Genomic DNA, 55147 nt, shown 5'->3' on the forward strand with positions numbered 1-55147 from the left:
GGCGATCGCGCTGGCGTCGAGCCTCGACCAGATCGGCCCGGTCACGCGCACCGTGCTCGACGCGGGCCTCCTGCACGACGTGATCGGCGGGCACGACCCGCACGACGCGACCTCGCTCACCGACGCCTGGCCGTCGTTCGCCGCCGCCGCGCGCGCGGGCGCCGCGGGCGAGGGGATCCGCGGGCTGCGCGTGGGCGTCGTCCGCGACCTGCCCGACGCGGCGTTCCAGCCGGGCGTCGCCGAGGCGTTCCGCGCCTCGCTCGCGCTGCTCGAGGCGCAGGGCGCGGAGATCGTCGAGGTCCAGGCACCCCACTTCGAGTACGCGGTGGCCGCGTACTACCTCATCCTCCCCGCCGAGGCCTCGAGCAACCTCGCGAAGTTTGACTCCGTGCGCTTCGGCCTGCGCGTCGACGGCGCGGGCGGCACGGTGGAGGACGTCATGTCGGCCACGCGCGACGCGGGCTTCGGTCCCGAGGTGAAGCGACGCATCATCCTCGGCACCTACGCGCTCTCGGCGGGCTACTACGACGCGTACTACGGCAGCGCGCAGAAGGTCCGTACGCTCATCCAGCGCGACTTCGACCAGGCGTTCTCGGCGGTCGACGTCATCGCGACGCCGACCGCGCCGACGACGGCGTTCCGCCTGGGCGAGAAGATCGACGACCCGCTCGCGATGTACGCCAACGACCTCACGACGATCCCCGCAAACCTCGCCGGGATCCCCGGCATCTCGATCCCGGCGGGCCTCGCGTCCGACGACAACCTGCCGACGGGGATCCAGTTCCTCGCGCCGGCGCGCCAGGACGCGCGGCTCTACCAGGTCGGCGGCGCGCTCGAGGCGATGCTCGTGGACAGCTGGGGCGGTCCGCTCCTCGACAAGGCACCCGCGCTCGGGGGAGAGGCACGCTGATGGCGACGCTCATGGACTTCGACAAGGCGCTCGAGATGTTCGAGCCCGTCATCGGGCTCGAGGTGCACATCGAGCTCAACACCCGCACGAAGATGTTCTCGGCGGCGGGCAACCCCGCGAACGACGCGTTTCACGGCGCCGAGCCGAACACGCTCGTCGCGCCGGTCGACCTCGGCCTGCCCGGCGCGATGCCGGTCGTCAACCGCGAGGCCGTGCTGAGCTCCATCAGTCTCGGCCTCGCGCTCGGCTGCTCGATCGCGCCGTCGAGCCGCTTCGCGCGCAAGAACTACTTCTACCCGGACCTCGGGAAGAACTATCAGATCAGCCAGTACGACGAACCGATTGCGTTCGAGGGCTCGGTCGAGGTCGAGCTCGAGGGCGGCGACCTCGTCACGATCCCGATCGAGCGCGCGCACATGGAGGAGGACGCGGGCAAGCTGACGCACGTCGGCGGATCCGCCGGCCGCATCCAGGGCGCCTCGTCGTCGCTCGTGGATTACAACCGCGCGGGCGTGCCGCTCGTGGAGATCGTCACGAAGCCGATCTTCGGCGCCGAGCACCGCGCGCCGGAGCTCGCGAAGGCGTACCTTGGCACGATCCGCGACATCGCCCGCGCGCTTGGCATCAGCGAGGCGCGGATGGAGCGCGGCAACGTCCGGTGCGACGCGAACGTCTCGCTCCGCCCGCGCGGCGCCGAGAAGCTCGGGACCCGCACCGAGACGAAGAACGTTAACTCGATGCGCTCCGTCGAGCGCGCCGTTCGGTACGAGATCCGGCGCCAGGCCGCGATCCTCGCCGCGGGCGGCACGATCACGCAGGAGACCCGCCACTGGCACGAGGACACGGGAGAGACCTCGCCGGGCCGTCCGAAGAGTGACGCGGACGACTACCGCTACTTCCCGGAGCCGGACCTCCTGCCCGTCGCCCCGAGCGCCGAGCTGGTCGAGGAGCTCCGCCGCAAGCTGCCCGAGGCGCCCGTCGCGCGCCGTCGGCGCCTGAAGGCCGAGTGGGGATTCACCGACCTCGAGTTCCAGGACGTCGCCAACGGCGCGCTGGTCGACGCGGTCGAGCAGACGGTCGCGGCCGGCGCGAGCCCCGCGTCCGCGCGCAAGTGGTGGACGGGCGAGATCACGCGGATCGCGAACGCGGAGGGCCGCGAGGCCGAGACGCTCGTCAGCCCCGCCCACGTGGCCGAACTGCAGGGCCTCATCGACGCCGGAACGCTGACGGACAAGCTCGCCCGCCAGGTGCTCGAGGGCGTCGTCGCGGGCGAGGGCGCGCCGCAGGCGGTCGTCGAACAGCGCGGCCTGGCCGTCGTGAGCGACGACGGCGCCCTCATTGCGGCGATCGACGAGGCGCTCGCGGCGCAGCCCGACGTCCTCGAGAAGATCCGCGGCGGCAAGGTGCAGGCGGCGGGCGCGATCATCGGCGCCGTGATGAAGGCCATGAAGGGCCAGGCCGACGCCGCGCGCGTGCGCGAGCTCGTCATCGAGCGCGCCGGCGCGTAGCCTCCGGGCGCGAGGGGCCGTCGCCGACGCCGGCGGCGGCCCCTCGCGCGCGGCGCGCGGGGAGAATGGATCCATGGGACGGCAGGACGGATCGCGGCGCCTCGTCTCCGCGGACGGCGCGGACGACGAGGGCGCGCACATCCTCCACGTCGACATGGACGCGTTCTACGTCGCGGTCGAGACGCTGGCGGATCCGTCCCTCGCGGGTCGTCCCGTCATCATCGGGCGCAGGGAGGGGCGCTCCGTCGTCTCCAGCGCGTCGTACGAGGCACGCCGGTACGGCGTGCGCTCCGCGATGCCGGTGGCGCAGGCGCTCCGGCGCTGCCCCCGCGCGGTCGTCGTGGAGCCGCATTTCGATCGCTACCGCGCCGTGTCCGCGCGCGTGATGGACCTGTTCCGCTCCATCACGCCGCTCGTCGAGCCCCTCTCGATCGACGAGGCGTTCCTCGACGTCTCCGGCGCGCGGCGGCTGTGGGGCGGTCCGGGCGAGATCGCCGCGCTGATCCGGCGCCGGGTCCGGGGCGAGATCGGGATCACCTGCAGCGTCGGCGCGGCGTCGACCAAGCACGTCGCGAAGATGGCCTCCACGGCGGCCAAACCGGACGGGATGCTCGTGGTCCCGGCCCGCGCGACGGTCGCCTTCCTCGACCCGCGGCCGGCCGGATCCATGTGGGGCGTCGGCCCGAAGGCCGCCGAGGCCCTGGCCTCGCGGGGGATTCACACGATCCGTGACCTGCGAGAGACTCCGCCAGCGGCCCTGGAGCGGATCCTCGGCCCCGCGCAGGCGAGCAGGCTCGTCGACCTCGCGCACGGCCGAGACCCGCGCGCGATCGAGACCGAGCGCGTCGAGAAGAGCGTCTCGCACGAGGAGACGTTCGACGAGGACGTGCGGGATCCGGAGCGGCTGCGCGCCGAGATCCTGCGGCTCGCCGACCGGGTCGCAGGTCGGCTGCGCGCGGGCGGCGTGGAGGCATCCGGCGTGTCCATCAAGGTGCGGTTTTCCGACTTTCGGACGATCACGCGCTCCCGCGCCCTCGCGGATCCGACCGACGTGGGCCAGCGGATCGGCCAGGTCGCCCGCGAGCTCTTCGCGCAGGCGGGTGTGTCCGCGCCCGTGCGGCTGATCGGCGTGCGCGCGGACCGCCTCGTCGCCGCCGGTTCGCAGGCGGTGGCGCTGTGGGACGACGACGGCGACTGGCGGCAGGTCGACACGGCGCTCGACCGCGCGGCCGAGAAGTTCGGGAGCGGGTCGATTACCCGCGCCGCCTTCCTCGCGCCGTCGAAGCGGCGCGCGGAGGGGGACCCCGGGGTACGGTAGTGCCATGCCTAACATCGCGATCGAACTCGGCAAGCTCAGCGGCTCCTTCGGCGTGAAGGCGTCCTACGGCGAGCAGCAGGACCTCGACGGCGTCACGGTGCTGCCGGTGGCGGCCACCTGGGCCGGCTACGGCGGCGGATCGGACGACAACGGCCAGGGCGGCGGGGGCGGCGGCGGATTCTCGCTGCCGGTCGGCGCCTACATCCGGCGCGGCTCCGAGTTCCGGTTCGCGCCGAACCCGGTCACGCTCATCGCGGTCCTCACCCCGCTCGTGTGCGTGACGGGGCGCGCGCTCGGCTACGTCATCAAGCGGCTGAAGAAGTAGCGGTGACGCCGGCCGCCGCGGCGGACCGGCTCGCCGCCTTCCTCGGGCCCGGTCCGTTTCGCCTCGTCATCGACGGGCGCAGCGGCGCGGGTAAGACGACGCTCGCGCGGGCGGTGGCCGCCGCGCGCGGCGCGCGCCTCGTCTCGCTGGACGAGTTCTACCCCGGCTGGGGCGGCCTCGCGCGCGCGACGCCCGTCGCCGCGCGTATCCTGACCGACCACGCCGCCGGGCGCGCGGCCACCTACCGCCGCTGGGACTGGGAGCGCGGTGAGTACGAGACGCGCGAGCGTCGGGTGGATCCTGGGGAGCCGCTCGTGATCGAGGGGTGCGGATCCCTGAGCCCCGCGGCCGCGCGGGCGGCGACCTGCGCCGTGTGGCTCGACGCGGACGCCCACGCGCGGCGCGACCGGGCGCTCGCCCGAGATGGCGACCGATTTCGGCCGTTCTGGGACATGTGGGCGGCGCAGGAGGACGCGCACATTCTCGATCACGCGCCGGAGAGCCTCGCGACCTTCGCGTGGTGCATGGCGTGAGCCCCTACGCCGAGGTCTCGCCGTCCGCGGCCTGCACGAGTCCCTCGAGTCGGTAGCCGAGCCACTCGTAGAGCCCGTAGCGCGGGTCGTCCTCGTCGTGCGCCGCATCGCCGTCCGAGATCCCGAGGCGGCTCGCGAGCACGAGACGCAGCGCGGCCAGCGTGCGCAGCCAGGCGTCGAGGCGGTCGCCCGCGATCGAGACGTCCACGGGGGAGAGCGCGTCGTCCAGGCCCGCGTCGCCGATCCGCTCGAGGTCCTCGGCGACGACCCGCGCGTCGCCCGCGCGTCGCCCGAGCAGGTCCGTGCGCGTGACGTCGCGAAACTCCCGCGACGCCGCGTCGTCCTCGGGATAGGCATCCGGCGTCAGGCGGCCGAGCGCCGGGTCCTCGGAGCGACCGTCCGCGACGAGCGTCGCGAACTGGTCGATCAGGTCGGCGAGGTGGCGCGCCTCGATCCGGGTGAGCGTGAGGATGGTGAGCCGGTCGGTCATCGCGTCGCCTTTCGGACGGTGGCCCAGAGGCCGTAATCGTGCATCGCCTGAGCGTGGAGCTCCATCTGCTCGCGCGCGCCCTCCGCGACGACGGCGTGGCCCTCGTGGTGGACCGTGAGCATGCGCTCGGTGGCCCGCGCGGTCGAGAACCCGAAGTACTCGCGGAACACGCGCACGACGTAGCTCATGAGGTTGACGGGGTCGTCCCAGACGACGGTCTCCCACGGCGGAGCCGCCGTGGCCGCGGTTTCGCGCGCCGCGCGCGCCTCGTCCGCGGGGAGCAGCGTCTGTGAGGTCATCTCACGCCCATCCCAGCTCGTGGAGCCGTGCGTCGTCAATGCCGTAGAAGTGGGCGATCTCGTGGACGAGCGTCGTGTGCACCTCGTCGCGGAGCTCGCGGAGCGTCGCGCACTGGGCGAGGTGGGGCTCGCGGTACACGATGATGCGGTCGGGCAGTTCGCCCATACCGTACCGGTCCCGCTCGGTGAGCGCGAGGCCGTCGTACAGCCCCAGGAGATCGAGGGATCCGTCCTCCGGCCTGTCCTCGACGACGAAGATCACGTTGTCGAGGCCGTCGACCATATCGTCGGGAAGCGCGTCGAGCTCGGAGACCACGAGGGCCTCGAACTCGTCCGGCCCGAGCGTCGGCCGCTCATCGGAGCGTTCAGGGGTGTCTGGGCAGGATCCCGAACTCATACCGGGTGGCTGCGTGGACTGTTCACAAACCTTGACCCCGCGCAGGACTGCCTGCTCAAGCGGTGGACGCGTGGCATATCGGAGTGACGATTGCCCGATTCGCGACGTTCGTGGCCCAGTCGTGGGGACGATTGCAACTCCTCAAACCCTTCTGAGTGACGTAGAGATCAACGGCCTCGGGCCTCGACCCGCGATCATGGATACGGTGTCGGTTCGGTTATGCCGCTTCCGCGAGGGTACCTGACCTCGCGGCCGCGTAGGCGTTCTCGTAGCTGTTCGGGGTGATCTGACCGATTGATTCCTTCTGAGTTTCGTCCTTTCCTTTTGGAGGATGGATTCATGCCAGGACCGTATCCGCTCAACATCCGCAGCGCACGCTGACGGAACGACACCCAGGCCGATTCACTCACGGCGAATCAGGAGTGGTGATGCGACCGTCGATGACAGTGACGAGGTCATCCAGGGCGTCGCGATGCACGAGGTCGTGGGTGACGAGCAAGGTGGCGGTGTTGCGTTCATGGGTGAGGCGGGCGATGAGCTGCATGATCTCGGCACCGCGTTCCTGATCCAAGGCGCTCGTCGGCTCGTCCACGAGCAGCACCTCGGGTTCGTGGACGAGGCCGCGGGCGATGGCGACCCGTTGCCGTTGCCCGCCAGAGAGCTGATGGGGGCGCTTGTCGGCATGCTCGGTGAGGCCGACCGCGTCGAGCAGCTCCTCGACTCGGGTGTCGATCCTCCCGCGCCTATTCCGGCTGGTGCCACCGCCGAGCCGGGCCATGACCTGGAGTTGCTCGCGAGCCGTGAGTGCCGGAAGCAGGTTCGACTGCTGGAAGACGATGCCGATGCGCTCACGGCGCAGTTCGGTGGCCTCGCGCTTCGAGAGCTGGGCGGCGTCGATCAAGTTCGACTCATTCCCGATGAGGACGCCGCCGGACTCGGGGTGGATCAGGGTCGCGGCGACGGCGAGGATGCTGGATTTGCCCGATCCGGAGGGGCCGGTGATGCCGGTGACGGTGCCGTTGTCCCCGCGGAGGGTGACGTCATCGACGGCGGTAATGTAGTTGTCCCCGTCGGGGAAGGTGAGGGTGACCTTCTGCAGTTCGATCATCGGTTGCTCCCAAGGGCTGTGAGGGGGTCGGCTTTGGTGACGGAGCGCAGCGCGAATGCGGCTCCTGCAAGGCCCAGCACCGCCATCGCGACGGCCGGGGCAAGAGTGGTCAGCGGGCTCACGACGAACGGCAGCGCCTGTCCCGCGAGCGTGCCAAGCCCGACCACGGCCGCAAGGCCGACCCCGATGCCGGAGGCGAGCACGATGAGGGCTTGCCCGAGGGAGTCACGCACGAGCGACCCGGTCGTGGCCCCCAATGCTTTGAGCACGGCGATGTCACCTGCGCGTTGCATCGTCCAGACGGTGAAGAACGCGCCGACCACGAGCGCGGAGATGCCGAAGAGCATCACGATCATGACGCCGAGCGACCCGATCTCGGACTGGAATGCCTCCAATGCGGTCAGACTCGCCAACTGCGTTTCCGCGACCGTGTCCGTGTCGGAGCCAACGGCCTCCCAGTCTGCGTCGCCGGTTGCGGCGAGTACCGTGGCCTCGTCAGTGCCCCCGACGCGCTTGCTGGCCTCATTCCACGCCTCGCGGGTCATGACAATGACCGGGGTGTGGCTGTACCAGAGATCTTCGCCAATAGCGGCGACGGTGAAGTCGTTGCCGGTGATCGAGATCGTGTCTCCGACCTTGACACCGAGGTCGTCGGCGGCGCCGGATGAGAGGCCGACCTCGGTATCGGAATCTGGGGTGAGCTCGAACAGCGGGTTCGATCCGGTGGCCGGAGCGTCCTGTGGGAGCCCGTAGAGGGCGACCCCGGTCGGCTCGTCGGTGCCGCTGGCCGAAGCCCGTGACTGGACGATCCCGACCGGTATCACCGACTCGACGCCATCGGCCTGCTCCCACGCCCGCACGGTGTCCTCGGCGAGGGAGGAGGTTGCAAAGCTCGGGTCACCGTTCTCGGGCTGCTGCAGCACAATACGGTCGCCGGGCAGCTGCAGTACCGAGGAGATGTTCTGGGCGGCAAGTCCTCCGGTGAGTCCGGAGAGGAAGCCGACGAGCAGTGTGATCAGGGCGACGACGGCCCCGATGAGCAGGAACCGGCCACGGGCGAACCGCAACTCTCTCCACGCGACGAACACGAAGATGCCTTTCCGCTCGAACACTTTGCCCGAGCTACGCTTCAACCCTCCTTTCCAAGGGAGGGGCCGGGCATCGCCCAAACCACGGGATTCGCGGTCAAACTTTCGGTTGATGGCCGGGAAACGCGGTTCGCATAGGCTTGGGCTGTCATGCCGCACTCGACCCTCGCCCCGGTGTTCATCGGCCTCCACTTCGGCCTGCATGCTCTCCTGATCGGGCTTGCGGGCTTCGCGGTCGTGCGCGCATTCGTCGCCTCCTCCCCGGTCGCAGCATGGACGCTGGTCGTCGGGGTCGCGTTCGTCGCGGTCTACCTCGCCGGCGCGTGGGCGGCGCGTTCCGGCCGCGCAGCAGGTTCGTCCGGTCGCACGTTCGCGGTCGTCTGGGTCGCCGCGCTCACCCTGTTGTGGGCGGTACTGACGTGGTTGACCCCCGAGGGGGCGTACCTGGTCTTCCCCCTGTTCTTCCTCTACCTCCATGTCTTGCCTGGCGCCGGAGGGGTTGCGGCGATCGTGGTCACGACCGCGTTCTCGATCCTCGCCCTCGGGCTGCATCTCAGGTTCAGCGTGGGCGGGGTGATCGGGCCGCTCGTCGGCGCCGGCGTCGCCCTTCTGATCGGGCTCGCCTACCGCGCACTGCGGCGTGAGGCCGAGGAACGCGAACGTCTCCTTACCGAGCTGATACGCACTCGGCAGCAGCTTGCCGAGACCGAACGCGAACAAGGCGCTCTCGCGGAGCGTGCGCGCCTGGCTCGCGAGATCCATGACACCGTCGCGCAGGGCCTGTCCTCGATTCAGATGCTGCTGCGCGCCGCCGAACGCGACACCCCCGAACCCGGCGCCGGCTACCTGAAACTGGCACGCGAGACCGCCGCAGATAGCCTCTCCGACACGAGGCAGATCATCCGCGAGCTCACCCCCGCCCGACTCGATGACGGTCTCGCCGCCGCGTTGCGCAGGCTCGGACAGGAACAGAGCGACCGTGCGTCGTTGCCCGTCGAGGTGGCCGCTGAGCATGTCGATCTGCCGATGGTCACCCAGACCGCGCTGCTGCGCATCGCCCAGGGCTCGGTGTCGAACGCGATCCGCCACGCGGACGCCACCTGGATCGTCGTCGAGCTCGCACGTGAGGACGACGCTGTGTCATTGGTCGTACGCGACAACGGGCAGGGTTTCGACGTGTCCTCGGCCGTCGCCGGCTCACACGAGGCTGATTCCTTCGGACTGCAGGCGATGCGTGAGCGTGTCGAACAGCTTGACGGCGCCCTCGCCATCATTTCGGTACCCGGCGACGGCACCACGATCACCGCACGGTTGCCGCTCTCGACAGAGAGGGGGGCGTCCTCATGATCCGGATCGTGCTCGCCGACGACCACCCCGTCGTCCGCGCCGGGCTCCGCGCCATGCTCTCAGATGACCCCGACCTTGACATGATCGGGGAAGCGGCAACCCCTGACGATGCCGTTGCCCTCGCAACCGATCTGACTCCGAACGTGGTGCTCATGGACTTGCAATTCGGCACCGACCAGACAGGGGCTGATGCGACCCGCCGCATCCGCGCACTCAATGAGCCGCCTGCGGTGCTGGTGCTCACGAACTACGACACCGACAGCGACATCCTCGGCGCGGTCGAGGCCGGTGCCAGCGGTTACCTCCTCAAGGACGCCCCGCCCGAAGAGCTCATCGCCGCGATCCATGCTGCTGCCGCGGGCGAGACTGCTCTCGCCCCTGCGATCGCGGGTCGTCTGCTCGCCCGGATGCGCTCCCCGCAGCCCACCCTCAGCGCCCGCGAGATCGAAGTGTTGCGGTTCGTCGCCGACGGCGCAACGAACAACGAGATCGCCTCTCAGCTGCACATCAGCGACGCGACCGTCAAGTCACACCTCGTGCATATCTACACCAAGCTCGGCGTGTCATCCCGCACCGCTGCCGTCGCTACCGCACGCGACACCGGTCTCCTGAGATAGTGACGTGCCCTGAGTTTGGTGGAGGCTCCTGATCTTGGGAACGAGGATGGAGTTTTGGCCGGCCGCTGCCGGTTGGGCCGATTCACGTGAAGAACGGAACGAAAGTCAGGCCGATTCAGGTCGAGGAGGAACGACCCTTCGGATCGCTCTTCGACACAGAGGAGCAAATGCACGCCCTGAACTGGGCGGCTGAAGCAAAAAAGAAGGGAGAGGTTCAACCCGGACAAAGAGTGGAGTCTCTTGTCGAGAGTTTGAGCCTCTCCCATTTGGGGTGGCTGACGGGGCTTGAACCCGCGACCCCCGCGACCACAACGCGGTGCTCTACCAACTGAGCTACAGCCACCATGTTTCCCCGCTTTCGGCGGGGCAACTTCTCTAGTCTGTCACAGGTTCGGGGCGAACTCGTTCACGACATTCTCAGCAATTGCCTTGGCGTCGTCCGAGGACGGCCCCGGCTCCGCGACGAAGGCCGCGCGCCGGTAGTACCGCAGTTCCCGGATCGACTCGAGGATGTCGGCGAGGGCGCGGTGCCCGCCCGCCTTCTCGGGCGCCTGGAAGTACACGCGGGGCATCCAGCGCCGCGCGAGCTCCTTGATGCTCGAGACGTCGACGTTGCGGTAGTGCAGGTATCCGTCGAGCTCCGGCATGTAGCGCGCGAGGAACATCCGGTCGGTGCCGATCGTGTTGCCGGCGAGGGGAGCCTTGCGCTCCTGCGGCACGAAGCGGCGCACGTACTCGAGCACGGCGCGCTCGGCGTCGCCGACGGGGATGCCGGCGGGGATCTCGCGGTCGAGGCCGCTCGTCGCGTGCATGTTCGCCACGAAGTCGTTCATCTGTGCGAGCGCGGCGTCCGACGGCCGGATGACGAGCTGCAGGCCGGGATCGAGGATCTTCAGGTCGAAATCGGTCACGACGACGGCGATCTCGACGAGCTCGTCCACGGCGGGGTCCAGGCCGGTCATCTCGCAGTCGATCCACACCAGTCGGTCGTTCTCGGAGGCGCTCACCATGCCGCCAGCCTAGCCGCGCCTCCTGACACTCGACCCCGCGGCGTGCGCGGATTCGCCGGGGCTCGATAAGCTGGGGCTCCTGGCCTCCTTAGCTCAGTGGAAGAGCAGCGAGCTTCTACCTCGTCGGTCGAGGGTTCGAATCCTTCAGGGGGCACCGTGATTCGACGCGTCTGACGCGCCCGAATGCCCCTGTTGCACCCGCGCCCCGGCGCGTAGCCTGTCCGTGACGACGCACGGGAAGGGGTGCATCATGGGCGATGAGCACGGCCACAGGATTTTCGTGGCATACGGCAAGGCGGGGGCCGTCGGGTCCATCCGCGCGGAGGGTGCGGATTTCCTCGTCACGATGGCGGGATCGGACGAGCCGCTCGGCACGTATCCGACGCTCGAGATTGCGAAGAACGCCCTCTCGGCGCAGCTCGGACCGGGCGCGGACCGCCCCGAGTTTCATCCCCACTGATCTCTCGGCGGTCGACGGCGCTGGGGCCCGGGAGGGCGCGTAGCGTGGAGGGCGGTCGCCGCGAGCGCGGCGACGCGAGAGGAGCCTGAGATGCAGACGTTCGTGCTGGCCGGGGGATGCTTTTGGTGTCTCGACGCGGCGTACCGCGCGCTTCGCGGCGTGAGCAAGGTCGTGTCCGGATACGTGGGCGGCGAGGCGAAGAACCCGTCGTACGAGGCGGTCTGCACGGGGCGGACGGGGCACGCGGAGGCGGTGGCCGTGACGTTCGACCCGGAGGTCATTCCCGCCGAGGTCATCCTCGACGCGTTCTTCACGATGCACGACCCGCGTCAGCTGAACCACCAGGGCGCCGACACCGGCACGCAGTACCGGTCCGCGATGTTCCCGGCCGACGACGCGCAGCGCGAGGCCTTCGAGGTCGCCCGCGCCCGGGCGAGCGAGCTGTGGGACGCGCCGCTCGGCGACGTCGAGGGCACGATCGTGACCACCATGGAGCCGCTGGGCGCGTTCTGGGAGGCGGAGGACTACCACCAGGACTTCTTCGCGAAGAACCCGGGTCAGGGGTACTGCCTCGCGGTCGCCGTGCCGAAGGTGAACAAGGTGCGCGCGCGATTCGCGGAGTACGCCCGCGCGTAGCGGGGGCGACCTCGTCCCCACGACGTGCTCCCGGGGAGTTGTCCCGGATCCGGCGGATCCGCCGGGCGCCCCGCCCGTGCCGGGGGCAGTGTGGCGGCACCGGCCGACTCGCGGCCGGCCGACACGAGGGGACGCACATGACCGACACCATCACGATTACCGGCAACCTGGCGACCGCGCCGACCGAGCAGCAGACGGGGTCGGGGGATCCGTATACGCGCTTCCGCGTGGCCAGCCCGAACCGGCGCCGCGATACGCGCACGGGGGAGTGGGTCGATCTCGACCCCAACTGGTACACGGTCCTCGCCTTCCGCTCCCTCGCCTCCCACGCCGTGGCCTCCCTGGAGAAGGGCCAGCGCGTCATCGTGACCGGCGCGCTGAAGGTGCGGCGTTGGGAGCGCGAGGGCAAGGCCGGCACGGAGGTCGAGGTCGTGGCCGATGCGCTCGGCGCCGACCTGCGCTTCGGGACGACGCGGTTCTCGCGCGCCGCGCCCGCGGCGGGCACCGCCGGTGCCGAGGGCCAGGCGGCCGCCGGGGCCCCGCCCGCGGACTGGGAGGCGGCGCCCGTCGCCGCGGGGGACGGGTACGCGGGCGAGACGCCTTTCTGAGGCGGGATCCGCGAGCGGGCGGGCGCGGATCCCGCGTAGACTGAGCCCAACTATGGCTGAGTTCATTTTCCAGATGGTCCGCGCCCGCAAGCAGGTGGGCGACAAGCTGATCCTCGATGACGTCTCGATGTCGTTCTTCCCGGGAGCGAAGATCGGCATGGTCGGCCCCAACGGCGCCGGTAAGTCGACGATCCTGAAGATCATGGCGGGTCTCGACCAGCCATCGAACGGCGAGGCGACGCTGACGTCCGGTTTCTCCGTCGGCATCCTCATGCAGGAGCCCGAGCTCGACGAGTCCAAGAGCGTCCTGGAGAACGTCCAGGACGGCGTGGGGCCGATCAAGGCGAAGCTCGACCGCTTCAACGAGATCTCCGGCCTCATGGCCGAGCCGGACGCCGACTTCGACGCGCTCCTCGCCGAGATGGGAACGCTGCAGGAGGACATCGACAACGCCGACGCCTGGGACCTCGACGCTCAGCTCGAGCAGGCGATGGACGCGCTGCGGACGCCCCCCGGCGACGCGCGGATCGAGAACCTCTCGGGTGGCGAGAAGCGCCGCGTGGCGCTGTGCAAGCTCCTGCTCGAGAAGCCCGACCTCCTCCTCCTCGACGAGCCGACCAACCACCTCGACGCGGAGAGCGTGCTGTGGCTCGAGCAGCACCTCCAGTCCTATCCGGGTGCCGTCATCGCGATTACCCACGACCGGTACTTCCTGGACCACGTCGCGCAGTGGATCGCGGAGGTCGACCGCGGGCGCCTCTACCCCTACGAGGGCAACTACTCGACGTACCTCGAGAAGAAGGCCGAGCGCCTCGAGGTGCAGGGCAAGAAGGACGCCAAGCTCCAGAAGCGCCTGAAGGACGAGCTCGACTGGGTGCGCTCCAACACAAAGGGGCGCCAGGCCAAGTCGAAGGCGCGCCTCGCGCGCTACGAGGAGATGGCCGCCGAGGCGGAGCGGACGAAGAAGCTGGACTTCGAGGAGATCCAGATCCCCGCCGGCCCGCGCCTCGGCAACGTCGTGATCGAGGCGAAGGACATCGTCAAGGGCTTCGACGACCGCACCCTGATCGAGGGCCTGAGCTTCAGCCTCCCGCCGAACGGCATCGTCGGCGTGATCGGCCCGAACGGCGTGGGGAAGACAACGCTGTTCAAGACCATCGTGGGCCTCGAGCCGCTCGACGGCGGCGACCTGCGGGTCGGCGAGACGGTCAAGCTCAGCTACGTCGACCAGACGCGCGGCGGAATCGACCCGGACAAGACCCTGTGGGAGGTCGTCTCGGACGGCCTCGACATCATGATGGTCGGCAAGACCGAGGTGCCCTCGCGCGCCTACGTGTCGAAGTTCGGCTTCAAGGGGCCGGACCAGCAGAAGAAGGCCGGCGTCCTGTCGGGCGGCGAGCGCAACCGCCTGAACCTCGCGCTCACGCTCAAGCAGGGCGGCAACGTCCTCCTCCTCGACGAGCCGACCAACGACCTCGACGTCGAGACGCTGCAGTCGCTGGAGAACGCGCTGCTCGAGTTCCCCGGCTGCGCCGTGGTCGTCACGCACGACCGGTGGTTCCTCGACCGCATCGCGACGCACATCCTCGCGTACGAGGGCACGGAGGAGAACCCCGCGAACTGGTACTGGTTCGAGGGGAACTTCGAGGCGTACGAGGCGAACAAGGTCGAGCGCCTCGGCCCGGAGGCCGCGCGTCCCCACCGCACCACGCACCGCAAGCTCACGCGCGACTGAGTGCGAGACGACGGCGCCCCGGGAGATCGAGCGATCTCCCGGGGCGCCGTTTCGCGTGCGGGGGCTGCGTCAGTCCACGACCCACTCGAACTGGTCGCCGTACTCGGCGAGCCAGGCATCGATCGCCGCGGGCTCGTCGCCGTCGTCAAACTCGTTGTCGACGTCGCCCTCGGCGAGCGCCGTGTAGAGGAGGCCGGGCTCCGTGAGCTCCTCCATCTCGACCGTGAAGCCCATCTTCTCGAACTGGTCCTGCAGCAGGTAGGCGTTGTTGACGGCGTCGGTCCACGACGGCAGGAAGCCGATCGTCATGGTCTCGTCGTCGCCGTCGGCGGCGCCCGCCCCGCACCCGGCGAGAGCGAGGAGGGCGACGGATCCGAGGGCGGCGGCGGTGAGGAGCCGGTGACGAATGCGCCTGCATCGTCCTTTCGGTGCTGTGAGGGCGTGACTCGTGGCGCGACAAAGGGGGTGCCGCGGCGCAGGCCGCGGCACCCCCTCGTGCCGTGCGCGGGAACGCGTCCCGCGCGGCGGATTACTCCGCGACGATCGTGCTGAAAGCCTCGGGGTTCGCCTCGAGCCACTCGTCGATCGCGGCCGACTTGTCGTCCTCGTCGGCGTACTCATTCACGACGGTGTCCTCGAGCGAGCCGTACTGGGCGTCGTCGAGCTCGATGCCGCCGATGAGCTCGGCGGCCTCCGGGAACTCCTCGGAGAAGCCGGCCGTGGCGAGGAAGTGCAGGCCCTCGGGGTCGCCCATCGCGCCCTCGGGGTCCTCGAGGTCCTTGATGTCGAACGCGTCGTTCGCCCAGAACGGGCGCCACAGCGTGACGACGATGTCTTCCTCGTTGTCGATCGCGGTCTCGAGCTCGGTGAGCATCGCGGCGGTCGACGACGTGAGCAGCTCGTACTCGCCGTCGAGGCCGTAGGCCGGCATCGCCGAGTCCTGCGTCTGGGCCGTCAGGCCCGCGCCCGGCTCGATGCCGACGATCTGGCCGTCGAACATGTCAGCGTTGCCCGCGAGGTCGGCGATCGAGTCGATGTCGGTGTACGTCGGCACCGCGAGCGTGAGCTTCGCGTTGTCGTAGTACGTGCCGAGGTCCTCGATGTCGTCGCCGTACTCCTCCATGTAGGAGGCGTGCGTGAGCTCGGGCCAGGCCGACGGGTAGATGTCGACGTCGCCCTGGGCGAGGCCGGCGTAGAGGGGGCCCGCCTCCGTGAGCTCCTGCATTTCGACCGTGTAGCCGATCTTCTCGAGCTGGTCCTGGAGCAGGAACGCGGTGCTGAGGCCGTCGGTCCAGGCGGGGAGGTAGCCGAGCGTGATGGTGCCCATGCTCTCGCCGCCGTCGGTCGACGACCCCTCGTCCGTGCTCGAGGAGCAGCCGGCGAGCGCGAGGCTTGCGGCGGCGCCGACGGCGAGGATTCCGGTGAGGTGACGCGTGTTCATGATGTTCCTTTCCTCCCGCGCGCTGCGCGGGTGTGGGGAGCCGAACCGGGGTTCGGATGGGCGGGACGGGCCCGCCCGGGGGTAAGGGGTGAGCGTTAGGCGACGCCGCCCGTGGGCGCGCGTCGGGGCGAGGCGACCTCGCGCTCGGCTGCGGTCGCGGCCGCCTCGGCGGCCGCCGCACGGCGCGCCTGGCGCCGGCGGGTGAGCGTGCCGAGGAGCGACGACGGGTACGCGGAGGGGTTGCCGAGCGCCGCGGTGACGCGGTCCAGGAAGACCGCGAGGATGACGACGCCGAGGCCGGCCTCCACACCCTGCGCGATGTCGATCGTCGAGATGGCCGCGACGACCTCCTTGCCGAGCCCGTCCGCGCCGGCCATGCCGGCGATAACGGCCATCGACAGCGCGAGCATGATGACCTGGTTCACGCCCGCCATGATTGTGGGCAGGGCGAGGGGCAGCTGGATCCCGCGCAGGATCTGACCGGGGGTCGCGCCGAAGGCCTGGCCGGCCTCGACGGTCTCCTCGTCGACCCCGCGGATACCGAGCTCCGTCAGGCGCACGCCGGGCGGCATCGAGAAGATTACGGTGGCGACGAGGCCGGGGACTACGCCAATGCTGAAGAAGACGATCGCGGGGATCAGGTACACGAACGCCGGCATGGTCTGCATGAAGTCCAGCACGGGCTTGAGGATCGTCCGCACCGTCGCGCTGCGCGCCGACCAGATGCCGAGCGGCACCGAGATGACGATCGCGACCAGCGCGGCCATCAGGACGAGCGCCAGCGTTTGCATCGCGGGCTCCCACATGTCCATGCCGACGATGAGGATGAATGTCAGGAGCGTTCCCACCGCGAGCTGCCACGACCGGAAGAACCAGCTGATGAGGGCGGCGACGAGGATCGCGACGGGGATGGGCGTGGCGAGGAGCACGTCGGTCAGCGTCTCGACCAGCCAGCTGACGACCATCGTGATGAAGTCAAGCAGCCACTCGAGGTTGTCCTTGATCCAGTCGACCGCCTGGTCGGCCCAGTCCCCGACGGGGATACGGAAGTTCTCGAACATCAGCGGGTCTCCTCGGATCCGCGCGCGTCGGCGTGGTCGGCCTCCGCCAGGACCTGGTCGATGACGGTGGTCGGGACGGGCTGCGCGGGCAGGGCGATCTCTTCCGTCGCGCTGGGCCCGGGCCCGAGCGCCGCGAGCAGCGTCATGCGCGGGATCACGCCCGCCAGCCGGCCGTCGGCGTCCGTCACCGCGACGGCGAGCTTGGACTCAATCGAGGGCACGAACAGGTCCATCAGGACGTCGTCGACGCCGACCGTGACGGCGTCGTTCTTGATCGCGGCGGCGATGGAGCGCTCGCCCTTGCGCACGAGCTGCAGCGCGCCGCGGTCCTCGAGCGTGCCCAGCAGGCGCCGGTTCTGGTCGACGACGTACACCGCGCTCAGGGCGGCGTCGCGCATCGTGCGCAGCGCCGTGCGCGGCCCCGCCGTCTCGGGAACGACCGCGATGGGGCGCTCCATGACGTTGCCCGCCGTGAGCACGCGGGCGCGGTCGACGTCCTGCACGAACTGCTCGACGTAGTCGTTGGCGGGATCGGTGAGGATGTCCTCCGGCGACCCGATCTGCACGATGCGGCCGTCGCGCATGACGGCGATGCGGTCGCCAAGGAACATCGCCTCGTTGAGGTCGTGCGTGATGAAGATGATCGTCTTGTGCAGCTTCTGCTGGAGCTCGAGCAGCTGCTCCTGCATCTCGCGCCGGATCAGCGGGTCGAGGGCGCTGAAGGCCTCGTCCATGAGGAGGATGTCCGTGTCGGCGGCGAGGGCGCGGGCGATGCCCACGCGCTGCTGCATGCCGCCCGAGAGCTGGCTCGGGAGCTTGTCGCCCCAGCCGTCGAGGCCGACGAGCCCGAGGATCTCGCGCGCGCGGTCGAGCCGGCGCGCCTTGTCGACGCCCTGGAGCTCGAGCGGGTACGCGACGTTATCCGCGACGGTGCGATGGGGCAGCAGCGCGAAGTGCTGGAACACCATCGAGATGTGGTCGCGGCGGATGTCGCGCAGCGCCTTGTCGGAGATGCGCGTGATGTCCTGCCCGCGCACCTCGAGGGTGCCCGCTGTCGCGTCGTGCAGGCCGTTGATCATGCGGATGAGCGTGGACTTGCCGGATCCGGACAGGCCCATGACGACGAAGATCTCGCCGCGCCGCACCTCGAACGAGGCGTCGATGACGGCGGCGGTCGCGCCGTCGAGCTCGTCGCGGGGTGTTCCGGCGCGGAGCTTTTCCACGGCGTCTTTCGTGCGGCGCCCGAAGACCTTGTACAGGCCCTCGGCGCGCACCAGCACGTCTGCGTTGTTATTGGTCACGTTCTCCTGCGACGAGCGCGTCTGATGGACGCAACGTGCGCGCTCGACCCTCGGGTAATCGGATCGTGAAGGGTATGAAGCCGGCGGCCGTGTCGTACGCGTCACCGCGGGCAGAAGGGAAATGTCGAGTTGCGTGTCAACATTTCATACAGTCCAAGAGTATCGACAGCAGACGCCCAGGTGCGAAAGTTCGACGACAGGCGTCGTATATCGCACCGCGGTATCGTCGCTCCTGCCCGCGGATCGACGCGGTAATCTGCGACATGGCGCGCCGCGCGGCGCGACGCCGGATGTTACGCAATTGTGAGGATGCGAGGCGCGGATGACGCGGATTCACCTGCCCATTTACCTGCGATGGGGCGATCAGGACGCCTTCGGGCACGTCAACAACGTCACCCTGCTGCAGCACCTCGAGGAGGCGCGCGTGCGCGCGTTCTGGCTCCACGAGCAGCGCTCACAGAGCCTGCCGACGGCGGTTTTCGACGAAGGGCTGCGCATCGATGGCTCCGCGCCCGTGTTGCCGCTGATCGCCCGCAACGAGGTCGAGTACCTCGCGCCGATCCCCTATCGGCAGGCCCCCCTCGAGGTACAGATGTGGTTCGCGCGGCTGGGGGGATCCTCCGCGGAGCTCTGCTACGAGGTGTTCGTGCCGGGGGATGCGGCGCCGTCCGCGCGCGCGGCGACGACGCTCGTCATGGTCTCGGAGGAGACGATGCGCCCCGTGCGTCTGCCCGCCCTCGCCCGCCGGGCGTGGGAGCCGTATGTCGAGGAGCCGATCCGCTTCACCCGGCGGTGACGGAGGCCGGCCCCTACACGCCGCGAGTGCGAGAGGATGGAGGACAGCACCTCGTTGTCTTTCGGAGAGCACTACATGGCACCCATCCCCGGCGCGTCGGCCCGCGCGGATTTCCCTTTCTTCGCCGCCCACCCCGGCACCGCCTATCTCGACACGGCGGCCACGTCGCAGCGGCCGGATTCCGTCATTGAGGCGGAGCGCGCCTTCGTGCGGAGCGACTACGCGGCCGTTCATCGCGGATCCAGCATGGCGACGGGGGAGGCGACGTGGGCGTTCGAGGACGCCCGGGAGAAGGTCGCGCGCTTCGTCGGCGCGGGCGAGCGCGAGATCGTCTGGACCCAGAACGCGACCGACGCGCTGAACGTCGTGGCCCTCGGCATGGCCGACGCGTCGGCCGGCCTGGGCGATGCGCGCTTCGCGCTGGGCCAGGGCGACGAGATCGTCGTCACGGCCGCCGAGCACCACGCGAACCTCATCCCGTGGCAGCGCCTCGCCGCCAAGACCGGCGCCCGGCTTGTCGTGGTCCCCGTGGACGCGGCGGGCCTCTGGACGCTCGACGGCCTCCGCGAGGTCGTCACGCCCCGGACCCGGGTGATCGCGTTCGCGCACGTCTCGAACGTGACGGGGCTCATCGCGCCCGTCGCCGACGTCGTGGAGATCGCGGGCGGGGTTGGCGCGCTGACGGTCCTTGACGCGTGCCAGTCCGTCCCGCACCTGCCGGTGGATCTCGCGGCGCTCGGGGTCGACTTCGCGGCGTTCAGCGCGCACAAGATGGCGGGCCCGACGGGAATCGGCGCGCTGTACGGCCGGGCGGAGCTCCTCGACGCGCTCCCGCCGGCGCGCACGGGCGGATCCGCCATCACGGTCGTCACGCTGGAGTCGGCGGAGTTCCTGCCCTCGCCCCAGCGCTTCGAGGCGGGGACGCAGGCCGTGAGCCAGGCGGTGGCGTTCGGCGCCGCCGTGGACTACCTGTTCGCCGTCGGCATGGCGGCCGTCGCGGCGCACGAGCGCGAGATTGGTCAGGCGCTCGCGGAGGCCGTGGCTGCCGTGCCCGGGGCGCGCCTGGTCGGACCGCAGGCGGGCGCCGAGCGCGCCGCGCTCGCGAGCGTGATCGTGGACGGCGTGCACGCGCACGACGTCGGGCAGTTCCTCGACGACCGCGGCGTGACGGTGCGCACGGGCCACCACTGCGCCCAGCCGCTGCATCGGGTGCTCGGCGTCGCGGCGACCACGCGCGCGAGCGCCGGCGTGTACACGACTCTCGACGAGGTCGAGCAATTCCGCGAGGCGCTCTCCGGCGTCCGCACGTTCTTTGGAGTGAGCGCATGAGCGGTCTCGAAGCCATGTACCAGGAGCTGATCCTCGATCACGCGAAGACGCCCGAGGGCAAGGGCGACCCGACCGCGCACCCCTTCACGCACCACGAGCTGAACCCGTCCTGCGGCGACGAGATCACCCTGGGCATCACCGTGACGGACGGGGAGATCTCGGGCCTCGCGTGGGACGGCCAGGGGTGCAGCATCTCGATGTCGTCCGCGTCGATCATGAGCGACCTGCTGGGCGGCGCCACGCGGGACGAGGCGCTCGCGACGATCGAGGAGTTCCGCGAGATGATGCGGTCGCGCGGAAAGTTCGAGCCGTCCGACCGCCTGGGCGATGCGGCCGCCTTCCAGAACACCGCGAAGTACGTCATGCGCGTCAAGTGCGCGATGCTCGCCTGGGTCGCGCTCGAGGCCGACCTCAAGGCGTCGCAGGCGGCGTAGCCGCCCTCAGTTGAACGCGGGCGTGCGCGCCATGATCTCCTGCGCGACGCTCGCGACCAGCTCGCCGCCGCGCGTATAGATCCGCCCCGTGTTCATGCCGCGCCCGCCGCGCGAGGTCGGCGACTCGGCGACGTAGAGCAGCCACTCGTCGGCGCGCGCGTCGCGGTGCCACCAGATCGCGTGGTCGAGGCTGGCCGAGCGCAGGCCCTTCGTGCGCCACGACACGCCGTTCGCACGCAGCGTCGGCTCCTGGATCGTGAAGTCGCTCATGTACGCGAGGGCGGCGCGGTGCAGCGCCGGGTCGTCGTCGAGTCGCGAGCGGATCCGCAGCCAGGTCGCCTGCGTGGCGCGCGCGTCGGGTACCTCGAGGTAGATGCCGCCGTGCACGTGGCGGGCCTCGATCGGGCTGTGGCGCAGGAGCGCGAACGCGCCCCCCAGCTCCTCCTCGGCCGAGGCGACCTCCTCGGGGGCCGGCACCTCGGGCATGGGCATCTGGTGCTCCATGCCGGGGTCGTGGTCCTGGAACGACGCGATGGCGCTGAAGATCGGCTCGCCGCGCTGGTAGGCCTGCACGCGCCGGCGGGCGAACGAGCGGCCGTCGTGGATTCGCTCCACCGCGAGCGTGATCGGCTCGTCGACGTCGCCCGGGCGCAGGAAGTACCCATGCAGGGAGTGCGGCGCGCGGTCGGGCCCGACCGTCGCCGTCGCGGCCACGACGCATTGCGCGACGACTTGGCCCCCGAACACGCGGCCGGACGGCATCGGGTGGGAGCGCCCGACGAAGATCTCCTCGCCCGTCTGCGCGCCCGGTCGCTCGAGATCGAGCACGGCGCGCAGGACGTCGACGGGGTCGTTCGGGATGTCGATGACGCTCACGGATCCTCCTCGGCGGCGCACGCGGACCGTGCTCAGCCGCCCGTCCTAGTCTAGGGAGGATGAGCGAGCGACTGATTCTGGCGGACGCGCCCACTGCGTCCGACGCGCTGACCTTCGCCGGCCGCGCCGCGCGCGCCGGTTCCGATGGCGTGCGGCTGCAGGCCGACCGCGGCGTCCTGGTGATGACAGCGGCCGCGCTGGCCCCGCAGGGCCTGCTCGATCGGACCCCGACGGTCCTCGCGATGCGCGTCGTGTCCGCGGATCCGGAACTCGAGTGCGATGTCGTGGTCGACCAGCTTGCCGCGAGCGAGGACCCCGAGGCGCTCGCGCTGCCCGACCAGGCCCTGTCCCCGGCCTGGGCCGGGGTGGCGCCGCCGCGCGCGGGCTGGGAGCCGGCCGGCCAGATTCCCGCCGCGACGCTCGCGGCGCGGGCGCAGTGGGGCATCGCGGCCGTCGCGCACCAGGTGCCGACGGACGCGGGGGAGGACGCCGTGCGCGCCGTGCGGGGAGCCGTGTGGGGGCAGCCGGATCCCGACCTCGACGGTCTCCCGCTCGGGGTCGCGTTCGCGGCCTTCGCGTTCGGGTTCATCGGCGGCGAGGAGGCCGCGACGGTGCGGCGCTCCGGTCGGTGGACGCGCCTGTCGCTCGAGCGCGGGCACATCCTGTCGCGTGGGCCCGCCGCCACCGGCCTCACCGCGGTGCGGCCGACGGGTGGGGCGTAGGCCCGAGCGTCAGCGCTCGAAGGTGTTGACCATCGCGTAGGCGGCGCGCTCGAGGTAGTCCCAGAGGGTGGCCTCGTGCACGGGCGCGAGGCCCAGCTCGTCCACCGCCGTGCGCATGCACGCGAGCCACCGATCGCGCGCGTCGGGGTTGACCCGGAAGGGCATGTGCCGCATGCGCAGGCGCGGATGGCCGCGCGTCTCGCTGTAGGTCGTCGGGCCGCCCCAGTACTGCTCGAGGAAGAGCAGGAGGCGCTCCTCGGCCGGGCCGAGGTCCTCCTCGGGATACATCGGGGCGAGCACCTCGTCGGCCGCCACCTCGCGGTAGAAGACGTGCACGAGGCGGGCGAACGTCTCGCGCCCGCCCACCTCGTCATAGAACGACGCCGGCGCGCCGACGCCCGAGATCTCGACCATCAGGCGACGTCGTCGGCCTCGGCGTCGCGCGACTGCGCCGTGAGCGCGCGCTCCACGCCCGCGAGATTCTCGGCGACGATGCGGCGCAGCGCGGCCGGTGCGTCGGTGTTGTCGCGCAGCCACGCGCGCGTCGCGTCGCGCAGCTCCGCGTTCGCGAGCGGCGCCGGGTAGAGCAGCTCGATGAGGTAGGACGCGATCTGGAACGTGCGCTCGCGCCAGATCCCGCGCAGCATGCCGAAGTAGTCGTCGACGAAGCCCGTCAGGTCGTCCCGCGTCGCGGGGTGCGTGAACCCCGCGGCGGCCGAGCGCACCACCGTGTTGGGGAGCTCGTCGCGCTCGATGAGCGACGCCCACGCGGCGCGCTTGTTCTCCGCGCCCGGCAGCGCCGCGCGCGCCTGCGCGGCGAACTCGCCGCCCTTCGAGGTGTTGTCCGCCGCGAGCGCGGCGTCGATGTCGTCGGGGGAGACGGCCCCGGTCGCGGCGAGCCCGACGAGCAGCTGCCAGGACAGGTCGGCGTCGATCTCGAGTCCCGGAAGAGGCGCGGATCCGTCGCGGAGGCCGGCGAGCCGCTCCGCGTGGGCGGGCGTCGACGCGGCCTGTGCGAACGCGGTCGCCAGCTGAAGCTGGATGTCGCTGGAGGCGTCGGCGGCCGCCAGGAGGTCCCAGAGGCCGTCGGCCACGCGGGCGCGCTGCGCGTCGCGGGACGCGGGCGATACGTACGCGTTCGCCGCGAGGCGCACCTGCGCGAGCGTCGTGCGCACCGTCGTCGACTCGGTCTCGGATCCGATGTTGCCGAGCACCAGGTCGATGTAGTCGCGGGCGGCCATCTCGCCGTCGCGCGTCATGTCCCAGGCGGCGCCCCACACGAGGGAGCGCGCGAGCGGATCCGCGATGTCCGCGAGGTGCGCGATCGCCGTCGCGCGGCTGGCGTCGTCGAGGCGGATCTTGGCGTACGCGAGGTCGCGGTCGTTCAGCAGGACGAGCGCGGGGCGCCGGACGCCCTTGAGCGCGGGAATCTCCGTGAGGTCGCCCGCGACGTCGACCTCGACGTCATGGACGCGCACGAGGGCGCCGCCGCGCAGGTCGTAGAAGCCGATCCCGAGGCGGTGGGGGCGGATCGTGGGGTAGTCCGACGGTGCCGTCTGCATGACCGCGAACCGGGTGATGACGCCGTCGACGTCGTCGTCGATCACGGGCGAGAGGGTGTTGACCCCGGCCGTCTCCAGCCACTTGGCCGTCCACTCGGACAGGTCGCGGCCGCTCGTGCGCTCCAGCTCAACGAGGAGGTCGCTGAGGGTCGTGTTCTGGTACGCGTGGGCGCGGAAGTAGGCGCCGACGCCCTGGAAGAACTCCTCGATGCCGACGTAGGCGGCCAGCTGCTTGAGAACGGATCCGCCCTTGGCGTAGGTGATGCCGTCGAAGTTGACCTGCACGTCCTCGAGGTCCGAGATCTCCGCGACGATCGGGTGCGTCGACGGGAGCTGGTCCTGGCGGTACGCCCAGGTCTTCTCCATCGCGTTGAACGTCGTCCAGGCCTCGGTCCACTCCGTGGCCTCGGCGGTTGCGATCGTGGAGGCCCACTCCGCGAACGACTCGTTCAGCCAGAGGTCGTTCCACCACTTCATGGTCACGAGGTCGCCGAACCACATGTGGGCGAGCTCGTGGAGGATCGTCACGACGCGGCGCTCCTTGACGGCGTCCGTGACCTTGCTCCGGAACACGTACGTTTCGGTGAACGTCACGCAGCCCGCGTTCTCCATCGCGCCGGCGTTGAACTCGGGGACGAAGAGCTGGTCGTACTTCGCGAAGGGGTAGGACACGCCGAACTTCTCCTCGTAGTAGGCGAAGCCCTGCTTCGTCTTCTCGAAGATGTACTCGGCGTCCATGTCGGCCCACAGGCTCTTGCGCGCAAAGACGCCGAGGGGGATCGTGCGCCCCTCGCTGTTGACGAGCTCGTCGCGCACTTCCTCGTACGGGCCGGCGACGAGCGCCGTGATGTAGGAGGAGATCCGCGGGGTCGGCTCGAAGCCCCAGGTCGCTGATCCGCCCTCCTCGTGGGGGATGGGCTCGGGCGTCGGCTGGTTCGAGACGACCTTCCACTCGCGCGGCGCCGTCACCGTGAACTGGAACGTCGCCTTGAGGTCGGGCTGCTCGAACACGGCGAACACGCGGCGGGAGTCCGGCACCTCGAACTGCGTGTAGAGGTAGACCTCGCCGTCCACGGGGTCGACGAAGCGGTGCAGGCCCTCGCCCGTGTTCGTGTACTCGCAGTCGGCGTCGATGACGAGCTCGTTGTCCGCCTCGAGATCCGCCAGCAGCACGCGCGAGTCCGCGCAGAGCTCGGACGGCTCGAGCTCGCGGCCGTTGAGCGTGACCTCCCGCACGTCGCGCGCGATGAGGTCGATGAACGTGTTCGCACCGGGCGTGGCGCTGAACCGCACGACGCTGCGCGATCCGAACACCTCCTCGCCCTTGGTCAGGTCGAGCGCGACCTCGTAGGCGTGGGTCTCGACGATCGCGCGGCGCTCTTCCGCCTCGACGCGGGTGAGGTTCTCTCCAGGCACTGTGGCTGCTCCCATGGGTTCGTCGGGGATCCGCCCGCGCGCGTTGTGCGCGGCGAGCAACTGGTACAGCCTACGTCGCCGATCCGTGACGAGGATGAGCGCCCCGGCGGATCGGTGAGAAAATGTCGGGGTGAAAAACGTCGACGCTCCTTCCACGGAAGCACAGGATCCGGCCGTTCTCTACGCCTCGACGGCGGCGAAATCGGGCCCCGCCTTCGTCGAAACCCCGACCGCGTACGACGCGATCCTGCTCGCGAGCTTCGGGGGGCCGGAGGCGCAGGAGGACGTGATTCCCTTCCTGCGGAACGTCACGCGCGGTCGCGGGATCCCGGATGAGCGCCTGGAGGAGGTCGCGACGCACTACCGCTCGTTCGGCGGCGTCAGCCCGATCAACGGGCAGAACCGCGAGCTGCTCGCCGCCCTCGAGGCCGAGCTCACCCGCCGCGGCCACGACCTGCCCGTGTACTGGGGTAACCGAAACTGGCACCCGATGATGGAGGACGCGATCACGCGCGCCTACGCGGACGGGCGTCGCACCATGCTCGCCGTCGCGACGAGCGCCTACAGCTCGTATTCGAGCGAGCGGCAGTATCGCGAGGACTTCGCCCGGATCCTCGGGCCCGCAGCCGACGGTGGCACGGGGCTCGGGACGGGGGCGGATCCGATGACGATCGACAAGGTGCGCCTGTTCTTCGACCACCCGGGATTCGTCACGCCGTTTGTCGAGGGCGTCACGTCGGCCGTGACGGGGTGGCTGGACGGCGGGTACGCGCCGTCGGAGATCCGGGTGCTGTTCTCGACCCACTCGATTCCGACGGGCGACGCGGAGCGCTCCGGGCCGCGCGATCGCGACTTCGGCGAGGGCGGCGCGTACGCGGCGCAGCACCGGGCGGTCGCCGAGTACGTCATGGGCGAGGTGCGCCGCACGGTCCCCGCGGCCGCGGATGCTGATTGGTCGCTCGTCTTCCAGTCGCGTTCGGGCCCGCCGTCGCAGCCGTGGCTCGAGCCCGACGTGAACGACGTCATCGCGGCGCTCCCGGACGAGGGCGTCCGCGCGGTCGCGGTCGTGCCGCTCGGCTTCGTCAGCGACCACATGGAGGTGCTCTGGGACCTCGACAACGAGGCGCGCCAGTCGGCCGCGGACGCGGGCCTGGCCTTTGCCCGGCCCGCCACCCCCGGCGTGCACCCCGCCTTCGTCGCGGGGCTCGTCGACCTCATCGAGGAGCGGATCCACGGCACGCCCGCGGCCGAGCGGCCGCACGTGACGGGGCTCGGGCCGTGGCACGACATCCCGCGCCCCGGCGAGTGCGAGAACGCTCGCCTCGGGTTCCGCCCCGCCGCCGCGGGCCTCGCGCCGTGACCCGGCCGAGATAGGGAAGAATCGTCCTCATGCGCATCCACATCGCGACCGATCACGCCGGCCTCGAGTTCTCGACGCAGCTGCAGCACCACCTCGCGGCGCGCGGCCACGTCGTCATCGATCACGGCCCCGACCACTTCGACCCGGTCGACGACTACCCGGCCTTCTGCGTCCGCGCGGCGGCGGCGGTCGTCGCCGACCAGCGGGCGGGGCGCGCGGCGCTCGGCGTCGTGTTCGGCGGATCCGGCAACGGCGAGCAGATCGCCGCGAACAAGGTCGAGGGGGTGCGCGCGGCGCTCGTGTGGAACCTGTCGACCGCCGAGCTCGCGCGCGAGCACAACGACGCCAACGTGATCTCGATCGGCGCCCGCCAGCACACCTTCGAGGAGGCGGCCCGGTTCATTGACCGCTTCATCGAGACGCCGTTTTCGGGGGAGGAGCGCCACGCGCGCCGCATCGCCCAGGTCGGCGCGTACGAGCGCGCCGGCGAGCTGGTCGACACCCCGGCGCCGCGCGAGAGGGCCTGACGAATGCCCGAGGGGCATTCGGTCCACCGCATCGCACGCCAGTTCGCCCGGAACTTCGTCGGGAGACCCGTCGCCGTCTCGAGCCCGCAGGGACGCTTCGCCGACGGCGCGGCCGCGCTCGACGGACGGGAGATGACGGGCGCGCGCGCCGTCGGGAAGCAGATGTTCCTCGAGTTTGCGGGCCAGACGTGGCTCCGCGTCCACCTCGGGCTCTACGGCGCGTGGGACTTCGCGGGAGAGATTCTCGTTGACCCCACGATCGCGTCGGCGAACGGCCGCATGGGGCAGACGAACCAGCGCGGGACCGACGCCGAACGGATCCTCGACGACGCGGGCGAGAACTCGCTCGCGTCGATCGGCGCGCCGCGGAAGGCGCGCGGCCACGTGCGGATGTCGGAGCAGACGCGGGGCCTCGCGGACGCGGGCGAGGCCGAGTGGCCGCCGCTCGTCGTGGGGCAGGTGCGCGCCCGCCTCCTCACCGACCTCACCTGCGCGGACCTCCGGGGCCCGACGGCGTGCGTCGTCGCGACGCCCGAGGAGGTGCGCGAGGTCACGGACCGGCTCGGGCCGGATCCGCTCGTTGGGGACCCAGCGGAGAACGAGGAGCGGTTCGTCGCCGCCGTGCGCCGGCGCGGCGTCGCCATCGGGCAGCTGCTCATGGACCAGGCCGTCGTGAGCGGGATCGGCAACGTCTATCGCGCCGAGATGCTGTTTCGCACGCGCCTCGACCCGCACACCCCGGGCAAGCGGATCCCCGAGGAGCTCGTGCGCGAGCTCTGGCGCGACTGGACGCGTCTCCTCGCGATCGGCGTCGAGACGGGCCAGATGATGACGATGGACGGCCTCTCGGGCGCTCAGTGGCGCGCCGCGATGGCCTCGCGGGACGACCGCCACTGGGTGTACCACCGCGCGGGTTTGCCGTGCCGGGTGTGCGGGACGGAGATCGTCCTCGAGGAGATGCAGGCGCGCAAGCTGTACTGGTGCCCCACGTGCCAGCGGTGAGGGGAGAACAGCCATGATCGGCGAGTGCATCGACGTCATCGCGAACGTGCGCGTGGCGGGCGAGGGGCGCGAGCTGCTCGCGCACCCCGAGGCCGAGCGCGACGGGGTCTTCGACGTGTGGCTCGCGGCGGGCGCGATCGCGGACATCGCCCCGGCGGGGGCGCTCCCGCGCCGGGGGCGGATCCTCGACGCGGGCGGCGGCTGGCTCGTGCCGGGCCTTTGGGACCACCACACCCATTTCCTGCAGTGGTCGCTCGCGACGACGCGCCCCTCGGTCCAGCACGCCGCCTCGCCCGAGGAGGCCGCGCGGTTCGCCGCGGGCATCGCGCCGGGCGCGGACGGGCGGCGCGTGCTCACCCACTGGCGCGACGGCCTCTGGGCGGCGGCGCCGACGCGCGCGGTCCTCGACGCGGCCACCGGCGACGTCCCGACCTACCTGCTCAGCTCCGACGTGCACTCCGTGTGGCTGAACACCGCGGCCTTCCGGCGCGAGCGCCTGGAGCCGACGCACGACGGCCTCGTGCGGGAGGCGGCGGCCTTCGCCCTGATCGACGACCTCGACGACGTCGCGGGCTCCGCGGCGGACGCGGCCCACGACCGGGCCGCGCGCGCCGCGGCCGCGCGCGGCGTCGTGGGCATCTGGGACCTCGAGTTCGGCGAGAACCACGGCCCGTGGCGCCGCCGCGCCGACGCGGGGTGGGACGCGCTACGCGTGTTCTCGAACGTGTACCCCGACGACCTGGAGCAGGTGATCGCGGAGGGCCTGGCGACGGGGGATCCGCTCGGGGCGAACCCGCTCGTGCGGATGGGCATGCTGAAGGTGTTCGGCGACGGGGCGCTCGGGAGCCGCACGGCGGCGACAACGGTCGACTACGACGGGCACGCCGGCCATCGGGGCGCCCTGGGAACGGACCCGGAGCGCATGGTCGAGCTGGTCGCGCGCGCGGCGACGGCCGGCATCGCGACGACGATTCACGCGATCGGGGACGCGGCGAACGCCGCGGCGCTCGACGCGTTCGCCCGTGCGGACCTCCCCGGGCGCATCGAGCACGCGCAGCTTCTTGCGGCCGCGGACGTGCCGCGCTTCTCGCGCCTCGGCGTCGACGCCAGCGTCCAGCCGCAGCATCTCGTGGACGACCGCGACCTCACGGACGCGTACTGGTCGGGCCAGCACGCGACGCCGTATCCGCTCGCCGCGCTCGCGGCGCACGGCGCCAACCTCCTCTTCGGGTCCGACGCGCCCGTGTCCCCGCTCGACCCCTGGGCACAGATGGCCGCGGCGGTGTTCCGGACAAACGACGAGCGCGCGCCGTGGCGCCCGGAGCAGGCGCTCGACATCCGCACGGCGCTCGCCGCGTCGACGGCGGGCGGATCCGCGGATCCGCAGGTGATCCTCCCCGGCCACGCGGCGGATCTCGCGGTCGTGTCGGCGGATCCGCTCCGGTGCCAGAACGCCGCGTCGTTGCGGGAGATGCCCGTGCAGGCGACCCTGCTGGGAGGCCGGGTCACGCACGCGGTGTGACGGGGCCCTCCGCGACGTCGAACGTCGTGAGGTGCCCGCACATCCCGAGCCGGATGGCTCCCCCGGAGGGGCGCGGCCGCTGGATCCCGCCGTGCGCGAGGTGCGCGGCGTCGCCCGCGGCGAGGCGCGTCGCGACCTCGACGCTGGCGCGCGCCTGATCGAGCGGGCCGCGCTCGATCAGGCCGCGCCACCCCGGCGCGCGGCCGGCGACGAGGCCGGCGGCGCGGTCGAAGAACGCCGTCAGCGGCGCGTCGTCCCCCGCCTCGGCGGCCGTCTTCAGCTCGAGAAAACCCGCGACGGCGAGGTCGCGACGCGCCTGGGCGAGCGCGCGCGGGTCCGACCCCGGTCGGTCGATCGCGGCCGCCTCGGCGTAGGCCGCCGCGCTCGCGAGGTGGGCGTCGGGGAATGTCATGACGGCGTCGCCGGCCTCGGGCAGCCCCGCGTTCGACATGAGCACGACGGCCGTGAGCGCGCCGTGGTTGACGGCGCGGTGGATCGTGCCGGGGGTGAACCAGACGACGGATCCGGCGGCGAGGGGCGTCTCCCGGAACCCGGACCGGTCGAGGCTCTGCAGCACGCCCCGCCCGCCCGTGACGATGTACGCCTCCGTCGAGACGAGGTGCATGTGGGGGCTTCCGCCGGCCAGGCCGTCGCCCGCGGCGTCGTTGTAGACCTCGAGCAGGCTGAGCGAGGTGCCCCCGGGGAAGGAGGACGGATGCGTGTCGTCGTCGGCCACGCGCCCAGTCTGGCACCGCCGCCCCCGCAGACGCCAGCGCGCCCCGCCGGAGTCGGCGGGGCGCGCTGTGGGCCGTGCGTCTTACTCGGCGACGTGGGCCACGAGGAACCATCGGTCCTTCTCGAGGCCGGCCTTGATGCCGATCGCGACGTCCTGGCTCGTGAGGTCGATCTCGTCGAGGCCGTCGATCGCCGCGTCGAGGTTCGCGATCACGGCGTCGATGTCGCCGACGATGCCGGCGATCACGGCGTCCGACTGCGCGAAGCCCGCGGGAGCGCCCGTGGCGGGAACGGTGTCGGCGATCTTCTCGAGTCGCGCGTCGATCGGGAGGCCGAGGGCGACGATCCGCTCGGCGGCCTCGTCGGCCCAGCCGCCGACGTGCTCGACGAGCGTGTCGAGGAACTCGTGCACGCCGATGAAGTTCGCGCCGCGCACGTGCCAGTGCGCCTGCTTGCCGTTGACGGTGAGGGCCTGGAGGCCCAGGACGACGGGGGAGAGGAACTGGCTCGCGGCGGCGGCCACGGTCGGGTCGGCTGCGGTCGTAGCAATGGTCTTGTTGCTCATGCGAATCCCCTTCTCATCTGGGTGGCGGGAGGGTGCTCCCGCGTTGATGACAACAACGCTACTCGGATCCGTATTCCGCGCAAGCAAGGGGAGCCTGGGCTGAAATGATGCGTGATCTGGGAAATGTGAGCCTTGCCTAAGTCGATCCGCCGGGCGCACGTCTCGCACCCCGCCACCGGGGGCCCGGGGTCCCGGTGGCTAAGCTTCGGCTCATGACGATCTCTTCGAGCGCGACCATTCGCGCGCTGGGCGGCGCGCGCCCCGAGATTGCGGACACGGCGTTCGTCGCCGAGGGGGCGCGCCTCGTCGGCGACGTCGCGATCGCGGACCGCGCGAGCGTGTGGATGAATGCGGTGCTTCGCGGCGACGCCTCGCCGATCCGAGTCGGGGCGCGCAGCAACGTGCAGGACAACGTGACAATTCATACCGACGCCGCGCATCCCGCGGTGGTGGGGAGCGGCGTCTCGATCGGGCACGGCGCGGTCGTGCACGGGTGCACGATCGGGGACGGCACGCTCGTCGGCATGGGCGCCGTGGTTCTGTCCGGCGCCGTCGTGGGCGAGGAGTGCCTCGTTGCGGCCGGCGCGGTCGTGCTCGAGGGCGCAGAGATCCCCGCGCGCTCGCTCGTGGCGGGCGTCCCGGCGCGCGTGCGCCGTCCGCTGACCGCGGAGGAGATCGCGGGCCTCCGCGCAAATGCGGAGCGGTATCTCGCGCACGCCGAGCGGCACGCCGATAGCCTCTGACGCGCCCGGGTGTCGGCCCGGGGCGGGAACACCCCGGGGGATCCGCTAGAGTGGATCGGGTCGCCTGCGGGCGATCACGGGGATGTAGCTCAATGGTAGAGCCCCAGTCTTCCAAACTGGTCACGCGGGTTCGATTCCCGTCATCCCCTCCACGTTTCTTTGCGCGCGGTTTCTCCGGACGACCGGCGCACCCGCGCGCCCCGCGAGCTGTGAGGATCCGCGCCTCGCGTCGGCTAGACTCGACGAGGCCGTTTCGTGTTCCCGAATGTCGCGGAATTCGCGGGGCGTAGCTCAGCTTGGTAGAGCGCCCGCTTTGGGAGCGGGAAGTCGCAGGTTCAAATCCTGTCGCCCCGACGTCCGGCCCACCCCAGACCTAGCCCGCACACGCAGACCAGCCGCGCGGGTGTCGCAACAAGGAGAAGCGAATCAGCATGGTGAACACCACCGTCGAGAAGCTCGGGCCCACGCGGGTCAAGCTCCACATCACGGTCACCCCGGAGGAGCTCAAGCCGAGCATCGACCACGCCTACGAGCACATCGCCAAGGACGTCGAGATCCCCGGCTTCCGCAAGGGCAAGGTGCCCGCGCCGATCATCGACCAGCGCATCGGCCGCGGCGCCGTCATCGAGCACGCCGTGAACGAGGGCCTCGACGGCTTCTTCCGCGAGGCCGTCGTCTCGAACGAGCTCCAGATCCTCGGCCGCCCGCAGGCGGACATCACGCAGTGGCCGGCCGAGAAGGACTTCTCGGGCGACCTCGAGGTCGACATCGAGGTCGACGTGGCGCCCGAGTTCGAGGTGCCCGACCTGGAGAACCTCTCGGTCACGGTCGACGCGATCGAGGTCGACGACGCCGCGATCGACGCCGAGCTCGAGGAGCTCCGCGCGCGCTTCGGCACGCTCGTCCCCGTCGACCGCCCGGCCGCGAAGGGCGACTTCGTCGAGCTGGACCTTGTCGCCACGATCGGCGACGACGAGATCGACCGCGCCGAGGGCGTGTCCTACGAGCTCGGCTCGGGCGAGCTGCTCGAGGGCACCGACGACGCGATCGACTCGCTGACCGCGGGCGAGGACACGACGTTCCGCTCGAAGCTCGTCGGCGGCGAGCGCGCCGGCGAGGAGGCCGAGGTCCACGTCACGGTCAAGGCCGTCAAGGAGCGCGAACTCCCCGAGGCCGACGACGACTTCGCCCAGATGGCGAGCGAGTTCGACACGCTCGCGGAGCTGCGCGAGTCGCTGGCCGACCAGGCGAAGCAGAAGAGCACGTTCTCGCAGGGGCAGGCGGCGCGCGACGCGCTCGTCGAGCAGCTGCTGGGCGCGGTCGAGCTTCCCGTCCCGGCGAGCGTCATCGAGGAGGAGGTGCACCGCCACCTCGAGCAGGAGAACCGCCTCGAGGACGACGAGCACCGCGCCGAGGTCACGGAAGCGAGCGAGAAGCAGTTCCGCACGCAGCTCCTGTTCGACCGCATCGCGCAGGACCTCGACGTGCAGGTCTCGCAGGAGGAGTTCACGCAGTACCTCATCCAGGCCTCGGGCCAGTACGGGATGAGCCCGCAGGACTTCATCCAGGCGCTCCAGCAGGGCGGCCAGCTCCAGTCGATCATGGGCGACGTCGCGCGCAACAAGGCGATCGCGCTCGTGCTCGGCAAGGCGAGCGTCGTCGACTCGAACGGCGACGCCGTGGACCTCGAGGGCTTCGTCGCGACGGCCGACGAGGACGACGCCGAGGGCGACGAGACCGAGGCCGACGAGGCCAAGTAACCCGGTCTCTGCGCGCGCGAAGCGGGGCCCGGCGATACGTCGCCGGGCCCCGCTTCGCGCGTGTCGGCGCGCCTGCCGTATGCCCACGGCGAACACGGGGATCCGCCCGTTTCCGCGCCGGTAGTGTCAAAGCAACGCACACCTGAATGGAGTGAGAATGCCCGAACCGCTGATGGCACAGAGTGTCTTCGACCAGCTGCTGAAGGACCGCATCATCTGGCTGGGGTCAGAGGTGCGCGACGAGAACGCGAACGAGATCTGCGCGAAGATCCTGCTTCTCGCCGCGGAGGATCCCCACAAGGACATCTACCTCTACATCAACTCGCCCGGCGGCTCGATCACGGCCGGCATGGCGATCTACGACACGATGCAGTTCGTGCCGAACGACATCGTCACGGTCGGGATCGGCATGGCCGCCTCGATGGGCCAGCTGCTGCTCACGAGCGGCACGAAGGGCAAGCGATACATCACGCCCAACGCGCGCGTCCTGCTGCACCAGCCCCACGGCGGCTTCGGCGGCACGGCCAGCGACATCCAGACGCAGGCCGAGCTCATCGTCTCGATGAAGAACCGCCTCGCCGCGATCACGGCCGGGCAGACGGGCAAGACCGTCGAGCAGATCAACGCCGACGGCGACCGGGACCACTGGTTCACGGCCGAAGAGGCGCTCGAGTACGGCTTCGTGGACCACATCCGCGAGAGCGCGACCGACGTCACGGGCGGCGGCGGCACGGACCGCGACGCGAACTGAGCGAGTAAGGACATTTCGACGATGCACACTCCGTACACCCCCGCACCCCAGGGTCTCCAGGCCCCGTCGAGCCGCTACATCCTCCCGCAGTTCGAGGAGCGCACGGCCTACGGCTTCAAGCGGCAGGATCCCTATAACAAGCTCTTCGAGGACCGCGTCATCTTCCTCGGCGTGCAGGTCGACGACGCGTCGGCCGACGACGTCATGGCGCAGCTCCTCGTGCTCGAGAGCCAGGATCCCGACCGCGACATCATCATGTACATCAACTCGCCCGGCGGCTCGTTCACGGCCATGACGGCGATCTACGACACGATGCAGTACATCTCGCCGGAGATCCAGACCGTCGTGCTCGGCCAGGCCGCGTCGGCGGCGTCGGTCCTGCTCGCGGCCGGTGCGCCCGGCAAGCGCCTCGCGCTGCCGAACGCCCGCGTGCTGATGCACCAGCCGGCCGTCGGCCAGGGCGGCGGCCAGGCCTCCGACATCGAGATCCAGGCGGCCGAGATCATGCGCATGCGCACGTGGCTTGAGGAGACGATGGCGAAGCACACCAACCGCACGGCGGAGCAGGTGCACAAGGACATCGACCGCGACAAGATCCTCGGCGCGGCCGAGGCCGTCGAGTACGGTCTCGTCGACCAGGTCCTGACGACCCGCAAGCGCGGGCAGTCGGCCTGATCGATGCCCGACGACTCGGCCCCGCAGGCGACCGCCGGCGGGGCCGAGTCGTCTCCGCGGCGCGCAGGCGGCGGGCCCTGCGATCGAATGTCGGCGGCCTCGACTAGCCTGTGAGAGAACACCGCGACCAGACCTCGTAAGGAGTGATCGCATGGCCCGTATCGGCGAAAGCGCCGACCTGTTCAAGTGCTCGTTCTGCGGCAAGAGCCAGAAGCAGGTGCAGCAGCTCATCGCGGGTCCCGGCGTGTACATCTGCGACGAGTGCGTCGAGCTGTGCAACGAGATCATCGAGGAGCGCATGGCCGAGTCGGCCGGCGAGGGCGAGGTCAGCGAGTTCGACCTGCCGAAGCCGCGCGAGATCTTCGCCTTCCTCGACGAGTTTGTGGTCGGGCAGGACGGCGCGAAGCGCGCGCTGTCGGTCGCGGTCTACAACCACTACAAGCGCGTGCGCGCCACGGGCGAGATCAAGTCGGCCGACGAAAAAGCCGAGGACGTCGAGATCGCCAAGAGCAACATCCTCATGCTCGGGCCCACCGGCTCGGGCAAGACCTACCTCGCGCAGACCCTCGCCAAGCGCCTGAATGTCCCGTTCGCGGTCGCCGACGCCACGGCCCTGACCGAGGCGGGCTACGTCGGCGAGGACGTGGAGAACATCCTCCTCAAGCTCCTGCAGGCCGCCGACTACGACGTCGCGCGCGCCGAGCAGGGCATCATCTACATCGACGAGGTCGACAAGATCGCGCGGAAGGCCGAGAATCCGTCGATCACGCGCGACGTGTCGGGCGAGGGCGTGCAGCAGGCCCTCCTGAAGATCCTCGAGGGCGCGACCGCCTCGGTGCCGCCGCAGGGCGGGCGGAAGCACCCGCACCAGGAGTTCATCCAGATCGACACGACGAACGTGCTGTTCATCGTTGCGGGGGCGTTCGCGGGGCTGGAGGACATCGTGTCCTCGCGCGTCGGGCGCGCGGGCGTCGGCTTCGGCGCGCCGCTGCAGTCCAAGCGCGACAACGACGCGCTTTTCTCCGAGGTGCTCCCGGAGGACCTCCACAAGTTCGGCCTGATTCCCGAGTTCATCGGCCGCCTGCCCGTGATCGCGGCGGTGGATCCGCTCGATCAGGACGCGCTCGTCGATATCCTGACGGTTCCCCGCAACGCGCTCGTGAAGCAGTATCAGCGCATGTTCGACTACGACGGCGTCGAGCTCGACTTCGACGAGGAGGCGCTCCGCGCGATCGCCGACCTCGCGGTGCTGCGCAAGACGGGCGCCCGCGGGTTGCGCGCGATCCTGGAGGACGTCCTCGGGCCGATCATGTTCGAGATTCCCTCGAGCGACGATGTCGCGAAGGTCGTCGTGACGCGGGCGGCCGTCGTCGACGGGGCGCCGCCCACGGTCGTGCTGCGCCAGCGCCGCAAGAGCGCCTGACCCGCGGCCGCTATCCGCCCAGGCCGCGGCTGCGCAGGAGCGGTCCGAGCTCGGCGTCTCGGCCGCGGAACGCGCGGAACGCCGCGCGGGCGGGGACGGATCCGCCCACGGCGAGGACATGTCGCCGAAAGCGCTCGCCGTTTTCGCGGGTGAGACCGCCGTTGTGAGCGAACCATTCGGCGGCGTCGGCGGCCGGCACCTCGGCCCAGATGTACGCGTAGTAGGCGGCGCTGTACGCGCCCGCGAAGATGTGGCGGAACATCGTCGAGTGGTAGCGCGGGGGGACGAGCTCGTCTTCGAGGCCCACCTCCGCGAGCGCGCGCGCCTCGAAGCCGGCGATGTCGGTCACGGCGCGCGCTTCGGCGGGCCCGAGCGCGTGCCATGCCTGATCGAGCCACGCTGCCTGCAGGTACTCGCTCGTCGCGTGCCCCTGACCGTCGGGTGCGGCCTCGAGCGCCTCGGCGGCACCGGCCGGGAGCGGCGCGCCCGTCTCGACGTGCCGGGCGTAGTGCGGCAGGACGTCGGGGTGAAACGCCCACATCTCGTTCACCTGGCTGGGGAACTCCACGACGTCTCGCCCCACGGCGGTCCCCGCGAAGGTCGGGTACGGCACGCGCGCAAACAGCCCGTGGAGGGCGTGCCCGAACTCGTGGAAGAGGGTCTCCACCTCGCCGAGGCCGAGGAGCGCCGGCTCGCCGGGCGCCGGCGGGGCGACGTTCAGCGTGTTCACGACGACGGGCAGCGTGCCGCGCAGGTCCGATTGCGCGACGATCGCGTTCATCCAGGCGCCGCCGCGCTTCGTCTCGCGCGTGAACAGGTCGGGCACGTAGAGGCCGACGGGGGAGCCGTCCTCCTCCACGACGTCGAAGAAGCGCACGTCCTCGTGGTAGCCGGGCAGGTCGACGCGCTCCGCGAACCGGACGCCGTAGAGCCGGGTCGCGGCGAAGAACACGCCGTCGGTCAGGACCCGATCCGCCGCGAACCAGGGCCTGAGGGCCGAGACGTCGATCCCGTCGCGATCCGCGCGGATCCGCTCGCGGTAAAACGGCACGTCGTGCGCGGCCAGCGCGATGCCGTCGGCGTCCGCCGCGGGCGCGATCTCGGCGCGCTCGCGCGCGACGTTGCGGGCCGTCGGGGCGGCGAGGGCGCGGATCCGCTCGCGCACCGCCTCGGGGCACCCGGCCGTCTCGTCGGCCGTCACGTACGCCGCGTGCGAGGCGAAGCCCAGAAGCTGCGCGCGCTCGGCGCGCAGCGCGGCGATCTCGCGCACGACCTGGCGGTTATCGTTGTCGCCGCCCCGTCGCCCGCGCGCGAGCGACGCCCCGAGGACGCGCGCGCGGACCTCGCGGCGCTCGAGCCGGGCCAGCAGGGGGTGCAGCGTGGGCTGGGGGAGCCCGAGGAGCCCGCCGTCGTGATCGTCGCGGGCGCGCGCCGCCGCGATCGCCGACGCGGTCTGCGACTTGTCGAGCCCCGCCATCTCCTCCTCCGACACCCGCACCGCGAGCGTCGCGGCGTCGTCGAGGAGGTGACGCCCGAAGGCGGTCTGGAGCTCGGCGAGGCGGCGGTTCAGCGCGGCCAGCCGCGCGCGGTCGTCCTCGCCGAGCCCGGCCCCCGCGCGGCGCATCCGCGCGTGCCGGCGCTCGAGGAGGAGCAGGTCGACGGGCGCGAGGCCGAGGTCGCCCCGCCGGGCGTGCACGGCGTCGAGCCGCGCGAAGACCGCCGCGTCCATGTCGATGCGGTCGGCGTGCTCGGCCAGCTGCGGCGCGATCTGGTCGTCGAGATCCCGGATCTCGGGCGTCGCGTGCGCCGCGGAGACCGTGTGGAAGGTCCGGGTGACGCGGTCGAGGAGCGCGCCCGAGCGCTCGAGGGCGCGCGCGGTGTTCTCGAATGTCGGCGGCGCGGTGTCGCCGCCGATCTCCGCGATCTCGGCGAGGTGCTCCGCGAACGCCCGGGCGAGGGCGGGGAGATAGTGCGGGGGGAGGATCCGCGCGAAATCCGGGAGGGAGTAGGGCAGGCCGCTCTCGGTCAGGAGCGGGTTGTCGCCGGTCATTTGCCCACCCTACGGCGCAGGCGGCCCCCCGCGATGAGGCGCCGCCTGCGCGACGGGGACGTCTCAGTCCATGGGATCGAAGGTCGACACGGTCGCGCGCCCGTCGGCGCCGAGCGTGATCTCGATCCCGCTGTCGAGCTCCGCGATGGGGCGGGACTCGAGCCAGGTGAGGGTCCACATCGGCTGCGGCCCGACGCCCGGGAGCGTCGCCTCCACCTTCTCGATTTCCTCGCGGACGACGGCGGGGACCGACGCGGGGGGCTGTTCGCCCGCCCGCCAGCGCGTTCCGAGTTGCATCAGGACTCCTGTTCCGCGAGCTCGATCGAGGTGACGCTCAGCTCGTCGCCGGCGGCGATCTCGAGCTGGGCGATACGGCCGACCGCTCGCAGGTCGGCCTCGGCCAGACGCAGGGCGTCGGCCTGCGCCTCGGGGGCGACGATGCGCGCCGAGGCGACGGGGGTGCGCTGCGAGGCCTTCGCCTCGGTCTTCGCCCGGCGGATCCCAATGAGCGCCTGCGACGCGGCCTGGAGGACGGCGGGATCGCCGCCGAGGTCGCTCGGGACCGGCCACGAGGCGCGGTGCACGGATCCGTCCTGGAACCAGCTCCAGGCCTCCTCGGCCGCGAACGACACGACGGGGGCGAGGAGCCGCAGCACGGTTGACAGCGCGGTGCGCAGGGCAGCGGCGGCGGACGCGCCCGCCGCGCCGCCCGCGTAGGCGCGCTCCTTGACGAGCTCGAGGTAGTCGTCGCAGAACGTCCAGAAGAACGCCTCCGACACCTCGAGCGCCCGGGCGTGGTCGTACGCGTCGAGCGACGCGGTCGCCTGGGCGACCACGCCGTCGAGCGTCGCGAGCATCGACAGGTCGAGCGGATCGGTGATCTCGGCGTCGTCCGGGGCGTCGAATCCGAGCGCGAACTTCGCCGCGTTGAGGACCTTGATCGCCAGGCGGCGGCCGATCTTGATCTGGGTCGGGTTCTGCGGGTCGAACGCCGCGTCCGTGCCGAGGCGGCTGGAGGCCGCCCAGTAGCGGACGGCGTCGGATCCGTGCTGGTCGAGGATGTCGGCGGGCGTGACGACGTTGCCCTTCGACTTGGACATCTTCTTGCGGTCGGGATCCACGATGAAGCCCGAGATCGACGCGTGGCGCCAGGGGGCGCGGCCGTCCTCGAGCGCGCTGCGCAGCATCGTCGAGAAGAGCCAGGTGCGGATGATGTCCTGGCCCTGCGGGCGGACGTCGAACGGCGCGACGAGGTCCCAGAGGCCGTCGTTCGTGCCCCAGCGGCCCGCGAGCTGCGGCGTGAGAGAGCTCGTGGCCCACGTGTCGAACACGTCGGTCTCGGCCTCGAAACCGTTCGCGGCGCCGCGCTGGTCCTCCGTGAAGCCCGGAGGAACGTCGCTGGACGGGTCGACCGGGAGCGAGGCGGCGTCGGGGAGGAGCACGCGGTCGTAGTCGCGCGCGCCGTTCTCGTCGAGGCCGTACCAGACGGGGATCGGCACGCCGAAGAACCGCTGGCGGGACACGAGCCAGTCGCCGGTGAGGCCGCCCACCCAGTTTTCGTAGCGCACGCGCATGAACTCCGGGTGGAACTCGACCTGCTGGCCGAGCGAGATCAGCTCGTTGCGGAGCTTCTCGTCGCGCGCGCCGTTGCGGATGTACCACTGGCGGGTCGAGACGATCTCGAGCGGGCGGTCGCCCTTCTCGAAGAACTTCACGGGGTGCGTGAACTGCGCGCCCGTGTGGACGAGCTCGCCCGAGGCTTCCAGGAGCTCGACGATGCGCTTCTGCGCGCTGAAGACCGTCTTGCCGGCGAGCTCCGCGTACGCCGTGATCCCCGCCTCGGAGGCGATGACGTCGGGGGCGTCGGCGAGGACGCGGCCGTCCTTGCCGATGATCGTGCGGTTCGGAAGGTCGAGCTCGCGCCACCAGATGATGTCGTTCATGTCGCCGAACGTGCAGATCATCGCGATGCCGGATCCCTTGTCGGGCTGGGCGAGCGGGTGCGACAGGACGGGCACCTCGACGCCGAACAGCGGCGTCGTGACGGTCTGACCGAAGAACGGCTGGTAGCGCTCGTCGTCGGGGTGGGCCACGAGCGCGACGCACGCGGCGAGCAGCTCGGGGCGCGTGGTCTCGATGAGGATGTCGCCGGATCCGTCGGTCTTGTGGAAGGCGAGCCGGTGGTACGCGGCGGGGCGCTCGCGGTCCTCGAGCTCGGCCTGCGCGATGGCGGATCGGAAGTCGATGTCCCAAAGCGTCGGCGCGAGGGCCTGGTAGGCCTCGCCGCGCTCGACGTTCGCGAGGAACGCGGCCTGGCTCGTGCGGATCGTCTCGTCGGAGATCGTGCGGTAGTTCTGGGTCCAGTCGACCGAGAGCCCGAGCTGGCGCCAGAGCTCCTCAAACTTCGCCTCGTCCTCGACCGTGAGCTTCTCGCACAGCTCGGTGAAATTGCGGCGGCTGATCGGCACCTGGTCGGCGGCCTTGATGTTCTTCGTCGTGCCCTCGAAGGGCGGGACGAAGTCGGCGTCGTAGGGGAGCGAGGGGTCGCAGCGGACGCCGTAGTAGTTCTGCACGCGGCGCTCGGTCGGGAGGCCGTTGTCGTCCCACCCGATCGGGTAGAACACGTTCTTGCCGCGCATGCGCTCGAAGCGGGCCTTGACGTCGGTGTGCGTGTAGCTGAAGACGTGGCCGATGTGCAGGGATCCCGACGCGGTCGGCGGCGGCGTGTCGATCGAGTAGACGCCGGCGCGCCCCGAGGCCTCGGCGGCGGTGCGGTCGAAGCGGTAGGTGCCCGTGGCCTCCCAGCGCTCACCCCACTTCGCCTCGAGCCCCTCGAGTTTGGGCTTGTCGGGGATGTCTGCCATGCGTGGAACTCCTAGCGGCGCTATGGGCGGCACGGTGTCTGCGTGCCTGATGTGGGGTTTGGGGTCAGTCTACAAGCGCGCGCCGAGCGCGCGCGGTGCGGCGCACCCTCACCGACAGCGCGTCCGTCAGCCAGCTGGCGGCCGCGTACGACATGAGTTTCGCCGCCGTGCAGAAGCACATCGCGGTCCTGGAGGAGGCGGGGCTCGTGTCGAAGACCCCGCGGGGCCGGGAGCGCGTGGTGCGGGGAGAGCCGGAGCGGATCCGGCGCGCGCAGCGGCTGCTCGCGACCTACGAAGACTGTGGCGGGCGCGGGACTCGCGGCTCGACGCCCTCCTCGACGATATGAAGGGGTGAACCGATGCCCATCACCTCGATCGACACCGATCACGACGCGCTCACGACGACGATCGTCGCCGACTCCGCGTACGCCCCCGCAGCAGGTCTGGGACGCGTACGCGGATCCGCGGATCATCGAGCGGTCGGTCAGCCGACGGACGTGTCGGCGGCCGAGATGACCGGGATCTCGCTCGTGCGGTCGCTCGCGAGCGCGGCCGATGGCGTGATCTCGGGCTTCTCGCCGCGGCGCAGCGCGCGGAACAGCTTCATCGTCGCGTCCGACCACGCCGTGATGTTCCACCGCTTCGAGGAGCGCACGAGGTCGCGCATGCGCTCGCGCCGCCCCTCCTCGCTCATCGCGAGCGCCGCGTCGAGCGCGCGGTCCATCGCCTTGTAGCTGAAGGGGTTCACGGGGATCTGGCCCTCGAGCAGCACGGCGCAGCCGGCGAACTCCGAGAGGATCAGCGCGCCGGTTCCCTCCTCGCCCTGGGCGATGCAGTACTCGGGCGCGACAAGATTCAAGCCGTCGGCGATCGGCGTGATCGAGCACACGTCGGCCGCGCGGTAGTACGCGACGAGCTCGTCCATCGGGATCGCGGTCGACACGAGCGAGACGGGCTGCCACTCGAAGGATCCGTGGGTGCCGTTGATCCGGCCCGTGAGCTCCTCGATCTTCTGCTGCACCTCGTCGTAGGCCGCCATGTTGCGGTTCGCGCCCACGGACACGAGCATCAGGCGCACCTTCCCGCGCAGCTCGGGGCGGCGCTGGAGGAGGCGCTCGAAAGTCTCGAGCTGCTCGATGTTGCCCTTCGTGTAGTCGGTGCGCGACACCGAGAGGATCATCGCGGCATCGCCCACCCAGTCGCGAATCTCCTGCACCCGCTCGGCGAAGCCCTCGCGCTCGGTGAGCTCCGTCACGTACGCGTCGTTGACGCCCACGGGGTTCGTCTCGATGTGGATGAGGTGCCCGTGGTGCTCCATGAGCGTCGGCGTCCAGCGCTCGCTGAGCGCGTCGCCGCGGGGCGACATGTCCGGATCCGTCGGCTGATCGGCGATCGTGCGCGCTGACGTGAGCGAGCGGGCGACCGAGACGAAGCTCTGCGCGTAGCGGGGGATGTGGAACCCGACCGAGTCGCACTCGAGGAGCGAGCGCACGATCTCCTCGCGCCAGGGGAGCACGTTGAACATGCCGGAGGCGGGGAAGGGCGTGTGGTGGAAGAACGCGATCTTCACCGACGGCTTGATCTCGCGGAGGAACCCGGGCACGAGCCACAGGTTGTAGTCGTGGATCCACACGACCGCGTCGTCGCTCGCGGCGTCCGCCGCGGCCTGGGCGAACTTGCGGTTCACCGACCGGAAGGTCTCCCAGTCGACCGGGTCGTAGTTATAGCGCTCCTTGAAGCCGTGCAGGATCGGCCAGAACGCCTCCTTCGACGTGAGGTGGTAGAAGCTCGACACCTCGTGCTCGGTCAGCGGCAGGCGGTTCACGCGGTACGACCCGTAGCTGTCGTCGATCTCGACGATCTGCTCGAACTGCGGGTCCTCGGGCGTCTCGGTCTGCTTCCACGCCACCCAGGCCGCCGACTCCATGCGGCCCATGACGCCCTTGATGGTGGGGACGATGCCGTTGGGACTGGAGTTCTCGCGAAGCTCGGTCGTGCCGTCCTCGAGGGTGACCTCCTCGTAGGGCTGACGGTGGTAGACGACGACGAGGTCGCTCTTTTCGGTCTTGGCAGTCATGACGTGAGCTCCTGTGGGGGATCGGGATGCAACGCGAACGCGCGGATGGCCTCGGCGATGCCGGCGGCCCCGGGAAGCGAGCATTGGAGCGCGCGGGGGAGGTCGCGGGTCGCGTCGAGGAGGACCTGCTCGGCGCCGCCGACCACGGCGCCGGCGAGGCCGGTCTGGAACATCGTGAGGTCGTTGAGCGTGTCGCCCGCGACGAGCACCCGCTCGGCATCGATGCCGAGCTGCGCGATCAGGCGCATGAGCGAGGGGCCCTTCGAGACCCCGCCCGGGAGCACGTCGAGATAGCACCCGTGCGAGATGAGCACGTCCAGCCCCGCCTCCTCGAGGGGCCGGACGCTCTCCGGGTCGTAGGCGTCCGGATCCCAGTGGTAGGAGACGCGGTGGCGGAAGGTCGTGTCCTGCTCGACGAGCCCGGGCGCGTCCCGGAGCACCTCGCGGATCCACTCGCCGCGGTCGTCCCACGCGTCGCGGATGTGCGCCTCGAGGTCGTCGAGGGGGACGACCCGACCGCCCTGGACCCCCGCGATGGTCGTCCCGACGTCGCCGACGACGAAGTCGGGCCACGGCGCGACGACGCGGTCGCCGCGCCAGGCGTCGGCGCCGTCCCCGCAGAGCGCCTCGATGTACTCGGGGTCGCGCCCCGTGACGAACACGAGCCCGACCTCGTCGCGGTGACGCCGGATCCAGTCGTAGAGCTCCTCGCGCTGGGCGGCGCTGCCGCCGAGGAACGTGCCGTCGAGGTCGGTGGCGAGGACAAAGGTCCAGTCGGCGGGGGAGGTCATGCGTTCAGGTCCTCGAATCGCTTCGTGACGGCCTCGACCGCGGGGTGCGCGATCTCCAGGTCGAGTGCGCGAGGTTCCGCGCGGATCGGTGCGGCCCAGTAGGTCGCGAAGGCGTCGCCGATGGGCTTTCCGTCGGCGACGATCGAGCGCACCATCTCGCTGATCGGCATCGTGATGCCGAGCAGGCGCGCGAGGTCCGTGACGGTGACGGCGTTGTGGCGGCCCTCCACGACCACGGGGCGTCCGCCGAAGACCTCGTCGTCGCGCAGGCCCTGCCCGCGCTGGAACCCGTAAGAGAAGTTGCGCGACTGGCGCGAGGAGCAGGTCAGCATGAGGTCGCCGAGACCGCCGAGGCCCGTGACCGTCTCGCGCGTGCCGCCGAGCTTGACCGCGAGCTCCTTCATCTCGTCGAGGCCCCGGGTGATGATCGCGGCGCGCGAGTTCTCGCCGAAGCCCGCCCCCTCGAGGATCCCGCACGCGATCGCGATGACGTTCTTCACAGCGCCACCCACCTCCACGCCCGGCATGTCGTCGGAGACGTAGGGGCGAAACGCCCCCGTCGCGAGCGAGAGCGCCATCCGCGTCGCGGCGCGGTCCGCCGGCGGCACGCGGACGCCCGACGTGCACGCGACGGTGACCGCCGTCGGGTCGCCCGCGGCGGTCTCGGTTGCGAAGGTGGGGCCGGTCACGGTGCCGATCGCGCGCCCCGGGGCGGCCTCGGCGGCCACTTCGCTCATCAGCAGGCCCGTGCCCGCCTCGATGCCCTTGGCGCACACGAAGATCGGCACCCCCGGATCCGCGATGTCGCCGATGCGGCCGGCCATGTCGCGGATCGTCGTCGACGGCGTGACGAGGAGGACCGCGTCGGCGCCCGCGAGCGCCGCGTCGAGATCGGTCGTCGGCCGGATCCCCGGCGGCAGCTCGATGCCCTCGAGGTACCGCGTGTTTCCGCGGCCCGCCGCGATGTCAGCCGCGAGCGCGGCGTCGCGGAGCCACAGGCGCACCTCGCGGTCCGCGCGGGCGGCGACGGCGGCGAGAGCCGTGCCCCAGGCGCCACCGCCGATCACGGCGATGTTTTCGTAAGGGCGCGTGGGTCGGGTGTCTGCTCGCATTGCCGCCAGCATAGTCCGGCGGTGAAAAAGAGAGGTTTCGGGGCTAGAATGAGGAGACAAAGTGCGGATCCGGCCATCACCGGGGAGCTCGCGGAAGAACGGTCCCTTCGGGGGCTCATTAGACCCGCGCGGGGCAGGCCCGTCACAGCCGCAGTGAGAGGGGCGTCCGTCGCCGGGCGCAACGCGGGGTGGTACCGCGGCCGAGAGGTCGTCCCCGCAGTTCGCAGAAACCGAACTGCTGGAGAGAGATGACCTACCCCCTGAGCGCCTTCGGCCCCGCCGCCGAGCCCGTCACGCCATCGCCGCGCTTCCCCGACATCGAGCGGGGCATCCTCGACTTCTGGGCCGAGGATGACACCTTCCGCGCCTCGATCGCCCAGCGCGAGGGCGCCGACGAGTGGGTCTTCTACGACGGCCCGCCGTTCGCCAATGGCCTGCCGCACTACGGCCACCTCCTCACCGGCTACGCGAAGGACCTCTTCCCCCGGTTCCACACGATGCTCGGCCAGAAGGTCGACCGGGTGTTCGGGTGGGACACGCACGGCCTTCCCGCCGAGCTCGAGGCGATGAAGCAGCTCGGGATCACCGAAAAGAGCGAGATCGAGGCCATGGGCATCGACGCGTTCAACGCGAAGGCGCGCGAGTCGGTGCTGACCTACACCCGCGACTGGGAGGACTACGTCACCCGCCAGGCCCGCTGGGTCGACTTCGAGCGCGGCTACAAGACGCTGAACGCGACCTACATGGAGAGCGTCCTGTGGGCGTTCAAGCAGCTCTTCGACAAGGGGCTCGCGTACGAGGGGTATCGCGTCCTGCCGTACTGCTGGCGCGACCAGACGCCGCTGTCCAACCACGAGCTGCGCATGGACGACGACGTCTACAAGGACCGGCAGGATCCGTCGGTCACCGTCGCGTTCCCCTTCACGGGCGAGCGCGCCCAGGAGCTCGGCCTCACGGGCGTCGCGGCGCTCGCGTGGACGACGACCCCGTGGACACTGCCGACCAACGTCTCGCTCGCGGTCGGCCCCGACATCACCTACGTCGTCGTGCCGGTCGGCCCGGAAGGGGCAGCAGAGGGGCTGGGCGCCGCGCGCGTCCTCCTCGCTGAGGACCTCCTCGCGGGCTACGCGAAGGACCTCGGGTACGCCGAGCCGGGCGACGCGCTTGCGGCGGTGACGCAGCGGATCCGCGGATCCGAGCTGGAGGGCGTCACCTACGAGCCGCTGTTCGACTACTTCACCGACACCGAGGCGTGGGGGACGGAGAAGGCGTGGCGTGTGCTCGTCGACGGGTACGTCACGACGGCCGACGGCACGGGCGTCGTCCACCAGGCGCCCGCGTTCGGTGAGGACGACAAGCGCCTGAACGACGCCGCCGGGATCCCGACGATCGTCTCGGTCGGCGAGGACGGCCGGTTCCTCGACATCGTTCCAGACGTCGCGGGGAAGCTGTGGCTCGACGCGAACATGGACATCGTGCGCCTGCTGCGGGCCGACGGGCGCCTGCTGCGGCTGCAGTCCTACGTCCACAGCTACCCGCATTGCTGGCGCTGCCGGAACCCCCTGATCTACAAGGCCGTCTCGAGCTGGTTCGTGCGCGTCACCGACGTCAAGGACCGCCTCGTCGAGCTCAACGAGCAGATCGAGTGGGCGCCGGAGAACGTCAAGCACGGTCAGTTCGGCAAGTGGGTCCAGGGCGCGCGCGACTGGTCGATCAGCCGCAACCGCTTCTGGGGCTCCCCGATCCCCGTCTGGAAGTCGGACGACGCGAACTACCCCCGCGTCGACGCGTACGGATCCCTCGCCGAGATCGAGCGCGACTTCGGGCGCCTGCCGCGCAACGCGGACGGCGAGGTGGACCTCCACCGGCCCTACATCGACGACCTGACCCGCCCGAACCCGGACGACCCGACGGGCCGCTCGACGATGCGCCGCATCGAGGACGTGTTCGACGTGTGGTTCGACTCGGGGTCCATGCCGTTCGCGCAGGTGCATTACCCGTTCGAGAACAAGGAATGGTTCGACGCCCACGCCCCGGCCGACTTCATCGTGGAGTACATCGGCCAGACGCGCGGCTGGTTCTACGTCATGCACGTCCTCTCGGGCGCCCTGTTCGACCGCCCCGCGTTCACGGGCGTCTCCTGCCACGGCATCGTGCTCGGCAGCGACGGGCAGAAGATGTCGAAGTCACTGCGCAACTATCCCGACGTCAACGAGGTCTTCGACCGCGACGGCTCCGACGCCATGCGCTGGTTCCTCATGTCCTCCAGCGTCCTGCGCGGCGGGAACCTCGTCGTGACGGAGGAGGGGATCCGCTCGGGCGTGCGGGAGTTCCTCCTGCCGCTGTGGAACTCGTGGTACTTCTTCGCGACGTACGCGAACGCCGCGGGCTACGAGGCGACCGCGTCGACGGCGTCGACCGACGTGCTCGACCGCTACATCCTCGCGCTGACGGGGGAGCTCGCCGACACCGTGCGCGCCGACCTCGAGGCGCTCGACTCGACGACCGCCGCGGCCCGCCTGCGCGATTTCGCGGAGGTGCTGACGAACTGGTACATCCGGCGCTCGCGCGACCGCTTCTGGGAGGGCGTGACGGAGGATCCGCGCTCGCGCGAGGCGTTCGACACGCTGTACACGGTGCTCGAGACGCTCTGCCGCATTGCGGCGCCGCTCATCCCGCTCGTCTCCGAGCGGGTGTGGCAGGGGCTCACGGGCGGGCGCAGCGTCCACCTGACGGACTGGCCCGCGGGCGCGGACTTCCCCGCCGCGGACGATATCCGCTCGACGATGGACGCCGTGCGCGAGGCCTCGAGCGTCGCGAACGCGCTGCGCAAGCGCGAGAAGCTGCGCGTGCGGCTCCCGCTCGCGCGCCTTACGGTCGTGACCTCGGGCGCCGAGGGCCTGGCGCGGTTCGAGGACATCCTGCGCGACGAGCTGAACGTCAAGGCGGTCTCGCTCGACGAGCTCGCCGAGGACACCGCCGAGCGCTACGGCGTCGCGCGGCGCCTCACGGTGAATGCGCGCGCGCTCGGCCCGCGCCTCGGCAAGCAGGTGCAGCACGTGATCAAGGCGTCGAAGACGGGCGACTGGTCGGAGGAGGGCGGCGTCGTCACGGCCGGCGGCATCGCGCTCGAGGAGGGCGAGTACGAGCTCGCGCTCGACACGTCGGGTCGGCCCGCGGGCGAGGCGATCGCGACGCTGCCGGGCGGCGGCTTTGTCATCCTCGACACGGCGACGACGCCCGAGCTCGAGGCCGAGGGCCTCGCGCGCGACGTGATCCGCGCCGTGCAGGACACCCGCAAGAACGCCGGGTTCGAGGTGAGCGACCGGATCCGCCTGCAGCTGGTGTTCGCCGACGAGGCGGACGGATCCGCGGTGCGTCGCGCGTGGGACGTCGCGGGCGTGGCGGGGGAGACTCTCGCCACGAGCTGGACGATCGACGAGGGCGTCGCGGGCGCAGAGTTCGAGCAGACGATCGCAGGCGGCATCTACGCGAACGCGGGCGAGATCCGCATCGGCGTGGCGCGCGTGGAGGCGGCGCGATGACGGGCTCCGACGACGCGCGTCGCGCCGACGCGGTGTACGAGGCGCTCCTCGCCCGCGCGGGCGAGGCCTGGGTCGAGCCGCGGCTGGAGCGCACGGCGCGCCTGCTCGAGTATCTCGACAACCCGCAGCGGACCTACCGCGTCGTCCACGTCACCGGCACGAACGGTAAGACGTCCACGGCCCGCATCGTGGAGTCGCTCGTGCGAGCGCACGGGCTGCGCACGGGGCTGTTCACGAGCCCGCACCTCGTGCGGTTCACGGAGCGGATCCTCCTCGACGGCGAGCCGATCGGCGACGCGCAGGTCGCGGACGCGTGGGACGAGATCGCCCCGTTCCTCGACCTCGTCGACGCCGAGCTGGCCGCCGACGACCAGGCGCCCCTGACGTTCTTCGAGCTCATCACGGTGCTCGCCTTCGTGGCGTGCGCCGACGCGCCGGTCGACGTCCTCGTTCTCGAGGTCGGGATGGGCGGATCCTGGGACGCGACGAACACGGCGGACGGCGACGTCGCGGTGATCGCGCCCGTCGACCTGGACCACGCCGCGCGGCTGGGCGCGACGCGCGAGGCGATCGCCGAGGTAAAGGCCGGCATCATCAAGCCCGGCGCCGCCGTCGTGTCGGCTCGGCAGGAGCCGGGCGTGCAGGCGGTGCTGCGGCGCGTGGCCGCCGAGCGGGGCGCGTCGATCGCGTTCGAGGGGGCGGAGTTCGCCCTCGAGCGCGACGCGCTCGCCGTGGGCGGGCAGCTCGTGACGCTGCGCGGCCTCGCGGGCGCGTACGAGGAGGAGTACCTCCCGCTGTACGGGCACCACCAGGGCGAGAACGCGGCCCTCGCGGTCGCGGCCGTGGAGTCGCTCATTGGCGGCGGGCAGAAGATCGCCGCCGAGGTGTTCACGCAGGGGCTCGCGGAGGTCGCCTCACCGGGCCGCCTCCAGCTCGTCGGCACGCAGCCGACCGTCCTCGTCGACGCGGCGCACAACCCGCACGGCGCCCGCGCGCTCGCGGCGGCGCTGCGTGACGCCTTCGACTTCTCCGAGTGGGGCGTCGTCCTCGGCGCCATGGCCGACAAGGACCTCGCGGGTATCGTGGCCGAGCTCGCGCCGGTCGCGAGCCACCTCTTCGCGACCGAGAGCGACTCGGAGCGCGCGGCCTCCGCCGACGAGGTGGCGGACGCCGCCGAGGTCGCGGGGCTGCGCCCGACGGTCCACCGCGACGTCGCCGAGGCGGCCGAGGCCGCGCGCGCGTGGGCGGCGGAAAAGGAGGGCCGCGCCGTCGTGATCGCCGGATCCGTCGTGCTCGGCGGCGAGGCGATCGCGCTGGCCCGCGTCGAGGACTGGAAGTCGGGGTGGACCGCGTGAGCCCCCGGGAGCGCCGCTACCGCACGCTGCCCGAGAAGGTCGGATCCGTCGTCCTCGGCTTCGAGGCGATCGTCGCCTTCCTGGCGGGCCTCGTGATCTACGGCCTCGGCGCCCTGCCGGATCCGATCGCGCCGTGGTGGGGGATCGTGGCCGGGTCGGTCCTCCTCGTCCTCCTCGTGGCCACGAGCGGCACGCTGCGCTGGGCGTGGGGGCGCGCGCTGGGGTGGATCCTGCAGCTGGTCATCGCGGCGGGCGCGTTCTTCGTCCCGGCGATCCTCCTCATCACCCTCGTGTTCGGCGGCATGTGGGCGTTCGCGATGATCGGGGGCGCCCGCATCGAGGCCCGCGTCGCGGCGACGAGGCGGGAGGCCGACGCGCCGGACACGCCCGGCGCATAGGATCCGCGCGATAGGTTCGATGCGCCCCCCTCCCGACATAGGAAGGCATTGTCATGGCCACGGAAGAGACCCTCGTCCTGATTAAGCCCGACGGCGTCCGCCGCGGGCTCACCGGACAGATCCTCGCCCGCATCGAGGCGAAGGGCTACGAGCTCGTCGACCTGAAGAAGTTCACCCCGGCCCGCGAGCTCCTCGCGGAGCACTACGCGGAGCACGAGGGCAAGCCGTTCTACGAGCCCCTCGTGGAGTTCATGATGTCGGGCGACGTCGTGGCCGCGCGCGTGGCGGGTCACCGCGTCATCGAGGGCTTCCGCTCCCTGGCGGGCGCCACCGAGCCGACGACGGCCGCCCCGGGGACGATCCGCGGCGACCTCGGCCGCGACTGGGGCCTGAAGGTCCAGCAGAACCTCGTGCACGGATCCGACAGCCCAGAGTCCGCCGCGCGCGAGCTCGGCCTCTGGTTCGGCTGAGCCGCTGACGACGAAGGAGGGGCGCCGATCGGCGCCCCTCCTTCGTCGTTGTGCCACTGCCGGGGGTTAGAAGAAGAACGCCAAGAGGTGCAGGCGCAGCTCGGCGATGACCGCGATCGCGACGAAGGACACGGTCACGATGAGCGGGAGCCACCCCATCAGGGTGTCGGCGAGGCGCCGCACCGACTGGGGAAGGGGGATCGCCCCGATGCGGACGCTGTGGAGGAGCACCGCGTAGAACGACGGGATCGTGACGCTCCAGGTCACCATGCACCACGGGCACAGCGTCCCGATGACGAAGATGCTCTGCGCGATGAGCCAGCACACGAACCCGAACGCGAACGTCAGGCCGAGCGTGAAGAGCACCCAGAACCACTTCGCGAACCGGGCGCCGGCCAGGATGGCCATGCCGACGACGAGCGGCGCCATCCACCCGACGAGGCCGAGCAGCGGGTTGGGGAACCCGAACACGGACCCCTGCGCCGAGTCGAGGTTCGCGCCGCACTGCACGATGGGGTTGAAGTCGCACCCCGCGACGTGGTCGGGGTCGACGAGGGCCTCGAACTTCTCCAGGGTGAGCGCGAACGCCGCGCCCAGTCCGACGATGCCCGCGAGAACGAGCCAGATGGCGAGCCCGACGGGGCGCTGATGCGACTTCTGCATGCTCCCGATTCTTCCACTGTGCGCGGCGCCGAAGGCTGAGGACGGCGCGGCCGGAACATGCCGCGCGAGCGGATGGGTGCGCCGATCGCGGGCGAGGTGGGATAATGACTCGCGTAGCCTGCCCGCGCACGACGCGGGCTCGTGACGACGCAGAAGACTTCGGAGCAACGAACGCTCCGCGCGACGAGGGCCGAGAAGGCCGGTCGCAGACCGAAGAGCCGCTGACGCGCCCCGGGCGCATCGGCACGATTTTTCCGGGCGGGGATCCGCCCGTACAGGGAGTTCGCCAGAGATGGTCGAAGACAACACGACAGAACCGGACACGACGACGGAGACCGCGGCGGCGCCCGCTCCCGCGGAAGCGCCGGCGCCCGAGGAGCCGGACGCCGGGGCGCCCGCCGAATCCGACGCGGATCCGGACGCGCCCGAGCAGGGCGGCGAGCCTGCTGCCGAAGAAGCGGCCGAGCCCGCTGTCCCGACCGCCGTCTCGCTGGGCCTGATCCCCGCGGACTTCGTCTCGCAGGTATCCACGGCGCTGACCTTCCACGCACCCGACCTCCGTTTCCTGCCGGCGTTGCCCCCCCTGGAGGAGGACCGCGACGACGACGACCGTGCCTCGGGTGGCAACCGCTCGAGCCGCCGTCGCCGGCGCCGCGGCGGATCCGGCGACGGTGACGGCAACGACGAGGGCCGCGGTCGCGGCCGCGTCGTTGAGGTCGTCACGGAGCCGCAGCGGATCAAGGGGTCCACGCGCCTGGAAGCGAAGAAGCAGCGCCGCCGCGACGGCCGCGAGGCCGGCCGCCGCCGCACCGTGGTCACCGAGGCCGAGTTCCTCGCGCGCCGCGAGGCCGTCGACCGCCAGATGGTCGTGCGGACCCGCCCGAACCGCACGCAGATCGGCGTGATGGAGGACGGGGTCCTCGTCGAGCACTACGTGGCGCGCGCGCAGGACGCCTCGCTCATCGGCAACGTCTACCTGGGCCGCGTGCAGAACGTGCTGCCGAGCATGGAGGCGGCCTTCGTCGACATCGGGCGCGGCCGCAATGCCGTGCTGTACTCCGGCGAGGTCGACTGGGACGCCGTCGAGACGGGCAACCAGCCCCGCCGCATCGAGCTGGCTCTGAAGCCGGGCGACAAGGTGCTCGTGCAGGTGACGAAGGATCCCGTGGGCCACAAGGGCGCCCGCCTCACGAGCCAGGTCTCGCTGCCCGGGCGATACCTCGTGTACGTGCCGAACGGATCCATGAACGGCATCTCCCGCAAGCTGCCGGACACCGAGCGCGCTCGCCTGAAGAAGATTCTGAAGAAGGTGCTCCCCGAGTCCGCGGGCGTGATCGTGCGCACGGCCGCCGAGGGAGCAACCGAGGAACAGCTCACGCTCGACGTCAACCGCCTCACGCAGCAGTGGGAGCACATCGGCCGCCAGGTCGAGAAGGGCAACGCCCCGGCGCTCCTGCACAGCGAGCCCGACCTGCTCGTGAAGATCGTCCGCGACGTCTTCAACGAGGACTTCCAGAAGATGATCATCCAGGGCGAGGCGTCGCACGAGACGATCAGCTCCTACCTCGCCTCCGTCGCGCCCGACCTCCTCGAGCGCATCGAGGCGTACGAGGGCGAGGGGGATCCGTTCGATGAGTTCCGGATCTCCGAGCAGATCGAGAAGGCCCTCGACCGGAAGGTGTGGCTGCCCTCGGGCGGGTCGCTCGTCATCGACCGCACCGAGGCGATGACCGTGGTCGACGTCAACACGGGCAAGTTCGTCGGATCCGGCGGCAACCTCGAGGAGACGGTTACGAAGAACAACCTCGAGGCGGCCGAGGAGATCGTGCGCCAGCTGCGCCTGCGCGACATCGGCGGCATCATCGTGGTCGACTTCATCGACATGGTGCTCGAGTCGAACCGCGACCTCGTCCTGCGGCGCCTCGTCGAGTGCCTCAGCCGCGACCGCACGAAGCACCAGGTCGCCGAGGTGACCTCGCTCGGGCTCGTGCAGATGACGCGTAAGAAGATCGGGCTGGGCCTGCTCGAGACGTTCAGCGAGCCCTGCGAGGTGTGCGCCGGCCGCGGTGTGATCGTGCACCACGACCCGGTCTCGAAGCACCGCCCGGCGTCGTCCACCGGGGGTGGATCCGGATCCTCGCGCCGCTCGCGCGGCGGCAAGGGCCGGGGCGCGCAGCCGCAGAAGGACGCGCCCGCTCCGGAGAAGGAGCCGGCCCCGCACGTGAACACCGAGGGTGCGAAGTCCGCGCTCGCGAAGATCGCCGCCTCGTCGCGCCCGCACGACGAGGAGCCGCGGGAGCCGGCCGCCGCGCCGGCCGCCGCAGTGTCGCCGGCGTCGCTCGACCAGCTCGTGCTGCCCGAGGGTCCGCGCGGGGCCGAGGCCGCGGAAGACGGCGAGAAGCCGGCGCGCAAGCCCCGCCGTCGCCGCGCGAGCTCGGCGGGCGGATCCACCACGGCGGCCGCGGGCACGGGCCAGACCGCCTCGCTGCTCGACTCCGTCCTCGACGCGCTGCCCGAGCCGAAGGCCCCGGGTCAGGGTCGCGGCCGTCGGCGCGTGACGACCGCCGCCCTCGAGGGCACGGCCGTCTCTGTCACGAACGACCAGGCCCGGCGAGCCGAGTGAGGCGCCGCCCGGCGCGCTCAGCGCGTCGGGCGGTCCTTCGCGCGCACGCGCAGCCCGGAGGCGATGAGCGCGCGGGTCAGCTCGCCCGCGCTCACGCGCCGCGCGCCGGCCGCCACGAGCGCGTCGATGCGATCGGCCGGCACGTCGTAGTGGTCGAGGTCGAATCCTCGTCGCGGGATCCCCTGGGCGCGCGCGAACGCGTGCAGCTCCTCGAGGCTCGTGTCGCTCACGAGGTGCGACCAGAGCATGCCGTGCGCGGGCCACATGGGGGTGTCGACGAGAACGGTCATATGCACAAGAATACAACCCACGCGACGCGCCGGTCGTGTCGATTCCCGGTTTGGGAGAGAATCGGGTAGAGTTAACCGTTGGTGCGTCCCCGGTCGCGCGCTCTCCCACTGGCGGCGCGACAGAAGCCTTGCCGACGCGCTCGCACATCCAGTGCGACGCAAGCAACGTGCTGGGACACCCCAGACTTCCCGAGAGATTCGGATGGACCCCGCGGGGTTTGTCCCCAAGGAAACAGGTATCAACGTGGTTTACGCAGTTGTTCGCGCCGGTGGCCGGCAGGAGAAGGTCGAGGTCGGCTCGATCGTCACGCTCGACCGTGTCCAGGCTGCCGAGGGTGAGTCGATCGAGCTGCCCGCCGTCCTCTTCGTCGACGGCGACAACGTGACGACCGACGCCGACGCGCTGTCGAAGGTCACGGTCACGGCCGAGGTTCTCCAGGACCTCCGCGGGCCGAAGATCGTCATCCAGAAGTACAAGAACAAGACCGGCTACAAGAAGCGCCAGGGCCACCGTCAGGA

General features: G+C 71.0%; 53 protein-coding genes, 4 tRNA genes and 1 pseudogene (2 of these 58 cut by a window edge). 34 read left to right on the forward strand and 24 right to left on the reverse strand.

Annotated features, from left to right (window positions below; translation table 11 throughout):
• The 5 genes from gatA to GJQ66_RS05665 form a co-directional block, all read left to right on the forward strand.
• On the forward strand, window positions 1-910 hold the 3' portion of the coding sequence (gatA, locus tag GJQ66_RS05645) for an Asp-tRNA(Asn)/Glu-tRNA(Gln) amidotransferase subunit GatA (protein ID WP_155048362.1). Its footprint begins 608 nt before the window's first position; the window shows 910 of its 1518 coding nt (coding positions 609-1518); its start codon lies off the left edge, out of view; it ends in the stop codon at window positions 908-910.
• The gene (gatB, locus tag GJQ66_RS05650) at window positions 910-2418 is read left to right on the forward strand and encodes an Asp-tRNA(Asn)/Glu-tRNA(Gln) amidotransferase subunit GatB (RefSeq protein WP_155048363.1); all 1509 of its coding nucleotides are present in this window, start codon (window positions 910-912) and stop codon (window positions 2416-2418) included. The genes gatA and gatB overlap by 1 nt, the downstream gene beginning before the upstream one ends.
• Window positions 2419-2491: 73 nt before the next feature.
• Window positions 2492-3736: a DNA polymerase IV gene (gene dinB, locus GJQ66_RS05655; protein WP_155048364.1), complete on the forward strand. Its 1245-nt coding sequence runs from the start codon at window positions 2492-2494 to the stop codon at window positions 3734-3736.
• A 4-nt stretch (window positions 3737-3740) separates the two neighbouring features.
• Entirely contained in the window at window positions 3741-4061 is a 321-nt protein-coding gene (locus tag GJQ66_RS05660) for a hypothetical protein (protein ID WP_155048365.1), read from the forward strand.
• Between the two features lie 2 nt (window positions 4062-4063).
• Window positions 4064-4594, forward strand: a complete 531-nt coding sequence (locus GJQ66_RS05665) for a hypothetical protein (RefSeq protein WP_155048366.1) — start codon at window positions 4064-4066, stop codon at window positions 4592-4594.
• Window positions 4595-4598: 4 nt separating this feature from the next.
• Here the strand turns inward: GJQ66_RS05665 and GJQ66_RS05670 are convergent, their stop codons facing one another.
• The 5 genes from GJQ66_RS05670 to GJQ66_RS05690 form a co-directional block, all read right to left on the reverse strand.
• Window positions 4599-5084: a DUF2017 family protein gene (locus GJQ66_RS05670; RefSeq protein ID WP_155048367.1), complete on the reverse strand. Its 486-nt coding sequence runs from the start codon at window positions 5082-5084 to the stop codon at window positions 4599-4601.
• A complete protein-coding gene (clpS, locus tag GJQ66_RS05675; protein WP_155048368.1) occupies window positions 5081-5383 on the reverse strand; it encodes an ATP-dependent Clp protease adapter ClpS in 303 nt (100 codons plus the stop codon). Before clpS ends, GJQ66_RS05670 begins: the two co-directional genes overlap by 4 nt.
• A gap of 1 nt (window position 5384) precedes the next feature.
• Window positions 5385-5666, reverse strand: coding sequence for a metallopeptidase family protein (locus GJQ66_RS05680; RefSeq protein WP_230379359.1), 282 nt, complete (start codon window positions 5664-5666; stop codon window positions 5385-5387).
• Window positions 5667-6186: 520 nt separating this feature from the next.
• Entirely contained in the window at window positions 6187-6888 is a 702-nt protein-coding gene (locus tag GJQ66_RS05685; protein WP_155048388.1) for an ABC transporter ATP-binding protein, read from the reverse strand.
• Window positions 6885-7976, reverse strand: coding sequence for an ABC transporter permease (locus GJQ66_RS05690; protein ID WP_368732741.1), 1092 nt, complete (start codon window positions 7974-7976; stop codon window positions 6885-6887). The genes GJQ66_RS05685 and GJQ66_RS05690 overlap by 4 nt, the downstream gene beginning before the upstream one ends.
• A 150-nt stretch (window positions 7977-8126) precedes the next feature.
• On the opposite strand from GJQ66_RS05690, the gene GJQ66_RS05695 reads away from it, so the two are divergent.
• Entirely contained in the window at window positions 8127-9323 is a 1197-nt protein-coding gene (locus tag GJQ66_RS05695) for a sensor histidine kinase (RefSeq protein ID WP_155048392.1), read from the forward strand.
• Window positions 9320-9940: a response regulator transcription factor gene (locus tag GJQ66_RS05700; RefSeq protein WP_155048394.1), complete on the forward strand. Its 621-nt coding sequence runs from the start codon at window positions 9320-9322 to the stop codon at window positions 9938-9940. Before GJQ66_RS05695 ends, GJQ66_RS05700 begins: the two co-directional genes overlap by 4 nt.
• A gap of 267 nt (window positions 9941-10207) precedes the next feature.
• Here GJQ66_RS05700 and GJQ66_RS05705 read toward each other — a convergent pair.
• A tRNA-His gene (locus tag GJQ66_RS05705) sits at window positions 10208-10283 on the reverse strand.
• 40 nt (window positions 10284-10323) lie between these two features.
• Window positions 10324-10950 (reverse strand): oligoribonuclease, encoded by a 627-nt coding sequence (gene orn, locus GJQ66_RS05710; RefSeq protein WP_155048396.1) that lies wholly within the window; start codon window positions 10948-10950, stop codon window positions 10324-10326.
• Window positions 10951-11032: 82 nt separating this feature from the next.
• Between orn and GJQ66_RS05715 the strand changes: the two genes are divergently transcribed.
• The 5 genes from GJQ66_RS05715 to ettA all read left to right on the forward strand — a co-directional run bounded on the left by GJQ66_RS05715 (window position 11033) and on the right by ettA (window position 14389).
• A tRNA-Arg gene (locus tag GJQ66_RS05715) sits at window positions 11033-11104 on the forward strand.
• A gap of 96 nt (window positions 11105-11200) precedes the next feature.
• Window positions 11201-11410, forward strand: coding sequence for a methyltransferase (locus GJQ66_RS05720; RefSeq protein ID WP_155048512.1), 210 nt, complete (start codon window positions 11201-11203; stop codon window positions 11408-11410).
• A 90-nt stretch (window positions 11411-11500) separates the two neighbouring features.
• Complete coding sequence (gene msrA, locus GJQ66_RS05725) at window positions 11501-12046, forward strand: peptide-methionine (S)-S-oxide reductase MsrA (protein WP_155048399.1); 546 nt, start codon at window positions 11501-11503, stop codon at window positions 12044-12046.
• Window positions 12047-12183: 137 nt separating this feature from the next.
• Window positions 12184-12654: a single-stranded DNA-binding protein gene (locus GJQ66_RS05730; protein WP_155048400.1), complete on the forward strand. Its 471-nt coding sequence runs from the start codon at window positions 12184-12186 to the stop codon at window positions 12652-12654.
• A gap of 52 nt (window positions 12655-12706) precedes the next feature.
• Entirely contained in the window at window positions 12707-14389 is a 1683-nt protein-coding gene (gene ettA, locus GJQ66_RS05735; protein WP_155048401.1) for an energy-dependent translational throttle protein EttA, read from the forward strand.
• 69 nt (window positions 14390-14458) lie between these two features.
• Here ettA and GJQ66_RS14075 read toward each other — a convergent pair whose 3' ends face one another.
• The 4 genes from GJQ66_RS14075 to GJQ66_RS05755 form a co-directional block, all read right to left on the reverse strand.
• Entirely contained in the window at window positions 14459-14698 is a 240-nt protein-coding gene (locus tag GJQ66_RS14075) for a glycine betaine ABC transporter substrate-binding protein (protein WP_196215820.1), read from the reverse strand.
• 220 nt (window positions 14699-14918) lie between these two features.
• Window positions 14919-15830: a glycine betaine ABC transporter substrate-binding protein gene (locus GJQ66_RS05745; RefSeq protein WP_155048403.1), complete on the reverse strand. Its 912-nt coding sequence runs from the start codon at window positions 15828-15830 to the stop codon at window positions 14919-14921.
• 95 nt (window positions 15831-15925) lie between these two features.
• Window positions 15926-16891 (reverse strand): proline/glycine betaine ABC transporter permease, encoded by a 966-nt coding sequence (locus GJQ66_RS05750; RefSeq protein ID WP_155048404.1) that lies wholly within the window; start codon window positions 16889-16891, stop codon window positions 15926-15928.
• Window positions 16891-18192, reverse strand: a complete 1302-nt coding sequence (locus GJQ66_RS05755) for a glycine betaine/L-proline ABC transporter ATP-binding protein (RefSeq protein ID WP_368732716.1) — start codon at window positions 18190-18192, stop codon at window positions 16891-16893. Before GJQ66_RS05755 ends, GJQ66_RS05750 begins: the two co-directional genes overlap by 1 nt.
• A gap of 322 nt (window positions 18193-18514) precedes the next feature.
• Here GJQ66_RS05755 and GJQ66_RS05760 point away from each other — a divergent pair, with 322 nt between their 5' ends.
• From GJQ66_RS05760 to sufU, 3 genes are all read left to right on the forward strand, one after another.
• Window positions 18515-18988, forward strand: coding sequence for a thioesterase family protein (locus tag GJQ66_RS05760; RefSeq protein WP_155048405.1), 474 nt, complete (start codon window positions 18515-18517; stop codon window positions 18986-18988).
• A 75-nt stretch (window positions 18989-19063) separates the two neighbouring features.
• Window positions 19064-20317, forward strand: coding sequence for an aminotransferase class V-fold PLP-dependent enzyme (locus tag GJQ66_RS05765; protein ID WP_155048406.1), 1254 nt, complete (start codon window positions 19064-19066; stop codon window positions 20315-20317).
• On the forward strand, window positions 20314-20751 hold the full coding sequence (gene sufU / locus GJQ66_RS05770; RefSeq protein WP_155048407.1) for a Fe-S cluster assembly sulfur transfer protein SufU: 438 nt from the start codon (window positions 20314-20316) through the stop codon (window positions 20749-20751). Before GJQ66_RS05765 ends, sufU begins: the two co-directional genes overlap by 4 nt.
• Window positions 20752-20757: 6 nt before the next feature.
• Here the strand turns inward: sufU and GJQ66_RS05775 are convergent, their stop codons facing one another.
• Entirely contained in the window at window positions 20758-21618 is an 861-nt protein-coding gene (locus GJQ66_RS05775) for an acyl-CoA thioesterase (RefSeq protein ID WP_368732742.1), read from the reverse strand.
• 68 nt (window positions 21619-21686) lie between these two features.
• Between GJQ66_RS05775 and GJQ66_RS05780 the strand changes: the two genes are divergently transcribed.
• Window positions 21687-22349, forward strand: coding sequence for a hypothetical protein (locus GJQ66_RS05780; protein ID WP_155048408.1), 663 nt, complete (start codon window positions 21687-21689; stop codon window positions 22347-22349).
• A gap of 9 nt (window positions 22350-22358) precedes the next feature.
• Here the strand turns inward: GJQ66_RS05780 and GJQ66_RS05785 are convergent, their stop codons facing one another.
• Window positions 22359-22763: a globin gene (locus GJQ66_RS05785; RefSeq protein ID WP_155048409.1), complete on the reverse strand. Its 405-nt coding sequence runs from the start codon at window positions 22761-22763 to the stop codon at window positions 22359-22361.
• Window positions 22763-25327 (reverse strand): aminopeptidase N, encoded by a 2565-nt coding sequence (pepN, locus tag GJQ66_RS05790; RefSeq protein WP_368732743.1) that lies wholly within the window; start codon window positions 25325-25327, stop codon window positions 22763-22765. Before pepN ends, GJQ66_RS05785 begins: the two co-directional genes overlap by 1 nt.
• Before the next feature lie 130 nt (window positions 25328-25457).
• Here pepN and GJQ66_RS05795 point away from each other — a divergent pair, with 130 nt between their 5' ends.
• Genes GJQ66_RS05795 through GJQ66_RS05810 form a run of 4 tightly spaced genes read left to right on the forward strand, consistent with a single transcriptional unit; the run spans window position 25458 to window position 29738 of the window.
• Entirely contained in the window at window positions 25458-26687 is a 1230-nt protein-coding gene (locus GJQ66_RS05795; RefSeq protein WP_368732717.1) for a ferrochelatase, read from the forward strand.
• A gap of 29 nt (window positions 26688-26716) precedes the next feature.
• Window positions 26717-27214 carry a ribose-5-phosphate isomerase gene (locus tag GJQ66_RS05800; protein WP_155048410.1) on the forward strand — a complete coding sequence of 166 codons (498 nt, stop codon included), beginning with the start codon at window positions 26717-26719 and terminating at the stop codon, window positions 27212-27214.
• 3 nt (window positions 27215-27217) lie between these two features.
• Window positions 27218-28216 carry an Fpg/Nei family DNA glycosylase gene (locus GJQ66_RS05805; RefSeq protein ID WP_155048411.1) on the forward strand — a complete coding sequence of 333 codons (999 nt, stop codon included), beginning with the start codon at window positions 27218-27220 and terminating at the stop codon, window positions 28214-28216.
• Between the two features lie 13 nt (window positions 28217-28229).
• Window positions 28230-29738 (forward strand): amidohydrolase, encoded by a 1509-nt coding sequence (locus GJQ66_RS05810; protein WP_155048412.1) that lies wholly within the window; start codon window positions 28230-28232, stop codon window positions 29736-29738.
• On the opposite strand, the gene GJQ66_RS05815 is transcribed toward GJQ66_RS05810, so the two are convergent.
• Together GJQ66_RS05815 and GJQ66_RS05820 are read right to left on the reverse strand one after the other, a co-directional pair.
• Window positions 29722-30474 carry a cupin domain-containing protein gene (locus GJQ66_RS05815; protein WP_368732718.1) on the reverse strand — a complete coding sequence of 251 codons (753 nt, stop codon included), beginning with the start codon at window positions 30472-30474 and terminating at the stop codon, window positions 29722-29724. The genes GJQ66_RS05810 and GJQ66_RS05815 overlap by 17 nt on opposite strands.
• A gap of 81 nt (window positions 30475-30555) precedes the next feature.
• Complete coding sequence (locus GJQ66_RS05820) at window positions 30556-31038, reverse strand: Dps family protein (protein ID WP_155048413.1); 483 nt, start codon at window positions 31036-31038, stop codon at window positions 30556-30558.
• Between the two features lie 212 nt (window positions 31039-31250).
• Here GJQ66_RS05820 and GJQ66_RS05825 point away from each other — a divergent pair, with 212 nt between their 5' ends.
• The 7 genes from GJQ66_RS05825 (at window position 31251) to clpX (ending at window position 36390) form a co-directional block, all read left to right on the forward strand.
• Window positions 31251-31781, forward strand: a complete 531-nt coding sequence (locus GJQ66_RS05825; RefSeq protein WP_155048414.1) for a gamma carbonic anhydrase family protein — start codon at window positions 31251-31253, stop codon at window positions 31779-31781.
• 78 nt (window positions 31782-31859) lie between these two features.
• Window positions 31860-31933 (forward strand) — tRNA-Gly (locus tag GJQ66_RS05830).
• Window positions 31934-32061: 128 nt separating this feature from the next.
• Window positions 32062-32135: transfer RNA gene (locus GJQ66_RS05835), tRNA-Pro, on the forward strand.
• A 77-nt stretch (window positions 32136-32212) separates the two neighbouring features.
• Window positions 32213-33541, forward strand: a complete 1329-nt coding sequence (gene tig / locus GJQ66_RS05840) for a trigger factor (protein ID WP_155048415.1) — start codon at window positions 32213-32215, stop codon at window positions 33539-33541.
• A 157-nt stretch (window positions 33542-33698) separates the two neighbouring features.
• Window positions 33699-34292 (forward strand): ATP-dependent Clp protease proteolytic subunit, encoded by a 594-nt coding sequence (locus GJQ66_RS05845; protein WP_166317812.1) that lies wholly within the window; start codon window positions 33699-33701, stop codon window positions 34290-34292.
• Window positions 34293-34313: 21 nt separating this feature from the next.
• Window positions 34314-34967 carry an ATP-dependent Clp protease proteolytic subunit gene (locus GJQ66_RS05850; protein ID WP_155048417.1) on the forward strand — a complete coding sequence of 218 codons (654 nt, stop codon included), beginning with the start codon at window positions 34314-34316 and terminating at the stop codon, window positions 34965-34967.
• Window positions 34968-35118: 151 nt separating this feature from the next.
• The gene (gene clpX / locus GJQ66_RS05855; protein WP_155048418.1) at window positions 35119-36390 is read left to right on the forward strand and encodes an ATP-dependent Clp protease ATP-binding subunit ClpX; all 1272 of its coding nucleotides are present in this window, start codon (window positions 35119-35121) and stop codon (window positions 36388-36390) included.
• A gap of 10 nt (window positions 36391-36400) precedes the next feature.
• Here clpX and GJQ66_RS05860 read toward each other — a convergent pair whose 3' ends face one another.
• The 3 genes from GJQ66_RS05860 to valS all read right to left on the reverse strand — a co-directional run bounded on the left by GJQ66_RS05860 (window position 36401) and on the right by valS (window position 41304).
• Window positions 36401-38440: a M3 family metallopeptidase gene (locus GJQ66_RS05860; protein WP_155048419.1), complete on the reverse strand. Its 2040-nt coding sequence runs from the start codon at window positions 38438-38440 to the stop codon at window positions 36401-36403.
• Between the two features lie 63 nt (window positions 38441-38503).
• Window positions 38504-38737 (reverse strand): hypothetical protein, encoded by a 234-nt coding sequence (locus GJQ66_RS05865; RefSeq protein ID WP_155048420.1) that lies wholly within the window; start codon window positions 38735-38737, stop codon window positions 38504-38506.
• Complete coding sequence (gene valS / locus GJQ66_RS05870; protein ID WP_155048421.1) at window positions 38737-41304, reverse strand: valine--tRNA ligase; 2568 nt, start codon at window positions 41302-41304, stop codon at window positions 38737-38739. The genes GJQ66_RS05865 and valS overlap by 1 nt, the downstream gene beginning before the upstream one ends.
• A gap of 95 nt (window positions 41305-41399) precedes the next feature.
• Between valS and GJQ66_RS05875 the strand changes: the two are divergent.
• Window positions 41400-41659, forward strand: a pseudogene (locus tag GJQ66_RS05875) (ArsR/SmtB family transcription factor); the annotation flags it as partial.
• Between the two features lie 129 nt (window positions 41660-41788).
• On the opposite strand, the gene ggpS reads toward GJQ66_RS05875, so the two are convergent.
• The 3 genes from ggpS to GJQ66_RS05890 are packed head-to-tail and all read right to left on the reverse strand — an operon-like array spanning window position 41789 to window position 45284.
• A complete protein-coding gene (gene ggpS / locus GJQ66_RS05880; RefSeq protein WP_155048422.1) occupies window positions 41789-43381 on the reverse strand; it encodes a glucosylglycerol-phosphate synthase in 1593 nt (530 codons plus the stop codon).
• On the reverse strand, window positions 43378-44172 hold the full coding sequence (locus tag GJQ66_RS05885) for an HAD family hydrolase (RefSeq protein ID WP_155048423.1): 795 nt from the start codon (window positions 44170-44172) through the stop codon (window positions 43378-43380). The genes ggpS and GJQ66_RS05885 overlap by 4 nt, the downstream gene beginning before the upstream one ends.
• On the reverse strand, window positions 44169-45284 hold the full coding sequence (locus tag GJQ66_RS05890; RefSeq protein WP_155048424.1) for an NAD(P)H-dependent glycerol-3-phosphate dehydrogenase: 1116 nt from the start codon (window positions 45282-45284) through the stop codon (window positions 44169-44171). The genes GJQ66_RS05885 and GJQ66_RS05890 overlap by 4 nt, the downstream gene beginning before the upstream one ends.
• 248 nt (window positions 45285-45532) lie before the next feature.
• Between GJQ66_RS05890 and ileS the strand changes: the two genes are divergently transcribed.
• Genes ileS through ndk form a run of 4 tightly spaced genes read left to right on the forward strand, consistent with a single transcriptional unit; the run spans window position 45533 to window position 51052 of the window.
• A complete protein-coding gene (gene ileS / locus GJQ66_RS05895) occupies window positions 45533-48829 on the forward strand; it encodes an isoleucine--tRNA ligase (protein ID WP_155048425.1) in 3297 nt (1098 codons plus the stop codon).
• Window positions 48826-50184 carry a folylpolyglutamate synthase/dihydrofolate synthase family protein gene (locus GJQ66_RS05900; protein WP_155048426.1) on the forward strand — a complete coding sequence of 453 codons (1359 nt, stop codon included), beginning with the start codon at window positions 48826-48828 and terminating at the stop codon, window positions 50182-50184. The genes ileS and GJQ66_RS05900 overlap by 4 nt, the downstream gene beginning before the upstream one ends.
• Window positions 50181-50582 carry a DUF4233 domain-containing protein gene (locus GJQ66_RS05905; RefSeq protein WP_368732719.1) on the forward strand — a complete coding sequence of 134 codons (402 nt, stop codon included), beginning with the start codon at window positions 50181-50183 and terminating at the stop codon, window positions 50580-50582. Before GJQ66_RS05900 ends, GJQ66_RS05905 begins: the two co-directional genes overlap by 4 nt.
• 53 nt (window positions 50583-50635) lie before the next feature.
• On the forward strand, window positions 50636-51052 hold the full coding sequence (gene ndk, locus GJQ66_RS05910; RefSeq protein WP_155048427.1) for a nucleoside-diphosphate kinase: 417 nt from the start codon (window positions 50636-50638) through the stop codon (window positions 51050-51052).
• A gap of 66 nt (window positions 51053-51118) precedes the next feature.
• Here ndk and GJQ66_RS05915 read toward each other — a convergent pair whose 3' ends face one another.
• The gene (locus GJQ66_RS05915) at window positions 51119-51715 is read right to left on the reverse strand and encodes a vitamin K epoxide reductase family protein (RefSeq protein WP_155048428.1); all 597 of its coding nucleotides are present in this window, start codon (window positions 51713-51715) and stop codon (window positions 51119-51121) included.
• Between the two features lie 292 nt (window positions 51716-52007).
• On the opposite strand from GJQ66_RS05915, the gene GJQ66_RS05920 reads away from it, so the two are divergent.
• Window positions 52008-54338 (forward strand): Rne/Rng family ribonuclease, encoded by a 2331-nt coding sequence (locus GJQ66_RS05920; RefSeq protein WP_155048429.1) that lies wholly within the window; start codon window positions 52008-52010, stop codon window positions 54336-54338.
• Window positions 54339-54355: 17 nt separating this feature from the next.
• On the opposite strand, the gene GJQ66_RS05925 is transcribed toward GJQ66_RS05920, so the two are convergent.
• On the reverse strand, window positions 54356-54628 hold the full coding sequence (locus GJQ66_RS05925; RefSeq protein ID WP_155048430.1) for a DUF4031 domain-containing protein: 273 nt from the start codon (window positions 54626-54628) through the stop codon (window positions 54356-54358).
• A 244-nt stretch (window positions 54629-54872) separates the two neighbouring features.
• Here GJQ66_RS05925 and rplU point away from each other — a divergent pair, with 244 nt between their 5' ends.
• Window positions 54873-55147: the 5' portion of a 50S ribosomal protein L21 gene (rplU, locus tag GJQ66_RS05930; protein WP_166317856.1), read on the forward strand. It continues 34 nt past the right edge of the window; only the first 275 of its 309 coding nucleotides appear in the window; its start codon is at window positions 54873-54875; its stop codon lies beyond the right edge, outside the window.

Source organism: Microbacterium sp. ZXX196 (assembly GCF_009709595.1).
Classification (GTDB): domain Bacteria; phylum Actinomycetota; class Actinomycetes; order Actinomycetales; family Microbacteriaceae; genus Microbacterium; species Microbacterium excoecariae.

Bases quoted from the DNA above. Each gene is read 5' to 3' on its own strand.
- gatB (WP_155048363.1), top strand. From the start codon at position 910: ATGGCGACGCTCATGGACTTCGACAAGGCGCTCGAGATGTTCGAGCCC.
- dinB (WP_155048364.1), top strand. From the start codon at position 2,492: ATGGGACGGCAGGACGGATCGCGGCGCCTCGTCTCCGCGGACGGCGCG.
- GJQ66_RS05660 (WP_155048365.1), top strand. From the start codon at position 3,741: ATGCCTAACATCGCGATCGAACTCGGCAAGCTCAGCGGCTCCTTCGGC.
- GJQ66_RS05670 (WP_155048367.1), bottom strand. From the start codon at position 5,084: ATGACCGACCGGCTCACCATCCTCACGCTCACCCGGATCGAGGCGCGC.
- clpS (WP_155048368.1), bottom strand. From the start codon at position 5,383: ATGACCTCACAGACGCTGCTCCCCGCGGACGAGGCGCGCGCGGCGCGC.
- GJQ66_RS05680 (WP_230379359.1), bottom strand. From the start codon at position 5,666: ATGGTCGACGGCCTCGACAACGTGATCTTCGTCGTCGAGGACAGGCCG.
- GJQ66_RS05685 (WP_155048388.1), bottom strand. From the start codon at position 6,888: ATGATCGAACTGCAGAAGGTCACCCTCACCTTCCCCGACGGGGACAAC.
- GJQ66_RS05695 (WP_155048392.1), top strand. From the start codon at position 8,127: ATGCCGCACTCGACCCTCGCCCCGGTGTTCATCGGCCTCCACTTCGGC.
- GJQ66_RS05700 (WP_155048394.1), top strand. From the start codon at position 9,320: ATGATCCGGATCGTGCTCGCCGACGACCACCCCGTCGTCCGCGCCGGG.
- orn (WP_155048396.1), bottom strand. From the start codon at position 10,950: ATGGTGAGCGCCTCCGAGAACGACCGACTGGTGTGGATCGACTGCGAG.
- GJQ66_RS05720 (WP_155048512.1), top strand. From the start codon at position 11,201: ATGGGCGATGAGCACGGCCACAGGATTTTCGTGGCATACGGCAAGGCG.
- msrA (WP_155048399.1), top strand. From the start codon at position 11,501: ATGCAGACGTTCGTGCTGGCCGGGGGATGCTTTTGGTGTCTCGACGCG.
- GJQ66_RS05730 (WP_155048400.1), top strand. From the start codon at position 12,184: ATGACCGACACCATCACGATTACCGGCAACCTGGCGACCGCGCCGACC.
- ettA (WP_155048401.1), top strand. From the start codon at position 12,707: ATGGCTGAGTTCATTTTCCAGATGGTCCGCGCCCGCAAGCAGGTGGGC.
- GJQ66_RS14075 (WP_196215820.1), bottom strand. From the start codon at position 14,698: ATGACGATCGGCTTCCTGCCGTCGTGGACCGACGCCGTCAACAACGCC.
- GJQ66_RS05745 (WP_155048403.1), bottom strand. From the start codon at position 15,830: ATGAACACGCGTCACCTCACCGGAATCCTCGCCGTCGGCGCCGCCGCA.
- GJQ66_RS05750 (WP_155048404.1), bottom strand. From the start codon at position 16,891: ATGTTCGAGAACTTCCGTATCCCCGTCGGGGACTGGGCCGACCAGGCG.
- GJQ66_RS05760 (WP_155048405.1), top strand. From the start codon at position 18,515: ATGACGCGGATTCACCTGCCCATTTACCTGCGATGGGGCGATCAGGAC.
- GJQ66_RS05765 (WP_155048406.1), top strand. From the start codon at position 19,064: ATGGCACCCATCCCCGGCGCGTCGGCCCGCGCGGATTTCCCTTTCTTC.
- sufU (WP_155048407.1), top strand. From the start codon at position 20,314: ATGAGCGGTCTCGAAGCCATGTACCAGGAGCTGATCCTCGATCACGCG.
- GJQ66_RS05780 (WP_155048408.1), top strand. From the start codon at position 21,687: ATGAGCGAGCGACTGATTCTGGCGGACGCGCCCACTGCGTCCGACGCG.
- GJQ66_RS05785 (WP_155048409.1), bottom strand. From the start codon at position 22,763: ATGGTCGAGATCTCGGGCGTCGGCGCGCCGGCGTCGTTCTATGACGAG.
- GJQ66_RS05800 (WP_155048410.1), top strand. From the start codon at position 26,717: ATGCGCATCCACATCGCGACCGATCACGCCGGCCTCGAGTTCTCGACG.
- GJQ66_RS05805 (WP_155048411.1), top strand. From the start codon at position 27,218: ATGCCCGAGGGGCATTCGGTCCACCGCATCGCACGCCAGTTCGCCCGG.
- GJQ66_RS05810 (WP_155048412.1), top strand. From the start codon at position 28,230: ATGATCGGCGAGTGCATCGACGTCATCGCGAACGTGCGCGTGGCGGGC.
- GJQ66_RS05820 (WP_155048413.1), bottom strand. From the start codon at position 31,038: ATGAGCAACAAGACCATTGCTACGACCGCAGCCGACCCGACCGTGGCC.
- GJQ66_RS05825 (WP_155048414.1), top strand. From the start codon at position 31,251: ATGACGATCTCTTCGAGCGCGACCATTCGCGCGCTGGGCGGCGCGCGC.
- tig (WP_155048415.1), top strand. From the start codon at position 32,213: ATGGTGAACACCACCGTCGAGAAGCTCGGGCCCACGCGGGTCAAGCTC.
- GJQ66_RS05845 (WP_166317812.1), top strand. From the start codon at position 33,699: ATGCCCGAACCGCTGATGGCACAGAGTGTCTTCGACCAGCTGCTGAAG.
- GJQ66_RS05850 (WP_155048417.1), top strand. From the start codon at position 34,314: ATGCACACTCCGTACACCCCCGCACCCCAGGGTCTCCAGGCCCCGTCG.
- clpX (WP_155048418.1), top strand. From the start codon at position 35,119: ATGGCCCGTATCGGCGAAAGCGCCGACCTGTTCAAGTGCTCGTTCTGC.
- GJQ66_RS05860 (WP_155048419.1), bottom strand. From the start codon at position 38,440: ATGACCGGCGACAACCCGCTCCTGACCGAGAGCGGCCTGCCCTACTCC.
- GJQ66_RS05865 (WP_155048420.1), bottom strand. From the start codon at position 38,737: ATGCAACTCGGAACGCGCTGGCGGGCGGGCGAACAGCCCCCCGCGTCG.
- valS (WP_155048421.1), bottom strand. From the start codon at position 41,304: ATGGCAGACATCCCCGACAAGCCCAAACTCGAGGGGCTCGAGGCGAAG.
- ggpS (WP_155048422.1), bottom strand. From the start codon at position 43,381: ATGACTGCCAAGACCGAAAAGAGCGACCTCGTCGTCGTCTACCACCGT.
- GJQ66_RS05885 (WP_155048423.1), bottom strand. From the start codon at position 44,172: ATGACCTCCCCCGCCGACTGGACCTTTGTCCTCGCCACCGACCTCGAC.
- GJQ66_RS05890 (WP_155048424.1), bottom strand. From the start codon at position 45,284: ATGCGAGCAGACACCCGACCCACGCGCCCTTACGAAAACATCGCCGTG.
- ileS (WP_155048425.1), top strand. From the start codon at position 45,533: ATGACCTACCCCCTGAGCGCCTTCGGCCCCGCCGCCGAGCCCGTCACG.
- GJQ66_RS05900 (WP_155048426.1), top strand. From the start codon at position 48,826: ATGACGGGCTCCGACGACGCGCGTCGCGCCGACGCGGTGTACGAGGCG.
- ndk (WP_155048427.1), top strand. From the start codon at position 50,636: ATGGCCACGGAAGAGACCCTCGTCCTGATTAAGCCCGACGGCGTCCGC.
- GJQ66_RS05915 (WP_155048428.1), bottom strand. From the start codon at position 51,715: ATGCAGAAGTCGCATCAGCGCCCCGTCGGGCTCGCCATCTGGCTCGTT.
- GJQ66_RS05920 (WP_155048429.1), top strand. From the start codon at position 52,008: ATGGTCGAAGACAACACGACAGAACCGGACACGACGACGGAGACCGCG.
- GJQ66_RS05925 (WP_155048430.1), bottom strand. From the start codon at position 54,628: ATGACCGTTCTCGTCGACACCCCCATGTGGCCCGCGCACGGCATGCTC.